The organism is Streptomyces sp. NPDC031064, assembly GCF_055570965.1.
Map to the genome: position 1 here is coordinate 225,070 of NZ_JBVIGF010000010.1, position 54,437 is coordinate 279,506.

At 72.5% G+C, this 54,437-nt stretch carries 54 protein-coding genes and 1 riboswitch (2 of these 55 only partly in view); of the genes, 17 read left to right on the forward strand and 37 right to left on the reverse strand.

The features are described from left to right. The 3 genes from ACZ46W_RS31615 to ACZ46W_RS31625 all read right to left on the reverse strand — a co-directional run. Positions 1–509 carry the 5' end (the start) of a catalase gene (locus ACZ46W_RS31615; RefSeq protein WP_468344976.1) on the reverse strand. It extends 1,768 nt beyond the left edge of the window, so the window shows 509 of its 2,277 coding nt (coding positions 1–509); the start codon lies at positions 507–509; the stop codon falls past the left edge of the window. Positions 510–688: 179 nt separating this feature from the next. Continuing rightward, positions 689–1,972: an MFS transporter gene (locus ACZ46W_RS31620; RefSeq protein WP_468344979.1), complete on the reverse strand. Its 1,284-nt coding sequence runs from the start codon at positions 1,970–1,972 to the stop codon at positions 689–691. A 75-nt stretch (positions 1,973–2,047) separates the two neighbouring features. Then, positions 2,048–4,888, reverse strand: a complete 2,841-nt coding sequence (locus ACZ46W_RS31625; RefSeq protein WP_468344982.1) for a SpoIIE family protein phosphatase — start codon at positions 4,886–4,888, stop codon at positions 2,048–2,050. 133 nt (positions 4,889–5,021) lie between these two features. On the opposite strand from ACZ46W_RS31625, the gene ACZ46W_RS31630 reads away from it, so the two are divergent. Then, complete coding sequence (locus tag ACZ46W_RS31630; RefSeq protein ID WP_468344985.1) at positions 5,022–5,870, forward strand: rhomboid family intramembrane serine protease; 849 nt, start codon at positions 5,022–5,024, stop codon at positions 5,868–5,870. Positions 5,871–6,087: 217 nt separating this feature from the next. Here ACZ46W_RS31630 and ACZ46W_RS31635 read toward each other — a convergent pair whose 3' ends face one another. Next, the gene (locus ACZ46W_RS31635) at positions 6,088–6,555 is read right to left on the reverse strand and encodes an SPW repeat protein (RefSeq protein WP_468344988.1); all 468 of its coding nucleotides are present in this window, start codon (positions 6,553–6,555) and stop codon (positions 6,088–6,090) included. 274 nt (positions 6,556–6,829) lie between these two features. Between ACZ46W_RS31635 and ACZ46W_RS31640 the strand changes: the two genes are divergently transcribed. After that, positions 6,830–7,045 carry a hypothetical protein gene (locus ACZ46W_RS31640; RefSeq protein WP_468344991.1) on the forward strand — a complete coding sequence of 72 codons (216 nt, stop codon included), beginning with the start codon at positions 6,830–6,832 and terminating at the stop codon, positions 7,043–7,045. Here ACZ46W_RS31640 and ACZ46W_RS31645 read toward each other — a convergent pair. Together ACZ46W_RS31645 and ACZ46W_RS31650 are read right to left on the reverse strand one after the other, a co-directional pair. Beyond that, positions 7,018–8,523, reverse strand: a complete 1,506-nt coding sequence (locus ACZ46W_RS31645) for a SulP family inorganic anion transporter (RefSeq protein ID WP_468344994.1) — start codon at positions 8,521–8,523, stop codon at positions 7,018–7,020. The two genes, ACZ46W_RS31640 and ACZ46W_RS31645, sit on opposite strands and share 28 nt — an antisense overlap. Before the next feature lie 82 nt (positions 8,524–8,605). Further along, positions 8,606–9,190, reverse strand: a complete 585-nt coding sequence (locus tag ACZ46W_RS31650; RefSeq protein ID WP_468344997.1) for a carbonic anhydrase — start codon at positions 9,188–9,190, stop codon at positions 8,606–8,608. Between the two features lie 534 nt (positions 9,191–9,724). On the opposite strand from ACZ46W_RS31650, the gene ACZ46W_RS31655 reads away from it, so the two are divergent. Further along, positions 9,725–10,162, forward strand: a complete 438-nt coding sequence (locus ACZ46W_RS31655; protein WP_468345000.1) for a subtilase-type protease inhibitor — start codon at positions 9,725–9,727, stop codon at positions 10,160–10,162. Between the two features lie 349 nt (positions 10,163–10,511). Here the strand turns inward: ACZ46W_RS31655 and ACZ46W_RS31660 are convergent, their stop codons facing one another. Beyond that, positions 10,512–11,315 carry a DUF2382 domain-containing protein gene (locus ACZ46W_RS31660; RefSeq protein WP_468345002.1) on the reverse strand — a complete coding sequence of 268 codons (804 nt, stop codon included), beginning with the start codon at positions 11,313–11,315 and terminating at the stop codon, positions 10,512–10,514. 112 nt (positions 11,316–11,427) lie between these two features. On the opposite strand from ACZ46W_RS31660, the gene ACZ46W_RS31665 reads away from it, so the two are divergent. Next, positions 11,428–12,399: a hypothetical protein gene (locus ACZ46W_RS31665; RefSeq protein ID WP_468345005.1), complete on the forward strand. Its 972-nt coding sequence runs from the start codon at positions 11,428–11,430 to the stop codon at positions 12,397–12,399. 10 nt (positions 12,400–12,409) lie between these two features. Here the strand turns inward: ACZ46W_RS31665 and ACZ46W_RS31670 are convergent, their stop codons facing one another. The 4 genes from ACZ46W_RS31670 to ACZ46W_RS31685 all read right to left on the reverse strand — a co-directional run bounded on the left by ACZ46W_RS31670 (position 12,410) and on the right by ACZ46W_RS31685 (position 16,430). Beyond that, a complete protein-coding gene (locus tag ACZ46W_RS31670) occupies positions 12,410–12,814 on the reverse strand; it encodes a response regulator (RefSeq protein WP_468345008.1) in 405 nt (134 codons plus the stop codon). A 109-nt stretch (positions 12,815–12,923) separates the two neighbouring features. After that, the gene (locus ACZ46W_RS31675) at positions 12,924–14,609 is read right to left on the reverse strand and encodes a phytoene desaturase family protein (RefSeq protein ID WP_468345270.1); all 1,686 of its coding nucleotides are present in this window, start codon (positions 14,607–14,609) and stop codon (positions 12,924–12,926) included. 167 nt (positions 14,610–14,776) lie between these two features. After that, positions 14,777–15,214 carry an SRPBCC family protein gene (locus tag ACZ46W_RS31680; protein ID WP_468345011.1) on the reverse strand — a complete coding sequence of 146 codons (438 nt, stop codon included), beginning with the start codon at positions 15,212–15,214 and terminating at the stop codon, positions 14,777–14,779. Between the two features lie 448 nt (positions 15,215–15,662). Then, positions 15,663–16,430: a polysaccharide deacetylase family protein gene (locus ACZ46W_RS31685; RefSeq protein WP_468345014.1), complete on the reverse strand. Its 768-nt coding sequence runs from the start codon at positions 16,428–16,430 to the stop codon at positions 15,663–15,665. Between the two features lie 142 nt (positions 16,431–16,572). Here ACZ46W_RS31685 and ACZ46W_RS31690 point away from each other — a divergent pair, with 142 nt between their 5' ends. Together ACZ46W_RS31690 and ACZ46W_RS31695 are read left to right on the forward strand one after the other, a co-directional pair. After that, a complete protein-coding gene (locus ACZ46W_RS31690) occupies positions 16,573–17,544 on the forward strand; it encodes an LLM class F420-dependent oxidoreductase (protein ID WP_468345017.1) in 972 nt (323 codons plus the stop codon). Between the two features lie 7 nt (positions 17,545–17,551). Then, the gene (locus tag ACZ46W_RS31695; protein ID WP_468345020.1) at positions 17,552–18,220 is read left to right on the forward strand and encodes a cysteine hydrolase family protein; all 669 of its coding nucleotides are present in this window, start codon (positions 17,552–17,554) and stop codon (positions 18,218–18,220) included. Between the two features lie 5 nt (positions 18,221–18,225). Here the strand turns inward: ACZ46W_RS31695 and ACZ46W_RS31700 are convergent, their stop codons facing one another. Next, positions 18,226–18,621, reverse strand: a complete 396-nt coding sequence (locus ACZ46W_RS31700; RefSeq protein WP_468345023.1) for a hypothetical protein — start codon at positions 18,619–18,621, stop codon at positions 18,226–18,228. A 178-nt stretch (positions 18,622–18,799) separates the two neighbouring features. Here ACZ46W_RS31700 and ACZ46W_RS31705 point away from each other — a divergent pair, with 178 nt between their 5' ends. Beyond that, positions 18,800–19,126, forward strand: a complete 327-nt coding sequence (locus ACZ46W_RS31705) for a plasmid stabilization protein (RefSeq protein WP_366125761.1) — start codon at positions 18,800–18,802, stop codon at positions 19,124–19,126. 367 nt (positions 19,127–19,493) lie between these two features. Here ACZ46W_RS31705 and ACZ46W_RS31710 read toward each other — a convergent pair whose 3' ends face one another. The 3 genes from ACZ46W_RS31710 to ACZ46W_RS31720 form a co-directional block, all read right to left on the reverse strand. Continuing rightward, positions 19,494–20,168 carry an HAD family hydrolase gene (locus ACZ46W_RS31710; protein WP_468345026.1) on the reverse strand — a complete coding sequence of 225 codons (675 nt, stop codon included), beginning with the start codon at positions 20,166–20,168 and terminating at the stop codon, positions 19,494–19,496. Between the two features lie 90 nt (positions 20,169–20,258). Continuing rightward, positions 20,259–20,942: a DUF6766 family protein gene (locus ACZ46W_RS31715; RefSeq protein ID WP_468345029.1), complete on the reverse strand. Its 684-nt coding sequence runs from the start codon at positions 20,940–20,942 to the stop codon at positions 20,259–20,261. A gap of 88 nt (positions 20,943–21,030) precedes the next feature. Next, positions 21,031–21,435, reverse strand: a complete 405-nt coding sequence (locus ACZ46W_RS31720) for a hypothetical protein (RefSeq protein ID WP_468345032.1) — start codon at positions 21,433–21,435, stop codon at positions 21,031–21,033. A 320-nt stretch (positions 21,436–21,755) separates the two neighbouring features. On the opposite strand from ACZ46W_RS31720, the gene ACZ46W_RS31725 reads away from it, so the two are divergent. Then, positions 21,756–22,274, forward strand: coding sequence for a DUF6328 family protein (locus ACZ46W_RS31725; protein ID WP_468345034.1), 519 nt, complete (start codon positions 21,756–21,758; stop codon positions 22,272–22,274). Here ACZ46W_RS31725 and ACZ46W_RS31730 read toward each other — a convergent pair. After that, positions 22,253–23,818 (reverse strand): ATP-dependent DNA ligase, encoded by a 1,566-nt coding sequence (locus tag ACZ46W_RS31730; protein WP_468345037.1) that lies wholly within the window; start codon positions 23,816–23,818, stop codon positions 22,253–22,255. The two genes, ACZ46W_RS31725 and ACZ46W_RS31730, sit on opposite strands and share 22 nt — an antisense overlap. Positions 23,819–24,348: 530 nt before the next feature. Here ACZ46W_RS31730 and ACZ46W_RS31735 point away from each other — a divergent pair. After that, the gene (locus ACZ46W_RS31735; protein WP_468345273.1) at positions 24,349–25,410 is read left to right on the forward strand and encodes a phosphatidylinositol-specific phospholipase C domain-containing protein; all 1,062 of its coding nucleotides are present in this window, start codon (positions 24,349–24,351) and stop codon (positions 25,408–25,410) included. A 22-nt stretch (positions 25,411–25,432) separates the two neighbouring features. Here the strand turns inward: ACZ46W_RS31735 and ACZ46W_RS31740 are convergent, their stop codons facing one another. The 5 genes from ACZ46W_RS31740 to ACZ46W_RS31760 form a co-directional block, all read right to left on the reverse strand. Then, the gene (locus ACZ46W_RS31740; protein WP_468345040.1) at positions 25,433–26,326 is read right to left on the reverse strand and encodes a DUF6397 family protein; all 894 of its coding nucleotides are present in this window, start codon (positions 26,324–26,326) and stop codon (positions 25,433–25,435) included. Between the two features lie 233 nt (positions 26,327–26,559). Beyond that, positions 26,560–26,973 carry a roadblock/LC7 domain-containing protein gene (locus ACZ46W_RS31745; RefSeq protein WP_468345043.1) on the reverse strand — a complete coding sequence of 138 codons (414 nt, stop codon included), beginning with the start codon at positions 26,971–26,973 and terminating at the stop codon, positions 26,560–26,562. Between the two features lie 118 nt (positions 26,974–27,091). After that, positions 27,092–27,733, reverse strand: a complete 642-nt coding sequence (locus ACZ46W_RS31750; RefSeq protein ID WP_468345046.1) for an NADPH-dependent F420 reductase — start codon at positions 27,731–27,733, stop codon at positions 27,092–27,094. Between the two features lie 84 nt (positions 27,734–27,817). Then, the gene (locus ACZ46W_RS31755) at positions 27,818–28,438 is read right to left on the reverse strand and encodes a GTP-binding protein (RefSeq protein ID WP_468345048.1); all 621 of its coding nucleotides are present in this window, start codon (positions 28,436–28,438) and stop codon (positions 27,818–27,820) included. 220 nt (positions 28,439–28,658) lie between these two features. Further along, a complete protein-coding gene (locus tag ACZ46W_RS31760) occupies positions 28,659–29,132 on the reverse strand; it encodes an AAA family ATPase (RefSeq protein ID WP_468345051.1) in 474 nt (157 codons plus the stop codon). Positions 29,133–29,382: 250 nt separating this feature from the next. Between ACZ46W_RS31760 and ACZ46W_RS31765 the strand changes: the two genes are divergently transcribed. Continuing rightward, on the forward strand, positions 29,383–30,045 hold the full coding sequence (locus ACZ46W_RS31765; protein WP_468345054.1) for a dienelactone hydrolase family protein: 663 nt from the start codon (positions 29,383–29,385) through the stop codon (positions 30,043–30,045). Between the two features lie 62 nt (positions 30,046–30,107). Here the strand turns inward: ACZ46W_RS31765 and ACZ46W_RS31770 are convergent, their stop codons facing one another. The 4 genes from ACZ46W_RS31770 to ACZ46W_RS31785 form a co-directional block, all read right to left on the reverse strand. Then, entirely contained in the window at positions 30,108–30,536 is a 429-nt protein-coding gene (locus ACZ46W_RS31770; RefSeq protein ID WP_468345058.1) for a DUF742 domain-containing protein, read from the reverse strand. 13 nt (positions 30,537–30,549) lie between these two features. Next, the gene (locus ACZ46W_RS31775) at positions 30,550–30,987 is read right to left on the reverse strand and encodes a roadblock/LC7 domain-containing protein (protein WP_468345061.1); all 438 of its coding nucleotides are present in this window, start codon (positions 30,985–30,987) and stop codon (positions 30,550–30,552) included. Then, a complete protein-coding gene (locus ACZ46W_RS31780) occupies positions 30,984–33,572 on the reverse strand; it encodes a sensor histidine kinase (RefSeq protein WP_468345064.1) in 2,589 nt (862 codons plus the stop codon). Before ACZ46W_RS31780 ends, ACZ46W_RS31775 begins: the two co-directional genes overlap by 4 nt. Positions 33,573–33,660: 88 nt before the next feature. After that, on the reverse strand, positions 33,661–34,569 hold the full coding sequence (locus tag ACZ46W_RS31785; protein ID WP_468345067.1) for an MHYT domain-containing protein: 909 nt from the start codon (positions 34,567–34,569) through the stop codon (positions 33,661–33,663). A gap of 161 nt (positions 34,570–34,730) precedes the next feature. Between ACZ46W_RS31785 and ACZ46W_RS31790 the strand changes: the two genes are divergently transcribed. From ACZ46W_RS31790 to ACZ46W_RS31800, 3 genes are all read left to right on the forward strand, one after another. Next, positions 34,731–35,330, forward strand: a complete 600-nt coding sequence (locus ACZ46W_RS31790) for a class I SAM-dependent methyltransferase (RefSeq protein WP_468345070.1) — start codon at positions 34,731–34,733, stop codon at positions 35,328–35,330. Positions 35,331–35,577: 247 nt separating this feature from the next. Continuing rightward, positions 35,578–35,910: a hypothetical protein gene (locus ACZ46W_RS31795; RefSeq protein ID WP_468345073.1), complete on the forward strand. Its 333-nt coding sequence runs from the start codon at positions 35,578–35,580 to the stop codon at positions 35,908–35,910. A gap of 88 nt (positions 35,911–35,998) precedes the next feature. After that, positions 35,999–36,868: a hypothetical protein gene (locus ACZ46W_RS31800; protein WP_468345076.1), complete on the forward strand. Its 870-nt coding sequence runs from the start codon at positions 35,999–36,001 to the stop codon at positions 36,866–36,868. Between the two features lie 24 nt (positions 36,869–36,892). On the opposite strand, the gene ACZ46W_RS31805 is transcribed toward ACZ46W_RS31800, so the two are convergent. The 4 genes from ACZ46W_RS31805 to ACZ46W_RS31820 form a co-directional block, all read right to left on the reverse strand. Continuing rightward, positions 36,893–37,093: a hypothetical protein gene (locus ACZ46W_RS31805; protein WP_468345079.1), complete on the reverse strand. Its 201-nt coding sequence runs from the start codon at positions 37,091–37,093 to the stop codon at positions 36,893–36,895. 51 nt (positions 37,094–37,144) lie between these two features. Next, the gene (locus ACZ46W_RS31810) at positions 37,145–37,687 is read right to left on the reverse strand and encodes an MOSC domain-containing protein (protein WP_468345082.1); all 543 of its coding nucleotides are present in this window, start codon (positions 37,685–37,687) and stop codon (positions 37,145–37,147) included. Positions 37,688–37,805: 118 nt separating this feature from the next. Continuing rightward, positions 37,806–37,988 (reverse strand): hypothetical protein, encoded by a 183-nt coding sequence (locus ACZ46W_RS31815; protein WP_126885285.1) that lies wholly within the window; start codon positions 37,986–37,988, stop codon positions 37,806–37,808. An 86-nt stretch (positions 37,989–38,074) separates the two neighbouring features. Then, the gene (locus tag ACZ46W_RS31820; RefSeq protein ID WP_468345085.1) at positions 38,075–39,229 is read right to left on the reverse strand and encodes a fatty acid desaturase family protein; all 1,155 of its coding nucleotides are present in this window, start codon (positions 39,227–39,229) and stop codon (positions 38,075–38,077) included. 261 nt (positions 39,230–39,490) lie between these two features. Between ACZ46W_RS31820 and ACZ46W_RS31825 the strand changes: the two genes are divergently transcribed. Together ACZ46W_RS31825 and ACZ46W_RS31830 are read left to right on the forward strand one after the other, a co-directional pair. Continuing rightward, positions 39,491–42,520, forward strand: coding sequence for a DEAD/DEAH box helicase (locus ACZ46W_RS31825; RefSeq protein ID WP_468345089.1), 3,030 nt, complete (start codon positions 39,491–39,493; stop codon positions 42,518–42,520). Then, a complete protein-coding gene (locus ACZ46W_RS31830; protein WP_468345092.1) occupies positions 42,517–43,806 on the forward strand; it encodes an SWIM zinc finger family protein in 1,290 nt (429 codons plus the stop codon). The genes ACZ46W_RS31825 and ACZ46W_RS31830 overlap by 4 nt, the downstream gene beginning before the upstream one ends. A gap of 430 nt (positions 43,807–44,236) precedes the next feature. Here the strand turns inward: ACZ46W_RS31830 and ACZ46W_RS31835 are convergent, their stop codons facing one another. Beyond that, a complete protein-coding gene (locus tag ACZ46W_RS31835) occupies positions 44,237–45,094 on the reverse strand; it encodes a bifunctional 5,10-methylenetetrahydrofolate dehydrogenase/5,10-methenyltetrahydrofolate cyclohydrolase (protein ID WP_468345095.1) in 858 nt (285 codons plus the stop codon). Between the two features lie 23 nt (positions 45,095–45,117). Next, a riboswitch (ZMP/ZTP riboswitch) is annotated at positions 45,118–45,206 on the reverse strand. A gap of 112 nt (positions 45,207–45,318) precedes the next feature. Here ACZ46W_RS31835 and ACZ46W_RS31840 point away from each other — a divergent pair. Further along, on the forward strand, positions 45,319–46,623 hold the full coding sequence (locus tag ACZ46W_RS31840; RefSeq protein ID WP_468345098.1) for a GAF domain-containing protein: 1,305 nt from the start codon (positions 45,319–45,321) through the stop codon (positions 46,621–46,623). Positions 46,624–46,669: 46 nt separating this feature from the next. Then, positions 46,670–48,193, forward strand: coding sequence for an acetaldehyde dehydrogenase ExaC (gene exaC / locus ACZ46W_RS31845; protein ID WP_468345101.1), 1,524 nt, complete (start codon positions 46,670–46,672; stop codon positions 48,191–48,193). A 121-nt stretch (positions 48,194–48,314) separates the two neighbouring features. Here the strand turns inward: exaC and ACZ46W_RS31850 are convergent, their stop codons facing one another. From ACZ46W_RS31850 to ACZ46W_RS31880, 7 genes are all read right to left on the reverse strand, one after another. Beyond that, on the reverse strand, positions 48,315–48,458 hold the full coding sequence (locus ACZ46W_RS31850) for a hypothetical protein (RefSeq protein WP_468345104.1): 144 nt from the start codon (positions 48,456–48,458) through the stop codon (positions 48,315–48,317). A 110-nt stretch (positions 48,459–48,568) separates the two neighbouring features. Further along, positions 48,569–50,044 (reverse strand): non-reducing end alpha-L-arabinofuranosidase family hydrolase, encoded by a 1,476-nt coding sequence (locus tag ACZ46W_RS31855; protein ID WP_468345107.1) that lies wholly within the window; start codon positions 50,042–50,044, stop codon positions 48,569–48,571. Further along, the gene (locus ACZ46W_RS31860) at positions 50,044–50,787 is read right to left on the reverse strand and encodes a cupin domain-containing protein (RefSeq protein WP_468345275.1); all 744 of its coding nucleotides are present in this window, start codon (positions 50,785–50,787) and stop codon (positions 50,044–50,046) included. Before ACZ46W_RS31860 ends, ACZ46W_RS31855 begins: the two co-directional genes overlap by 1 nt. Continuing rightward, on the reverse strand, positions 50,784–51,644 hold the full coding sequence (locus ACZ46W_RS31865; protein ID WP_468345110.1) for a DUF6807 domain-containing protein: 861 nt from the start codon (positions 51,642–51,644) through the stop codon (positions 50,784–50,786). Before ACZ46W_RS31865 ends, ACZ46W_RS31860 begins: the two co-directional genes overlap by 4 nt. Next, complete coding sequence (locus ACZ46W_RS31870; protein WP_468345113.1) at positions 51,641–52,687, reverse strand: Gfo/Idh/MocA family protein; 1,047 nt, start codon at positions 52,685–52,687, stop codon at positions 51,641–51,643. Before ACZ46W_RS31870 ends, ACZ46W_RS31865 begins: the two co-directional genes overlap by 4 nt. Further along, complete coding sequence (locus ACZ46W_RS31875) at positions 52,684–53,724, reverse strand: glycoside hydrolase family 10 protein (RefSeq protein WP_468345116.1); 1,041 nt, start codon at positions 53,722–53,724, stop codon at positions 52,684–52,686. Before ACZ46W_RS31875 ends, ACZ46W_RS31870 begins: the two co-directional genes overlap by 4 nt. 26 nt (positions 53,725–53,750) lie before the next feature. Beyond that, positions 53,751–54,437, reverse strand: partial view of a glycoside hydrolase family 30 protein gene (locus tag ACZ46W_RS31880; RefSeq protein WP_468345119.1) — the 3' portion only. 714 nt of this gene lie beyond the right edge of the window; the window shows 687 of its 1,401 coding nt (coding positions 715–1,401); its start codon lies off the right edge, out of view — the gene reads right to left on this strand; its stop codon occupies positions 53,751–53,753.

Consider the following 54,437-nt stretch of genomic DNA (forward strand, 5'->3'; position numbering starts at 1 on the left):
ACCGTGGAGAAGCGGGTGAACACCGGCGTCTGGACGTCCTTGCCGAGGAACGCGGCCTTGGTGACGCCGGCGGCCGTCCCGTACCCCTGGAAGACGCCGTGGGCGGCGGCGCCGCGGGCGTGGACGACCCGCTCGGGGATGCGCTCGTGGTCGAAGTGCGTGATCTTCTCGCGCAGGTGGTGGTCCTGGAGCAGGACGGGACCCCTGCTGCCGGCCTTGAGGGACTTGTCGCTCTCGTGGAGCCGCGCGCCCTGGGCGGTGGTGAGGTACGGGTCGCCCTGCGCCATCCGCGGCTGTTCGGCGCCGGTGGGCTGCCCCGTGGGGCTGTACGTCTCCGGTCCGCCCTGGTCCGGCTTGGGCGGGAGGGGGCCGCGCACCTCGGTCGGCTCGTCGAGCGGGGCCGGCTCGGGGGCGGGCGCGCCGGGGATGTCGGCGGTGGGACCGCCGTCGCCGCGTACGGCCTCGGTCAGCTTCTCGGCGGCCGCTTTGAGGGGGTGGGGGTTCGGCATCGTTTCCTCCGTGCTCGGGACAGGGACTCCACAGCCATGACCGTCGCGGGGTGGGACAAAACGGAAGCGCCGGGGACATCCGTCCATCGGCACACAGCCGGGCGGCGCCACCCGCCGCTCCGCGAGCGGCCACGGCTGCCCAGGTACCCCCGTGTCGTTGGGGGAAGCACGGACTTTGGTCACCGTTCCAGTTCCTTGTGGGCGCTCTCGGGCAGCCGCAGGTACACGGCGGCGGACACCAGGCACAGGACGGACACGTACCAGGGGAACAGGCCCGGGTGGCCCAACTCCGTGAACAGCGTGCCCACATAGGGCGCCGTCCCGCCGAAGAGGGCCACGGTCAGCGAGTACGGGAAGCCGATGCCGGCGGCCCGCACGCGCGCGGGGAAGACCTCCGCGTTGACCGCGGCCGAGACCGAGGTGAACCCGGTGAGCAGGACCATGCCCGCGCACTGGACGAGGAGCAGGGAGGCGAAGGAGTCGCCGATCGCGCGCAGCAGGGGCACGGTGAGCAGGGCGAAGCCGATGCCGAAGAAGAGCAGCGGGGGTTTGCGGCCGTAGCGGTCCGAGAGGAGCCCGCCCAGGGGCTGGAGCAGGGCGAAGAAGCCGAGCGAGAGGGTGCCGGCGAGCAGCGCGTCGGCCTTGTCGACGCCGGCGTTGAGTTCGGCGTACGTGGGCAGGTAGGAGGTCCAGGTGTAGTACGCGATGGTGCCGCCGGTCGTGATGCCGCAGATCAGCAGCGATTCGCGGGGGTGGCGGCGGAGCGCGTCGAAGAGCCCGGGGCGGGGGCGGCCGGCGGGTTCGCCGGTGGGCCGGAGGGTCTCCTCGGCCCCGCGGCGGATCCAGAAGCCCACGAGGCTGAGGGCGGCTCCCACGACGAACGGGACGCGCCAGCCCCAGCCCTCCATCCGGTGCTCGCCGAGGCCGGCGACGAGGGCGGCGGCGATGCCGGAGGCGGCGAGCTGGCCGATGGTGGTGGAGACATACTGGAAGCTGGAGAACAGGCCGCGCCTGCCGGGCCCCGCCGACTCGACGAGGAAGGTGGTGGAGGCGGCGAACTCGCCGCCGACCGAGAGGCCTTGCAGGAGGCGGGCGGTGACCAGCACCACCGGGGCGAGGACGCCGGCGGCGGCGTACGTCGGTGTCAGGCCGACCAGGAGGCTGCTGCCGCCCATCAGCAGGATGGTGACGGTCAGCGCGGCCCGCCTGCCGTGCCGGTCGGCGACGGCGCCCATGAGCAGGCCGCCGAGGGGCCGCATGAAGAAGCCGACCGCGAAGACGGCGAAGGTGGACAGCAGCGGGACGAGGGAGTTGCCGGAGCTCCTGGGGAAGACCTGGCCGGCGATGTACGTGGCGAGAAAGGTGTAGGCGTACCAGTCGTACCACTCCACGGCGTTGCCCACGGACGCGGCGAGGAGCTGCCGGGCGGGGCGGCGGGCCGCCGGGACGGAAGTCACTGTCATGGTCACGCCCAACCCCGCGCCGCCCGGGTCGCACACCTCCGCGTTCGCGGCGGCCGTGGTACGGCCCCGGGCCGGTCAGAGGGGTTCGTCGCTCCACTGGTCGAGCAGCGCGTCACCGAGCCCGGCGGCGTCCGCCACACCGCCGTGGAGGGGCTGTTCGGTCCAGATGACCTTGCCCTCGGGGGTGTACCGGGTGCCCCAGCGTTCGGCGTACTGGGAGACGAGGAACAGGCCGCGACCACCCTCGTCGGTGGTTCTGGCGCGGCGTAGGTGCGGCGAGGTGCTGCTGCCGTCGGAGACCTCGCAGATCAGGTTGCGGCCGTGCAGGAGCCGTACGGTGATCGGGTCGCCGCCGTAGCGGATGGCGTTGGTGATCAGCTCGCTGAGGATGAGTTCGGTGGCGAAGCCGATGTCCTCCAGGCCCCAGTCGGCCAGGCGGCGGGCGCAGGCGCTCCGGACCGGGGACACCGCTGCGGGGTCGCGGGGCACGTCCCACTCCGCGTAGTCGGCGGGGTCCAGTCGGCGCGTTCGGGCCACCAGCAGCACGATGTCGTCGCTCGGCTGGGAGGGCAGCATGGCCTCGATCACGGCGGCGCAGGTGGTCTCCGGTGTCCGGCCGGCTCCCTCCAGGGCGGTACGCAAGGCGTCCAGGCCGGCGTCCAGGTCGCGGCCGCGGTCCTCGATCAGCCCGTCGGTGTACAGGACCAGTTGCGAACCCTCGGGCAGGGTCAGCTCGGCGCTCTCGAAGGGCAGCCCGGCGCCCAGGCCCAGCGGCGGGGAAACCGGCATACGGGGGAAGGTCACGCTCCCGTCCGGGTGGACGACCGCGGGCCCGGGGTGACCGGCGGTGGCGGCCGCCACCCGCCCGGAGACGGGGTCGTAGACGGCGTACAGGCACGTGGCCCCGGTGACCCCCTGTCCGTCCCGTTCCCCGCCCGCGTCCTCCTCGGTGTCGATGCCGGCCACCAGCTCGTCCAGGTGGCCCAGCAGTTCGTCGGGAGGCAGGTCCAGGGTGGAGAAGTTGTGCACGGCGGTACGCAGCCGGCCCATGGTGGCCGCGGCGTGCAGGCCGTGGCCGACGACGTCGCCGACCACCAGCGCCACCCGGGCGCCGGACAGCGAGATGACGTCGAACCAGTCGCCGCCCACCCCCGCCCGGGCGGGCAGGTAGCGGTAGGCCGCCTCCAGGGCGTTCTGCTCGGGTATGCCACGGGGCAGGAGGCTGCGCTGGAGGGTGACGGCCATGGCGTGCTCGCGGGTGTAGCGGCGGGCGTTGTCGATGGCGACGGCCGCCCGGGCGGCCAGCTCCTCGGCGAAGGACTTGTCCTCCTCCTCGAAGGGCGCGGAGCCGCTCGCCCGCCAGAAGTTCGCCACCCCCAGCAGCACCCCGCGTGCCAGCATCGGCACCGCGACCAGGGAGCTGAAGCCCTGGTCCACGACGTACCTCGCCTGCCCGGGCCCCTGGGCCGACAGGCCCTCGGAGGTCCCCGGACCGGTCCGCAGGACCGCTCGGCCGCTCCTGACCGCGGCGGTGACGGCACTGGTGGGGGCGAACCGGATCAGCTCGCCAACCGGGTGGCGGGAACCGCTCCCCTCCAGACCGTGGGCCGCGGTGCGGCGCAGCTCGGTGCCCGGCCCGGGTGACGGTTCCTCGCCCCGCAGGACGGCGTCCAGCAGCTCCACGGTGACCGCGTCGGCGAACTGGGGCACGGACACCTCCGCCAGTTCCTCGGCGGTGCGCGTCACGTCCAGCGTGGCGCCCACCCGCACCCCCGCGTCGTACAGCAGCCTCAGCCGCTCCCGCGCGACTTCGGCCCGCCCGGTGACCGTCGCCAGCTCCGTGGTGTCCCGCAGCGTCACCACGCTGCCCGCCTGGCCCCCGTACGGGGCCGTGGGCCGTTTGTTCACCGCGAGCAGCCGGTCCCCGGCCAGGCACACCGTGTCGGTGACCGGCTCGGCCGAGCCCAGCAACCGTGCCGTCTCCCCCTCCAGCCCCAGGTCCGCCACCCGTCGCCGCTCCGCGTCCGCCGGCAGGTCCAGCAGCCGCCGCGCCTCGTCGTTGGCGAGCAGCACCCGGCCGTCCGCACCGGTGATCAGCACGCCTTCCCGCACGGCGTGCAGCACCGCGTCGTGGTGCTCGTACATCCGGGTCATCTCCGCCGGGCCCATGCCGCGCGTCTGGCGCCGCAGCCGCCGCGACACCAGCGCCGTCCCGGCGGTGGACAGCGCCAGCGCGGCCGCGCCGGTGCCGAGGATGAGCGGGAGCTGCCGGTCGACCAGGTCGCCCACGTTCTCCGACGTGATCCCGGCGGAGACCAGACCGACGACGGAGCCGTCGGCACCGACCACGGGGACCACCGCCTGCACGGCCGTTCCGGTGCCGGCCGGCAGCGGCGGGCCGCCGGCCCGCTCAACGACCGTGCGGCCTTCCAGCGCGGGCTGGATGCTGCCCACGAACTTCTTCCCGATCTGCTTCGGGTCGGGGTAGGTGAGGCGGGTGCCGTCGGTGGTCATGACGAGGACGAAGTCCACACCCGCCGCCTTGCGGGCCGCCTCGGCACGCGGCTGGAGGACGGCTGTCGGATCGGCGGCGTTCAACGCCTGCGCGGTGCCCGGGGCGTTCGCGAACGACTGCGCCGCGGTCACCGACAGGCGCTCGGCCTCGCGCTCACTGGCACGGTTGGCCTGGATCACCACGGCCGTCACGGCTGCCGCGACCAGCAGCAGCACGATCAGGACCTGCAACAGGAACACCTGCCCGGCGGCGGTGCGCAGGCTCAGCGGGGAGCGCCGTTCCTGGCCGAAGCCGCCACGCGACCCGTCGGACTCGCGGCGGCGCGAGCGGTCGCGTGACCGCTGACGTGACCGCCGGTCCGGGCGGAACGGCCCTTTTCCCTTGCTGGCCAATGGCTCCATCACTCTCCACACCGGAGGAGCTGCCGCACTCCTCCATTGTCGGCGACCTCGGGCGCGGATGCGCGAGTACCGGCGGCGGCGGAACGGCTGGCGCGGCTTGATTTGGGCGGCGACGACCGGGAAGTGATGCGTTGTGGTCATTCCCGTTCATGACGTGAATCCGGCGCGGCGCGTCCCCTGGGTGACGTACGCGCTGATCATCGCCAACCTCGTGGTCTTCCTGCGCACCCCCGGCATGGCCGGTTCGGTGACCGGCGAGAGCGGTCTGGCGCAGTTGTGCCGCCTGGAGGCGTTCCTGGACCAGTGGGCGGCCGTGCCGCGCGAGCTCGTCCACGCCCGTCTGCCGGGGCTGGTCCCCACGGGTGAGGTGGGCGTCGGCCCGTCCGGACCGGGCTGCCTGATCGGCCCGCCCGACTACGACAAGTCACCGCCGCTGTCCGTCCTGACGGCCATGTTCCTGCACGGGAGCTGGCTGCATCTGCTGGGCAACATGCTCTTCCTGTGGATCTTCGGTGACAACGTCGAGGACCGCCTGGGCCATGTGCGCTACCTGCTGCTCTACGGCGTCTGCGGTTACGCCGCCGCGTACGGTTTCGCCCTGCTCAACGCCGACTCGGGGACCCCGCTGATCGGCGCGTCGGGTGCGGTCGCCGGCGCCCTGGGCGCGTACCTGGTGCTGTTCCCGAAGGCCAGGGTCTGGGTCCTGGTCCCGTTCCTGATCTTCCTGCCCCTGCGCCTGCCCGCCTGGTCGGTACTCGGGCTGTGGTTCGCCCTCCAGGCCGTGTACTCGTACGGTGCGGCCGTCTCCCAGGCCGGCACCGTGGCCTATGTGGCCCATGTGATCGGTTTCGCGGTGGGAATGGTGCTCGCCTGGCCGTTGCGCCGGGGCACTCCGCCGCCACCCGAGCCCCGGGGCATGCTGTGGGGCTCCCGGGCCCGCCCCGACGCGCCTTGGCGGGGGCGGCCGCGCCCGGAGTGGTGACCGGCGGAGGGAGGACCGGTGCGGAGGGGGACCGGTGCGGAGGGGGGACCGGGAGCGGCGTGGGGATCGGTGCGGAGGGGGGACCGGGAGCGGCGTGGGGATCGGTGCGGAGGGGGGACCGGGAGCGGCGTGGGGATCGGTGCTGCCTGGGGATCGGGCGGGGAAGGCCCCGGCGCCAGGGGCGTCGGGGCCTTCCGGATCGAGCGTGCCAGCTCGTTCACTCCATGGCGGGGCCGGGGCCACCGCGGGCGCGGGTGCGTCCGGCACGACGGTCGGCCATCGCCGCCGCGGCCATGGCCAGGCCGAGCAGCAGAGCCACCGCACCGACGATGACGTTGTTCACCACGCTGCGGGTCGTGTCGACGTTACCGGCGACGACCCACGGAGAGATGATCGTCCATGCGCCGATGGCGCACGCGGCCCAGGCCATGGAATGGGTCCGCTCGTACGCCGAACCGAACCCGCCCATGCACAGGGCGTAGGCCACACCGGTGATCAGGTTGCAGACGGCCAGGGCCGTCAAGCCGCTGAACCCGGCGATCCATGGCGAGGCTGCCAAGTAGAGACCCGTGAGCAGGCCCAGCGTCTCGATCGCCTGGCCACGCGGGGTACTGGTTGCCCGTTCGAACCGAGACCGCATCTCGGCAAGATCGGGGTGTTGCTCGATGCTCGGGTGGGTGGTCATCGCGGGCCCGCCTCCTGTGGAAGACTTTATCTGCCCTTTATCCCCATATAACTCCTTTGGCGGCATTCCGGTCAACAGCGCCAACGGTGTCAACAGCGGTCCGGCGTGCGTCAGCTTGACGAGAAGCGCGCCCGACACCTCCGTGCCGGGCTTTCGTTGATCATGCCGACCGCTAACGGCTCACTACCGACCCCTGACGACCGACCCCTGACGACTGACCAGTGACGACGACTGGCCAGTGACGACTCACCACTCACCGAACGAGAGGGCAAGCATGAATCTCCGTGCCACCGCCGTGGCCGCGGCCGCCGGCGTCCTGCTCACCGCCGGGGCGGCCGCGACCGCCCATGCCGCCGAGCACGACGGCGCTCCCACCACCGGGTCCAGTTCCGGAGCCGGTAGCGGGAGCGACAGTGTGGCGATCATCAAGAAGGACCGGCTGACGCCCGAGTCCGTCGTCGACTACGTGCTCGCCGCCGACGAGGCCTGAACCGGGACGCCCTCGGGAGGCAGCATCCGCACCGGTTCCGTACCGGCGTCGTTGTGGCGCAGCGCCCAGTTCTCCAGGGCGATGCGGCACGCGTGGTCGAGGTGGCGCAGCCCGGAGAGGTCGAGCTCGATGGGCCGGTCCTTGGGCAGGCCCTCCAGCTCCTCCAGGATCCTCGGCAGCCGGAGGAAGGTGGCGTTGCCGGAGATGGCGGCGACCAGGCGGCCGCCGGTGAGTTCGCGCACCTCGACGTGGAGGTGGGACGTCTCCCAGGCGGTCTTGCAGACCGCGAGCAGCAGGCCCAGCAGCACGCCCTCGAAGAGGTTGGTGACCAGGATGGCCACGGCGGTGATGCCGAGGATCACCGCCTCGCCGCGGTGCTCGCGCCACAGCGGAACCAGGTCCTTGACGGGTACGAGCTTGCAGCCCGCGTGCACCAGGACGCCGGCGAGCGCGGCGAGCGGGATGACGCCGATCGCCGCGGGCAACAGTGCGGCGAACAGGAGCAGCCATACTCCGTGCAGGAAGCGCGAGAGGGAGGTGCGCGCGCCGGCCTGGACGTTGGCCGCGCTGCGGACGATGACGGCCGTCATGGGCAGGGCGCCCAGGGCGCCGCAGAGGGTGTTGCCGACGCCCTGGGCCATCAGCTCCTTGTCGTAGTCGGTGCGCGGCCCGTCGTGCATGCGGTCCACGGCCGCGGCGCTGAACAGGCTTTCGGCCGAGGCGATCAGGGTGAAGGCGAGGACGGTGCCGATCGCCGCCACCGTGGTGATGCTGCCGAAGTCGCCGAGGCCCGGGGGTTGGACGGCGTCCAGCAGCCCGTGTACCTCGACCTTGGCGACGGGCAGGTCGAACAGGAGGGTCACGGCGGTGGCGAGGGCCACCGCGACGAGCGGGCCGGGGACCGCTCGGGCGCGGGCCGGGAGCCGTGGCCACAGGACGAGGACGGTCACGGTTCCGGCGCCGATGAGGAACGCGGTGAGGGCCGTGCCGCCGGAGAGGACGGTACCGGCCAGCTCGGGCAGGCCGGCGAGCTTGCCGAGGCCGCCGGAGGGCTGGTCCGTGTCGGCCATCGCGTACACCTGCCCCAGCACGAGGACGAGGCCGATGCCCGCGAGCATGCCCTGGACCACGGCGACGGATATGGCACGGAACCAGCGGCCGAACTTCAGGGCGCCGAGCAGGAGTTGGAGCAGCCCGGATATGAGGACGATGGCACCGAGCGCGCCGACGCCGAACTCCTGGACGGCCTCGTACACCAGGACGGTGAGGCCCGCGGCGGGGCCGCTGACCTGGAGCGAGCTTCCGGGGAGGGCGCCAACGACGAGTCCGCCGACGATGCCGGTCACCAGGCCGAGTTCGGCGGGTACGCCGGAGGCGACGGCGATGCCCACGCACAGGGGCACGGCGACGAGGAAGACCACGAGCGACGCGAGTATGTCGCGGCGCAGCACAGCGGGGTCCTTCAACGAGGAGAACATGAGGGTGAGTTCCTAGTCGTGCGGTCCGCCGCCCCGGGGGACGGCGGACGGACGGAGGGGGACACGGGAGTGCTGGGCCGCCTCACAGGCGGCTGAACTCGCCCTCCAGCTCCGGCCGGTGCACGCTCACGGCGCCAGTGTCGATCTCGTAGTACCAGGCGTGGAGCGACAGTTGCCCGTTCGCGAGGAGCTCCCGCACGGCCGGGTAGCCGCGGAGTGTGTCGAGCTGGGCCACGGCGTGGCGACGCACCGCCTCGGCGAGGTCGCCGGTGGCCGGCGGCTCCGGTACGGAGTGGTTGAGCCAGCCGCGGACGGCCGGGAGGCCGGAGAGGTCGTCGCCGCGTACGAGGGCGCCGACGGCGCCGCAGTGGGAGTGCCCGCACACGATGATGTCGCGGACACCGAGGACGCGCAGCGCGTACTCGACGGTCGCGGTCTCGGCGCAGGGCCGTGTCTCGTCGTAGGGGGGCACCACATTGCCGGCGGTGCGGAGTTCGAAGAGCTCGCCCGGGCGGGCACCGGTGATGAGGGAGGGGATCACCCGGGAGTCGGAGCAGGTGATGAACAGGGCTTCGGGAGCCTGTCCGGCGGCGAGACGGCGGAATTCCTCCGGCCGTTGGGCGACGCGGGTGGGGAACGTACGAGCGTTGTCGATCAGGGACTTCATGGCGGCCTGCCTCCTGCGCTCCGGGCCGTGGGGGCCGGGGGGCGCGGTGTGGTCGGGTCATTGTCGGTTGCGTGTGGGGGGCGTGGCTGACGTGAACCGCGGGGTCTCCGCGGCCTGTCGGGACACGGCACCGTGGTGCGGTGCGCTAACGATCATGCACGACAGCAGCTACGTCAACTTTGCCGGAACATTACCTTCCCATGAAAGGTCCTTTTGCGTCGGCGCGCCGCGCGGCAGGCCGGATCCCGCCCCTTCACGTTGCCATCACGTTTCGGACGTGTTGACCGCCCACCCATTCGCACGTTTCTACGCATGGTGCACGTTTGAACCATATCCGGCACACCATAAGGCCCTGATGAGGCGGGTGCGCATGGACGGACCGGCCGCCTTTGAGAATGCGTTTCGCGTCAGCGCTTGAATAACAGACCAAACTGAAAAGCGTTGCTGAATGTGCGTCAACAGCACCGGCGCGGCAATGTGGCTGCCGCACCAACCCGAGCAAGCGAACCGATTCGAGCTGAGAGGTTTCATGCCATGCGGACACTGGTAAGGCGCGCCATCGTTTGCGGTCTGGCCACAGCGGGGGTCCTCGGGCCCATGACCGTCACGGGGGCCGCCGCGAAGGCCGCCGCGCCCGAGCCGCGGCTCTACGCACCGACGGCCCTGGTGCTCACGGTCGGCCAGGGCGAGACCGCCGCCACCGCGGTGCCCACCCGGGCGGTGACGCTCACCTGCAACCCGACCGCCGGCGGAACGCACCCGGCGCCGCAGAAGGCGTGCGCCGAACTGCGGTCGGTGGACGGAAAGTTCGACAAGCTGGGCGATGAAAGCACCCGACCGTGCATCAAGATCTACGACCCGGTCGTGGTCACCGCACAGGGTACCTGGGAAGGCCGTCGCGTGAACTTCGAGCAAATGTATGCGAATTCCTGCATCTTGCAGTCGGAGGGTTCGAGCGTCTTCTCCTTCTGAGCCCGACCTCACGCCTCCCCCGGCCCGCACGGCCCGAACAACTGGCCGTGCGGGCCGCCGCGTTGTGTGCGTCGCGTGCGGGATCGTATACAAACCATTGGGCGTGGAATCGCGGGTGTGGAGACGCGGTGTGGGGACGCGGTGTGGGGACGCGGTGTGGGGGGCGGGGGCGGCGGCCGGGGGCGGTTGGCGGCACCGGACGGGGCGGGGGCGGCGGCTTCGGGACGGGCCGGGGGCGGTTGGCGGCACCGGACGGGCCGGGGGCGGTTGGCTGCGAGGGGAGAGGCCGGGGCGGGAGCGGGCGTAACGCGAACCCCGCTCCGGCTGGAGCGGGGCGGTCCGTGGTGGTTCAGCGGTCGCGGTCCTTGCGGGTCTCCTTCTCGGGCAGATCGGCTTCGATCCGCTCCTTGCGGACCTGGCCTCGTACGGTCTCCTCGTCGGTGACCTCATCGGTCCTCAGCCGCACCCGCTCAACCGGCTTGGTCTCCTTGCCCACCACCGGGCGCTCGGCGTGCAGCGTCACCTCGTGCTCGGACTCGGAGATCTCCGGGCCGGACAGTGCGGCGTCGCGGTTGGCCTCCGTGACGGGCTCACGCTCGAGGGTGACCTCCTCGTGCCGCAGCGGGATGGTCTGCTGGACCTCCTCGGTGACGATGTACTTGCGCAGCCGGGCCTTGCCGGTCTCGCGCTGCTCGACGCCGACGTGCATCTGCTCCTCGGAGCGGGTCATGGCGTCGTCACCGGCACGGGTACCGGCGGTGCCCGCCGCTGCCGCCGTGCCGGTGCCGGCACGGCCGCCGTCGCCGGACAGGTCGCCCCGGCCCAGGGTGCCGTCCCAGCGGAGGCCGTAGTAGTCGTAGAGGCGCCGCTCCTCGGCGGCCGACAGATGGCCCCCCGCGTCGACGTCGACGTTCGGGGCGTCCTTGACCTTGCCCTTGGGGTAAGGCACCTCCAGATGGTCATCGACCAGAGCCGCGTCGTGGATCGGTACGAAGGATTCGCTGGTGCCGAAGAATCCGGTCTTGACGCTGACCCAGTCGGGCCGGCCTGTCACATCGTCAACGAACACATGCTTGGCTTCACCGATCTTGTCACCGGTCGCGTCGTACACCGGGTGGTCGAGCACGGCCGGGATCTGTGTCCGGTTAATCATGCGTCCTCCCTGGGGTCATGAGTCATGGGTACTGGGTCCTCATGAGCCGAGTGACCAGCGCTTCCGCCAGGAAAACCTCCCTTACATCTACATATCGCCGCAAAATAGGTCAATGGACCTGGAGAGCGTCACCGATGAGCTGTACGCGCTGCGTCCCGACCGTTTCACCGCGGCCCGGAACGCACGTGCCGCCGAGGCGCGCAAGGCCGGTGACCGGGCGCTCGCCGACGCCGTCCGGGCGCTGCGCCGGCCGACCCTCGCGGCGTGGGCGAGCAACCTGCTCGTACGGGAGCGGCCGGAGGAGGCCCGGTCGCTGGCCGCTCTCGGCGAGGGGCTGCGCCGCGCCCACCACGAACTGGACGGTGAGCGGCTGCGGGAGCTGAGCCGGCAGCAGCACGTCCTGGTGACAGCCCTCGCCCGGGAGGCGCGGCAGTTGGCGGCGGAGGCCGGGCAGCCGGTCGGCGAGGACGTCCAGTACGAGGTCGAGGCGACCCTGCACGCGGTCCTGGCGGACCCGGCCGCGGCCGAGGAGTGGGCGGCGGGGCAGTTGGTGAAACCGCTGAGCGCCCCCGTGGGCTTCACCGCCGCCGTCACGGACGTCCCGACCCCGCCGGGCGGCCGGCGCGCACGGCGGCGTACGGAGGACGAACCACGTACGGAGGAAAGGCCGCGTGCGGAGGAAGAGCCGCCTACGGAGAAAAGGCCGCGCGGGGACGAGCAGTCGCGCGCGGGGCGGGCCGAGGAGCGGCGGCGCACCGAGGAGCAGCGGCGGGAGCGGGACCGGCGGGCGCGGGAGTTGCGGGAGGAGGCGCGGCGGGCGAACGAGGAGGCACGCGCGCGTGAGGAGGAGCGCGAGCGGGCCCAGGCCGACGAGGAGCGCGCCGAGGAGGAGTTCCGGGAGGCGGGACGGCGGGTGGAGGCGCTGGCCGAGGAGTTGAAGGAGGCCGAGGCCCGCCGGCGTACGGCGGACAAGGGCGTGCGGGCTGCGCAGCGGCGGTTCCAGGAGGCGGATCGGGCGGCGCGCGCGGCCCGCCGGCGGGCCAGGGACGCCGCCGCCCGTGCCGAACGGCGGGCGGGGCGGTGAGGCGCGGGTGTCACCCGGCCGCCGTGGGTGCCAGGCGGCGGGCCTCGTGGAGGTAGCGCACCTTGATGCACAGCGCCCACGGGTCGATCGGTTTGGCCACGAGGTCGGCGGCGCCCAGTCGCATCGCGTCGCGGGACAGTTGGGGGTCGACGCCCAGGCCGGTGACCAGGATGACCGGGATGCGCCGGGTCTGCTCCAGCCGCTGCATGTAGAGCAGGACGTCGAGTCCGCTGACCACCGGCATGACGACGTCGAGGACCGTGACCGCGATGCCGCCGCGCAGCACGGTCTTGAGCGCCTCGTCCCCACTGGTGGCCACCTCCAGCGGGTAGCCGAGCGGGGACACGGCCTCCCGCATCGCGAACAGGTTGTCCTCGTGGTCGTCGACCAGCAGCACTTTGTCCGCGACGATCATGGCTGCTCACCTCCGATCGGGCTCACCTGTCCAGCATGCGCCCGTTACTCCGTCCGTGGCAGCTCGTCCGCCGCACCCGCCGCACCGCGCGGTCAGTCGCCCCGCGCGGTCAGTCGCCCGGTGTGCCCGGTGCCTCCGGTACGCCGGGGCCTTCGGAGGAGGCGGCCGGGGCCGGGGCGGCGCGGAAGCCGTGGCCCGCCAGGGCGCTCTGCGCGCGGGCGAGCGCCCGGCGGAGGGGGCGGGAGCTGCGCAGGGCCGCGCGGGCGGCGTTGGCGCCGGGTGCGCCGTGCACGCCGCCTCCCGGGTGGGCGCCGGCGGAGGCGAGGTAGAGCCCCTCCACCGGGGTCTCGGGGCGCCCCGTGCCGGGTACGGGGCGGAAGACGAGCTGCTGGTGCACCGCCGCGGTGCCGCCGTTGAGGGCTCCCTCGTACAGGTTGGCGTCCATCGCTTCGAGGGTCGGCGGCGCGAGGATGCGGCGGGCGCGGACGAGGGAGCGGAAGCCGGGCGCGAAACGCTCCACCTGGGTTTCGACCCGGTCCGCGAATGCCTCCTGCTCACGGGCGTCCCAACTCCCCGTGATCCCGTCGCCGCCCGCGTCGCCCCGGATCCGGTGCGGTACGTGGGTGTACGCCCAGGCCGACTCGGTGCCGGCCGGGGAGCGGGACGCGTCGGCGGTGGTCATCTGCCCGAACAGCAGGAACGGCCGGTCGGGCACCTCCCGCATGGCGAGCTGGGCCGAGAAGCGGGTGAGCTCGTCCATGCCGTCGGCCAGGTGGACGGTGCCCGCGCCCGCCGCCGGCTCACCGGCCGACCACGGGACGGAGCGGGACAGCGCCCAGTCGACCTTGAAGGTGGCCCAGTCCCACTGGAAGCGGCGCACGTCGTCGAGCAGCCGGGGAGGCAGGTGCTGGGGGCCGACGAGGTCCCCGTACAGCGTGGGTACCGCCACGTCGGCGAGGACCGCCCGGTTCACCGGCACCGTCTCCCCCGCCGCCGTACGGACCGCCACCGCCCGCCCGGCGCGCACGGTGACCTCCACCACCCGCTCGCCGCAGCGCACCACGCCGCCGCGCCGCTGGAGGCGGCGTACGAGGGCGGCGCTGAGCGCCCCCGCCCCGCCGACGGGTGTGGGGAAGCCGTACGTCTGGCCGAGCATGGCCATCAGCCAGCCGAAGCCCCCGCTGCCCGCCGCCTCGGGCGCGAGGTCGGCGTGCAGGGCGTTGCCGGCCAGCAGCAGGCGGCCGCCCTCTCCTCGGAACTCCTCCTCCGCCAGGCGCCGTACGGGCAGCATCATCATGCGGGCCAGCCGCAGTCCGCCCGCGGCGCGTACGCGGGCGGCCAGCCGGACCGACGCCCGCACCGGCGGGAAGGGGGTGAACAGGGCGCCCACGATGTCCTCGCCGAGCCGGTCCCACACGTCGCACAGGTGCTCCCAGGCGAGGGCGTCGCCGGGGGCGAACAGCTCCAGCCCGCTCGCCGTCGCCGTTCGGTCGCGTTCCAGCACCGCGCACCGCCCGTCGGTCAGGGGGTGGGCCAGCACGCGCGGGGCGTGACTCCAGCGGAGGCCCTCCTCGTGGAGGGCGAGGCGGGACAGTACGGGGGAGGCGGCGGCCAGCGGGTAGAAGGCGCTGAACACGTCGCTGACGTAGTCCGGGTGGACGCCCCGGTCGCTGCGGACGGCGCCGCCGGGCTCGTCCTGGGCTTCGAGGACCTCGACCGACCAGCCCGCGTCGGCGAGCACGTTGGCCGCCACCAGCCCGTTGGGCCCCGCACCGATGACCAGGGCGTCCGGCACGGTGTCGGGGGCCGCGTCCGGCACGACGGGGCCGAGGTCCGGGACGGGGGTTGGACGCGGTGGGCCGGGGGTGGGGCCCGGTGGGCCGGGGGTGGGGCCCGGTGGGCCGGGGGTGGGGCCCGGTGGGCCGGGGGTGGGGCCCGGTGGGCCGGGGGGCTGGCCGGGGGTCATGGGGCGTCCCTTTCGACCACGTCCGCGAGGCGGCGGAGCATGGAGCGGTGGCGCAACTGGAGCAGGGCGTCGATCACCGTGTTGTGCAGCAGGCCGCCCGGTCCGCGCAGCGGGTGCTCGTCCACGACGACGAGCGTCTCGTCGCCCCAGGGGCGCAGCTCGATCGCGATCCTGGCCGTGCCGAGGGCCTCGCTCTGGGCTTCCAGCTCCAGGCATCGGGGCGGTTCGCAGAGTCGTACGACGGTCTCGCCGGCGGCCGTGCGGGGGCCCAGGCGCACGGTGTACTCGAGCGCGGAGCCGGGTTTCGGCCAGTCGCCGTCCTTGGGCCGGGAGGTGGCCGTACCGACGACCCAGTCGCTGTACCGGGACGGGTCGCTGAGTACCGCCCACACGGCTTCTGGGGGTCTCTTGATCAGTTGGTGCCGTACCGCCATGGAGGCCTCCGGTGCACGCCGCTCGGGGAAGGATCGCCCGGCGGGTACCCGTATGCGCCCGGTGCGAACGCGGCGCCATCCGCGGTGGCTTCGGCAGGTCGGCCGCGGCGGGCTTGGGCGCGCCAGGTGGGGCGGCTGGGCGCGCCATCTGGGGGCGGCTTCGGCGCGCCAGGTGGGGCGCTCGACGCGCTATCTGGGGGCGGCTTCGGCGCGCCATCTGGGGGGCTTCGGCGCGCCGCCCCGGGCGGAGGAGAGCGGAGCCCCGACTGGACGGGGGGAATCCAGCCGGGGCCGCTCATGTGGCCGGGAAGGGCGGTCGCCGCGCGGCGGGGGCCGGGGACACGGTCCCCTTCGCAACCACACATCGATGAACGGTCAACCACCAAGCGGTGTTCCCACGCTCGCCGCCATGGCGTGTGACCCGCCTCACCACCGGCGTTCCGGCATGTCAGGGCTTGTACACCGTGCCGGGCTCCGCCTTGGCGGGGGCGAGCAACTGCGGCACGGTCACGAAAGTGAAGCCCCGCTTCTTCAGCTCGTCGATGATGCCGGGGACGGCGGGGACGGTTCCGTCGTAGATGTCGTGCAGCAGGATGATGCCGTCCTTCTCGGCGCCGTCGAGCGTCCGCTGCCGGATCAGGTCGGAGTCCGTGGTGGAGTAGTCCTTCGCGGTGACGCTCCAGAGGACTTGGGCGAGCCCCAGTTCGCGGCTGATGCCGGCGACGGTCTCGTCGGTACGCCCCTGCGGCGGGCGCATGAGGGTGGGTTTGCGGCCCGTGAGTTTCTCTATCGCGTCCTGCGTACGGGACAGTTCCTGGCGTATCTCGTCGGGCTCGAGGTCGGTCAGTATCTGGTGGGTCCAGGTGTGGTTGGCCACCTCGTGCCCCTCGGCGGCGATGCGGCGTACGACGTCGGGATACCGGTCCACGTGCTTCTTGCCGAGCAGGAAGAAGGTGGCCGGGACCTTCTCCTCCTTGAGGATGTCGAGCAGCCGGGGCGTGTCCTTGCCGGGCCCCGCGTCGAACGTCAGCGCTATGCACTTGAGCTTTCGGCAGTCGACGGGGCCCGCCTCCCCCTTGGCGTCGCCCCTCGCACTGGCGGGCGCGACCCGGTCCGCCGAGCAGCCGGCCAGACCGAGGACGAGCGAGGCCACGGCCACGGCCACGACGGAGGCGGCGGCCTTGCGGCGGACAGGGGACTTCTTGCCGAACGGCATGGGGCGGCTCTCTTCCGTGGGAGGTGGATCAATCGAAGCGCCGCCACTCTACACACGGTGTATACACGTGGTGCATACCGCCCCCTCCGGAGGCCACCGCTCATCATGTTTCCGGTTCGGATCTTGGGGAAATCGCGGGTTTATGGTGCAAATCGGATACACGATGATGACCGAGCAGGCTGGGCCCCGTGCCCTGGTGGACCATGTCGTCCAGGCCGAGGAGGCCGGGTTCGACTTCTCGGTGACGTCCGACCACTACTTCCCCTGGCTGCGTTCGCAGGGCCATGCGCCCTACGCCTGGGCGGTGCTCGGAGCGGCCGCGCAGGCGACGTCACGCATCCCGCTGATGACGTACGTGACGTGCCCGACCTTCCGCTACCACCCGGCCGTCGTCGCGCAGAAGGCGGCGACGCTCCAACTGCTGTCCGAGGGCAGGTTCCGGCTCGGGCTGGGGTCCGGCGAGAACCTCAACGAGCATGTGGTCGGCGGCGGCTGGCCCTCCGTCGACGTACGGCACGAGATGCTGGAGGAGGCCGTCGGCATCATCCGGGCGCTCTTCGACGGCGGCCACGTCAACCATCGCGGTGCGCACTTCGACGTGGAGTCCGCCCGCCTGTGGGACCTGCCCGACGAGCCTCCGCCGATCGGTCTCGCCGTCTCCGGCGAGCGGTCCTGCGAACTGGCGGGCCGCCTCGCCGACCTCGTCATCGCGACGGAGCCGAAGGGCGAGCTGCTCGACGCCTTCGACCGGCACGGCGGGAAGGGCAAGCCTCGGGTGGGCCAGTTGCCCGTCTGCTACGACCCGGACAAGGAGGCCGCCGTACGCCGTGCGCACGACCAGTTCCGGTGGTTCGGCAGCGGCTGGAAGGTCAACTCCGAGCTGCCGCACCCCGACTCGTTCGACGCGGCGACCCAGTTCGTGAAGCCCGAGGACGTCGCCGACGCCATCGCTTGCGGTGACGACCCGGACGACTTCGTGGCCGCGGTGAAGCCGTACGCCGACGCGGGCTTCACCGAGATCGCGCTCGTACAGATCGGCGGTGACACGCAGCCCGCCTTCCTGGACTGGTCGGCGAAGAAACTGCTGCCCGCGCTGCGCGACGCGTTGGGCTGACGCGCACATGAATACGTCCGGGGCGGGTGCGTCCGGGGCGCGTGCCACCCGGGCGGGTACGTCCGGGCCGGGTACGTCCGGGCCGGGTACGTCCGGGCCGGGTACGTCCGGGCCGGCTGCGTCCGGCACCGCGCTCGTCGTCATCGACATGATCAACACGTACGACCACCGGGACGCGGAGCTCCTCCTGCCCTCCGTACGACGGACGCTGCCCGTCCTGGTGGACCTGCTGACGCGAGCTAGGCAGCACGACGTACCCGTGATCTACGTCAACGACAACTTCGGCGAATGGCGGTCCCACCACGGCGAGATCCTCGAAACGGCCCTTGCGGGACCGCACGCCGAGCTGGTGGAGCCGCTCCGCCCGGACGACTCCTCCCTCTTCGTGGTGAAGGCACGGCATTCGATCTTCTACGAGACGCCGCTGGCGTACCTCCTCAGCCAGCTCGACGTCGGCCACCTCGTGCTGTGCGGCCAGGTCACCGAGCAGTGCGTGCTGTACTCGGCGCTCGACGCGCACATCCGGCACATCGAGGTGACGGTGCCGACGGACGCCGTGGCCCACATCCACGAGCCGCTGGCCCGCGCGGCCCTGGAGATGATGCGGCGCAACATGGGCGCCCGGACGGTGGAGGCGAAGGAGATCGACTTCGGTTCCACGTTCCACGACGGCTGACGACGTCAATGGGTGACGTAGCGCGATGCGAGCAGCAGGCGCGCCTCCTTCTCGTGCTCGCCCGACACGGACGCCGACGACCGCACCTCGAACAGTCCGCCGAGGGCCTTCTCCACCTCCGCCACGGCGTGGTGGTCGCCCGTCAGCAGCGCGGTGACCGGCGTGCTGAGGTCCGGCGGTCCGGGCAGCTCGCCCGTACGGGCGGAACTGTCGAACGTGGCCATCCACACGTTGGGCTCGTGGTCGTGGGCCTGTTCCGGCCCCGGCGCGGGTACGTCGCAGCTCTCGAAGACGCGGTCGAGCGTGTCGAAGACGGCCTGGGCGTCCTGGCGGCCGCAGTCGCTGAGCTGCACGGTCACATCGCAGTCCGCGGGGTGGTTCCTGGTTCGGTTGCTCTCCACGTCGCTCCACTCCTTGGGTCCGGTTCCTTGAATCCCGTCCACTAGCCGTACAGGCACGAATACCTCGTCCCGGGCCCGCCAATCAGGATCGCCTCCGGCGCGTTTGCGGAGGTGGGTGCCTGGTACGAGGGTGAGGAGAAGCAGGGGGGTCCGCAAGGGGGGACGTCAGGAGGAACGAATGCCCGCAGGATCCAGCCCGAAGCGTGAACGGCAGTACGAGCACATCAAGGAAAGCTCCAAGAAGCGCGGCGCGAGCGAGAAGCGGGCCGAGGAGATCGCCGCCCGCACGGTGAACAAGGAGCGGGCACGCTCCGGGGAGTCGAAGACCGCCAGCAAGACCTCCAAGCAGGACATGTCGTCCTCCAAGCGGGGCGGGCAGCGGTCCGGCAGCAGCGGGACCAAGGGCCCCACGTACGACCAGCTCTACGAGGAGGCCAAGCGCAAGGGCATCCAGGGCCGGTCGTCCATGAACAAGTCCCAGCTCCAGCGGGAACTCGGCAAGTAACGCGACGGCACGCGAGCGAGCGGGCCTGGGCGCGGTCCGGTCGGCCGAGGGCCCGCCGGCGGGGCGTGGGCGCGTCGGCGGGGCGTGGGCGGCCGGGGCGGCGGCGGTCGGGCGTCGGCGGTTGGGTGTCGGCGGCCGAGGTGCCGCCGGTGGGGCGTCGGCGGCTGGGGCGTCGGCCGCTGCGGTGTCGGCGGCCGGGGCGGTGTCGGGTCGGTGCCGTCGGCGGTCGGTGCCGTCGGTCGGCGTGCCGCGAGCTGGTTGCGGCGGAAGGCGGTGCGGCGGCGGGCGGTACGCGTCAGCCGACAGCGGCCGGGCGGGGCGGTGCTCAGCCGACGGCGCCGGGCGGTGCGGTGCCAGACGGTACGCGTCAGCCGGTCCCATGGGCTGCGGCCAGCGGGCTGCGGTCCAGGTGCGCGAGCAGGTCGGCGGGGTCGTCGTGGACGACGGCGGCCCCGGCCTCCATGAGGTCCGCCCGTGGGATGCCGCCGCACAGCAGGCCCACACAGGTGACGCCCGCGCGGGCGCCGGCCTTCATGTCCCACACCGTGTCCCCCACGAACACGGAACGCCCGGCCTCCGCCCCCGCCAGCTCCAGCGCGTGCCGTACCGGCTCGGGCGCCGGCTTGCCCTTCTCGACGTCGTCGGCGCTCGCGGTGGCGCTGATGGCATCGTCCGCGTCGATGGCGCGGCGCAGCGCGGACAGTTCGGCGCCCCCGGCGGAGGTGGCGAGGACGACCGTCCAGCCGTCCGCCGTGAGGGTCCTCAGCAGCCGACCGGCGTCCCGGAAGGCGGGCAGCCGGTCGAAGTAGGTCCCGTAGAGGGTTTTGTGGGCGGCGCTGATGGCGTCGTCCTGTTCCGTGTCCCGTTCCGGGCCGAGCAGGTGCGCGATCAGGTCGTGGGAGCTAAGCCCGACGGCCCGGTGAACGGCGTGCATGGGCACGTTGTGCCCGGCCTGCCGGAACGCCTCCCACCAGGTGGTCACATGCAGGTGATTGGTGTCGGCGAGAGTGCCGTCGACATCGAACACCGCCGCGCGTGTCATGCCGTCTCCTTTCGCGCCCGCTCCGGCAGCCGCCTCATGTCTCTCCCCCTCCCCCTTCCCTCCCCCTCACTCTCACCCTCTACCTTGGCTTCAGCCTTCGACACCTGTTGAGGAGTGGGCGGCACCCACCGGTTTCGACTCCGGTGAGCCGCGCTGGCGCAGGAAGACGGCGAAGATCGCCATGGAGCCGACCGCGAGCAGCTCGGACTGCCAGTTCTGGAGCGTACGGCTCCAGAAGTCGGCCGTGAGGAGGTAGTCGGACCACGGGACCGGGTCCTGGAGCTCGCGCAGCCGCTGTTCTCCGTACGCGGCCGCGCCGGCGACCGACTGGGCGTACCAGGAGCCCACGAAGGCCAGGAACATCACCACTCCCAGGGACCGGGAGTACAGGGCCTGCCGCACGCCTCCGACGGATGCCCAGCGAGGCGAGTCCGGGCCGGCGTGCTCGCCCATGCGCTGGTCCTTCTCCGACTCCACGCCCACCTTGTGGAGCTCCTTGGACTCCGGGGACCCGCGCTGGACCAGCCAGACGGTGGCGAACAGGAACAGGAAGAACTGAAGGTACTCGGACTGCCAGTTCTCCGTGACGTTGACGGCGAAGTGAGAGGTCTGCAGGTAGTCGCCGAAGCTCAGGGCCCGGGCGCCGACGGTGCGGAGGTCGTTGTTGTACTCGGCCTGTCCGGCCAGTGCCTGTCCGAAGAGGGCGGCGAGGAAGGCGGCCCCGAAGGCGATGGAGATGCCGTTGTCCCGGAGGAATCCGGTCACGCGGTTCACCGGTGCATCATCCCCACCACGCTGAACGCGACGAGGCCACAGATCACGACGAGGAGATAGAGCGTGAACATCGTCCGCATGCGGGGAATCAGCCCCCCTTCACGAGGCAGCGGTAGGGCTTTCGGTGGCGCGGGGTGCAGCCGGCCGCGTTGACCTTCCAGCCGTCCGCGAAGGAGGTGAGGAAGTAGGTGTCCTGGTCGAGTTCGACGCGTGCCTGGCGGCCGTACACCTCGGTGGTGCGGACGTCGCCGGGGTTCGGGAGGTCCGCTTCGGCGAGTCCTGCCGCGCAGGTCGGGCCGGGGTCGTGGGCGAGTTCCTCGCGGGTTTCGGGGGCGAGGAACTCGCAGGCGGCGGCCGTGTCCGAGGCCTGCTCGCGGGCCGTGAAGGCGGCGGCGACCTGGGAGACGGCCCGGGTCTCCTCCGGCGGGACCCCGCAGCCGACGAGCGTCAGCGCGGCCGGCACCAGGAGCACGACGAAGGGGGTGGCACGCATGTGGCGCGGCTCCTTTCGGCACTCGGCACCCGGTGTCCCAGAGGCGTCCCGGAGGTGTCGTACGAGCATGGGCGCAGTGTCCGCGTCCGGTCACGCTCCGGCCTCTCGACACCCGGGGAGTTCCTTCGGGTGCCGTACGCGCACGGGGTCCGCGGCCGGGGCGTACGGCGCGTGCGGGCTTGATCCGCTCGTCCCGGGTTAGAAGACCAGTGCGGGACGGACCCTGGGAGGATCGGATGCCTGAGCGTATGCCGGAACAGGATCAGCGGGGCCAGCAGCGGGAGACGCCAGGGGGTGCCGGCCGGACAGGCGGCGGGACAGTGGGGGCACAAGGACAGGGGCAGCCGGGGTCGGGACGGGGCGAGACCGGAGGGCGGAACGAGACCCCCGACGAGCGCGCGGACCGGAGGTGGGCCGAGCTGATCCAGGAGATCCGCGTCGCCCAGACGGGCGTGCAGATCCTCTTCGGTTTCCTCCTCACCGTGGTCTTCGCGCCGACGTTCGCGGAGCTGTCGAGCGCCGACAAGACCATCTACATCACCACGGTGGCACTGGGCGCCTCCGCGACCGGGGCGCTGATCGGTCCGGTGTCGTTCCACCGCATCGTGTCGGGACGGCGCATCAAGCCGCAGGCCGTCGTCTGGGCGTCACGGCTGACGTTCGCCGGGCTGGTGCTGCTGCTGGCGACGCTGATCTCGGCGCTGTTCCTGGTGCTGCGGGTGGCGACCCATGACGAGTTCGTACCGTGGCTGGTCACCGGAGTGGTGGCCTGGTACGTGCTGTGCTGGTTCGTGCTGCCGCTGTGGGCCCGGATCCGCTACACCACTCTGGACGACTGAGGGCCGCTGCCCGCGAGGCCGCCGAGGACGGTCTCGATGGTGTCGGCCTCGGCTGCCGGTTTATCGGGGCGGTGGCGCACCACCCGGGCGAAGCGCAAGGCCACTCCGGCCGGGTAGCGCGGGGAGCGTTGCAGTCCGTCGTACGCGATCTCGACGACCAGCTCGGGGCGCACCCGTACGGTGAAGCCGTCGTCCTCGACCGCCAGCTCCTGGAGCCGCTCGGTCTGCCACCGCAGCATGGCGTCGGTCAGGCCCTTGAACGTCTTGCCGAGCATGACGTGCGTGCCGTCGGCGGCGCGGGCTCCGAGGTGGAGGTTGGAGAGCAGGCCCGTGCGGCGGCCATGGCCCCATTCGGCGGCGAGGACGACGAGGTCAAGGGTGTGTACGGGTTTGACCTTCAGCCACGAGCGCCCACGGCGGCCGGCGCTGTAGGGCGCGTCGAGCGCCTTGACCATGACGCCTTCGTGGCCGCGCGCGAGGGTGTCGGCGAAGAACGTCTCGGCCGCGTCCGTCTGCGCCGGGTCGCCGGGGTCCTCGACGACGGTACGCCGCACCCGCATGGGCTCGGGTACGAGTCGGGCCAGTGCCGCGTGCCGCTCGTGGCCGGGCAGGTCGACGAGCACGGTGCCGTCGGCGGCCAGGACGTCGAAGAAGACGGGTGACACGGGCAGGGTGGCGGCGGCGGTCGCCACGTCGACACGGGAGCCGACGCGGGACGCGATGTCCTGGAACGGTACGGGCCGGCCGGCGGCGTCCAGTGCGATCACCTCACCGTCCAGGACGAACCGGTCCCCCGGCAGTTCGCGCGCGGCCGCCGAGATCTCCGGCAGCCGGTCGGTGATGTCGTCCAGGGACCGTGTGTAGAGGCGGACGTCGTCGCCGGCGCGGTGCACCTGGACCCGGATGCCGTCGAGCTTCTCCTCGACGACGCACGGGCCGAGGGCGGCGATGGCCTCGACGACGCTCTTGGCGGTGTGGGCCAGCATCGGATGCACCGGGCTGCCGACCCGGAGCTGGAACCGCTCCAGGGCGGCCGGCCCCTCAGCGAGCAGCGCCTGGGCGACGCGGGGCAGCGAGCCCTCGAGCATGACCGCCCGCCGTACGTCGGCGGCGGGTGCCGCTGCCGCCTGGGCGACGCCTTCGAGGGCGATGGCGTCCAGTGCCCCCTGCCGGACCTCCCCCGTCAGGAGCCGCACGAGGAACCGCTGCTCGGCGCCGGTCGCGGCGCCCATCAGCTCCCGCACCAGCCGCTGCCGCTCCCCCTGCGCCCCGGGACCAGCCACCCCAGCCAGCTCGGTAAGGGCGGCATCCGTGTCCATGACGGTCAGCGTGGCCTCGGCGGCCGGCGGCACGGGCTCCTTCAGGGTGCTCCAGCCCACCCCGATCCGCCCCTGCGGGAGCCGTCCCGCGAGATACGCGATGACCAGCGGCGCCTCCTCGGGCGAGGCCGCCGAGAACAGCTCCGCCAGCGCGGCGATCTTGGCGGAGCGCCCGGAGGTGGCGGCGACCTGTCCCGAAACCTCCGCGAGTCGGGCCAACAACATGCCGCCATCCTCCCCGCCCCCGGTCCCCACCGCACCCGGACGCCCCACACGACACGGCAATGCGGTGGGCGGGGCACGTTTGCGGGGCGGGTTGGGGGCGTGGGGTGAGGGGCGGGCGGGGATGAGGAGCGGCTTGGGGGTGAAAGGCGGGTGGGGGTGAAAGGCGGGTGGGGGTGAAAGGCGGGTGGGGTGGGCTGTCGGGCGAGGAAGAGGTGGGGCGGGCGGCGGCGCTGGGCGGCCTGGTAGGGCGGCCGCCCGGGAGGGCTCGCCACTCGGGGGCGGGGCGGACTGCTGCTCCCCGGCCAGGTCTACGAGCACACTCGGGCCGGGCCCGGCCCGGGAGGGGGCGGGGGGCCTCCCCCTCCCCCTCCCCCACCTCCCCCACCCCACCCCGCCCCCCACTCAGGAGCTCCAAGACGACACGGCCGCATGCCGGGTTGGCGGAACGGCCGCGTGGCGGCCTCCCTTCATTCGCTCAACTCCCCTACGCTTCGCTCGGCTTGACGAGCATCGAGATGAAGCAGGGGCAGATGATGACGTTGTCGCGTACCGCAATGACGGCCACGGCCGCGGTGTTGGCCGGAGCGCTGTCTCTCGGGGTCGCCCCGGGTGAGGCGCTGTCCGGCAGTTCGGCGGTCTCCGATCCGGGGTCGGCCTACTCGGACTCCACCGGGGTCGGTGTCCACAACGCGTACGAGAAGGCCAAGTACCCGTACTTCGCGGACGCGTTGGACTCGGGTGCCGGCATGCTGGAGATAGACGTGTGGACGAACGCCTTCGGCAGATCGTGGCGTGTTTCGCACAGCAACCCCCTCGGTAACGACAACAACTGTGAGAACGCCACGCACGCGGGTGAGTTGCGCACCAAGCCCCGGAACCAGGACCTCGGCGGGTGTCTCGCGGACATCCGGGCCTGGCACGACGCCCACCCGGGGCACCGGCCCATCCTGTTGAAGATCGAGTTGAAGGACGGTTTCCAGGCCAAGCAGGGCCGGGGCCCCGCCGCGTTGGACGCGCTGTTGTCCGCCCGGCTGGGTGACGCGCTGTTCCGGCCGGCCGACCTGGCGGGAGGGCACCCGGATCTCGACACCGCCGTGCGGGCGAATGGCTGGCCCGCGCGCTCGGCGATGGCGGGGAAGTTCGTGGTCGAACTCATCCCGGGCACCGTCGAGGAGGACAACCCGATGGACACCCTGTGGACCGACCGTGAGTACGCCACGCACCTGCGGGCCTTGGCGGCAGCGGGCCGGCTGCGGGAGGCGGCCGCGTTTCCGGCGGTACACCATGCCGCCGCGGGCGACCCGCGTACGCGGTACGCCGACGTCGGCATACGCCCCTGGTTCGTCGTCTTCGACGGTGATGCCTCCGCCTACGCGGGCGGCTCCATCGACACCGCCTGGTACGACAGCCGCCACTACCTGGTGGTGATGACGGACGCGCACAAGGTGGCACCCGCCATCGACGGCACCAACCCGACCGAGGCACAGGCTCGGGAGCGGGTCGCGCTGCTCGCCGGGCGGCACGCCAGCATCGTGTCGGCCGACTGGTACCCGCTGCCCGCTGTGCTGTCGACCGTGCTGCCCCGAGGGTGATCACGCAACGCTGAGGACGGTGTCACGCGGGTGCGCGGCCCTGGCCGACTGCCGCCGTCCGGCGCCGCCGGCCGAGCCGGAGACGGGTGAGCAGCCCGCTGCGGCCGGGGCGGCGCTGCGGGGGCGGCGGGCGGTGGCCGGTGCTGTCCGGGCGTGGCGCGGGCCGGAGCGCCCGGGCCTCGTCCAGGGCGAGCGACAGGCTCATCCGGTGCCAGAGGATCTCGTCCGGGTCGTCCGCCAGCAGGAGCCGGTCCATGAGGTCCCGGGCGGCGAGGGACTCCGGTCGCGCGTAGGGAGGTTCGGGACGCAGGCGGTCGAGGTGTGCCCGCTCGTGCGGATCGTCGACCACCTCGGCCACCTGCACCGGGGTGAGGAGGGACGCGATGGCCGCCGCGGCCGTCCAGGGGTCGTCTGCCTGGCGCAGCAGGAGGCCGAGACGCCGTGAGCGCCAGTTCCGGGGGCGGGCGTCCTCCCCGGCGTCGAGCTTGGCGCGCACCGCGGCCGGCAGTCTGCCTGTGAGCAGTTCGGGATGGCGGTCGGCGAACTCCTGGACCTCGCCCGCCACATAGAGCCAGACGACCGCCCGGTAGCGGTTGAGGTAGAACGCCACCGGGGTGAAGTGCCCGGTCCTGGCTAGCTTGGTGAAGCGGTCGCCGGTGATCGAGGCCAGTTCGGCGGCGCCCGTGGTCCCGACCGTGCGGACGCGCTCACGCAGGCCGGTCGGGAAGTCCGGCGCGGCGCGCAGCCGCTCGATCTCCTCCTCGGCGACCCGGCGCCGCCCGCCGTGGGCGCCGGGCACGGTTCGTACGTGGCCCAGTTGGACGGCGAGGTCGAACTCCTTCCTCTTCAGTTCCAGTTGCTGCGCGGCGCGCCCGTAGGCAACGGTGTGTGCTGTGGCTGCGTCGTTGACCGTCATGGCGGCTTCCCCCGTGAGGCTCGATTACTTTGCGTCACGAAGGTAGCGCGGCACGGCCCGCTCGCGTCCGGCCTGTGGATAACTTCCGCCGGGACCGGTGAACCGGCCGGTCAGCCGCTGGTCAGCGGTCGCTCGGCGCCCGCCCAGAGGTCGGTCGGCGGCCGGTTCAGCGACCCACCGGCGGCGCGGCTGGCCGACGGCCGACCGGCGGCCGGGCCGGTTCAGCGGTCGGTTCAGCGGTCGGTGAGCGGCGCGCCGCCGGGCTGCCGGGCGGCGACGGCGAGGTGCTCACCGACCCGGTTCACGAGGAGGGTCATCTCGTAGGCGACCTGGCCGACGTCGGCCTCGGCCGCGCTGAGTACGCACAGGCAGCTTCCCTCACCCGCCGCGGTGACGAAGAGCATCGCGTCGTCGAATTCCACCATCGTCTGGCGCGCCTTGCCCACTCCGAAGTGCCGCCCGGATCCACGGGCAAGGCTGTGCAGCCCTGAAGAGACGGCGGCGAGGTGCTCCGCGTCCTCCCGTGCCAGCCCGGTGCTCGCGCCGGTGACCAGGCCGTCGTTGGACAGCACCAGCGCGTGCCGTATGTACTCGACCCGCTTCGTCAGGTCGTCCAGGAGCCAGTCGAGTTCCTTGTCCAGAGCCATGTCCGATCCTCCCCGTTTCGCGCGTCCCCGCTGCCCCGTAAGCCTTGCGTACTGACGTGGGCAGGGCAAGCACTCCGGCCGGGAGCGCCGGGGGCAACGGGGGCAGCGGGGAACGGCATCACTGGGAGTCGGCGGAACCGGGCGGCACGACCTGGATGTTGAAACCGTGCGATCCGGTGCCGAGGGCGATGGCGACGAACATCAGCGCGAAGTGCTCCTGTCCGCGTGCTGTGGTGATGCCTCCCAGATCGAGCTGGGAGGACTCCGGCCAGCCGAGGTCGGCGAGCAGCCGTCCGGTGGTGGCCTTGGCCGTCGCGTCGTCGCCGGAGAGGAAGACGGTGCTCGGCCCGCGCAGAGTCGATGGAGCGATCATCACCGTACTGTCCATGGTGCAGAGCGTCTTCACGACCGGCGTGCGGGGGAAGGCCGCCTGGATCTCCTCTCCCAGGCTGGAGTTGGGGTGGGCGAGCTCCATCTCGCCGGTCATGCCCACACCCACGTCGATCAGGGTCTTCCCGGCAAGGGCGGGGGCGCCGATGTTGGCCAGCACGTCGAGGGAGACCGTGCCGGGGGTCGCGTTGACGAGTACGTCGGCGTGCTCGGCCGCCTCCGTCACGCTCACGATGGCCGCGGTGCCCACGTCCAGGTTCTTGCGGTTCCCGGGCTCTCGTGAGCCCAGTACGACGTCGTGGCCCGCTGTGGACCAGCCCTTGGCCAGGGCGCGAGCGACATTTCCGGTGCCAAGAATTCCTATACGCATGCCGCCACGCTACGTGCGGGCGCGTGGCTGCGGATCGGGCCACGGCGGTACTCGCGTTGGGCCCGGCGCCGTAGGTCTCCGTACCTAGGTGACCGACTGGGTGACCGAGTCGAGCAGCCGGGCGGTGTGTACGCGGCCCGCGTACTCGACGAGGCGTATCAGGACTTCCTTGCCGGAGTCCCGGTCGCGCGCGTCGCACAGTACGACGGGGGTGCCCCGGTCGAGGTCGAGTGCGCGCGACACCTCGTGCGCACCGTAGGCCCGCGCTCCGGGGAAGCAGTTCACCGCGACGACGAACGGGATGTGCCGGTGCTCGAAGTAGTCGACCGCCGGGAAGCAGGCCTCCAGGCGTCGTGTGTCGGCGAGGACGACGGCGCCCAGGGCCCCTTGGGACAGTTCGTCCCACAGGAACCAGAACCGGTCCTGCCCCGGCGTGCCGAAGAGATACAGCGACAGCCCCGAACGGATGGTGATACGGCCGAAGTCCATGGCGACGGTGGTGGTGGTCTTCCGGTCCACTCCCCCGGTGTCGTCGACCAGTTGCCCGGCCTCACTGAGCTCTTCCTCGGTGCGAAGGGGCCTGATTTCGCTGACCGCGCCCACCAGGGTCGTCTTGCCGACGCCGAAGCCACCGGCGACCAGGATCTTCAGGGCGAGGTCGGCGGTGTCGGCGGTGTCTGCGGTGTCGGACCGCTCGGAGGCCATCGATCACTCCTCTCAGGAGTGGGCTCGGGTCGGCAGAACGAGTAGCGGGAGGGCAGGGGCAGGGGCCTTGGGAGGCTCGGAGAGGGCAGTACAAGCGTTCTGGGCGCGGTCAGCAGTATGGCCACCAGGTTTGGAGCCCGGGGCGGACGTTCGCTTTTTTGAGCGATGTGACTGTTCTCGACCCATGGGATGTCCACATGCGTACGCGAATTGGCTCGCCCTAGGACGGTCGGACCTCGAATCCGCCACGGCCGTCGAACCGCACTTCCACCACGGTGTCGAAGCCGTCCGAGGGCGACGGTCTACGCAGCCGCTTGCGGGTGGCGTGGACGCCGATGTCCGGAACGCGTTCCCGTCCCGCCCGAGCGGCGTTGCGCCGCAGAGAGGCCTGGAGGTCGGGAGGGAACCAGTACGCGGTCACGGCCGCGCCATGGGACCGGCCGGCGGCCACCAGAGGGCCCCACTCCTCCGGCGACGGGTTGGTGTTGTCGACCGCGACCGACCGTCCGGCGGAGAGCCCCGCCTCCACCAGGCGCATCTGCCGCTGCTGCTTGTTGCGGGCGGAACGCGGGAAGAGGTCCTTGCTCACCAGCAGGTGGCTGCCGGCGAGGTGCTGCTCGTAGAAGGTCGACTTCCCGGCGGCTTGCAATCCCACCAGTACGGCGATCTCCAGCGCTGTCGTGTCCGGCGGCATCCGCTCCGGGCCTCCCTTCTCCACAGATCGTGGGCACCGGGGCGCCCCTGGTCCGGGTGCCCCTGGTCCGGGCGTCGGGTCCCAAGCGTCCGGTCCCAGGCGTCCGGTCCCGGGGCGCCGGTCCCTGGCATCCGGTCCCGGGTATCCGTCCCAAGGTCATGGGTACCCGATGGCGTGGCCGTATGGGGCCACGCACGCGTGGCTTCCGGGCCGGCGGGGTGGCGCCGGATGAGCACGGGAGATGGCACGCATGGACTCGGCATCGGAGGCGGTCTCCGTCGGTGTCGGCGAGGTGACGCTCGCCGGAGACCTGGTGCTGCCCCGCGACTCCCGCGGGGTCGTGGCGTTCGCCCACGGCAGCGGCAGCTCGCGGCACAGCCCGCGTAACCGTGCCGTGGCGGAGGTCCTCCAGGAGGCGGGGCTGGGCACCCTGCTCATGGACCTCCTCACCAAGGACGAGGAACGCGTGGACATGGTCACCGCCGAGCTGCGGTTCGACGTGCCGCTGCTGGGGCGGCGCATGACGGCGGCGGTGGACTGGCTGCACGACCGGCCGGACACCGGCGGACTGCCCGTGGGGCTGTTCGGTGCCAGTACGGGCGCGGCGGCTGCGCTGGTGGCGGCCGCCGAGAGACCGGAGCGGGTGCGTGCCGTGGTGTCGCGCGGCGGACGGCCGGATCTCGCGGGCGCCGCGCTCACCCGCGTACGGGCGCCGGTGCTGCTGGTGGTCGGCGGCGATGACCACGAGGTGCTGCGGCTGAACGAAGAGGCGGCACGGCAGCTCACGGCCCTGTGCACGATCCGCGTGATCCCGGGGGCCACCCACCTCTTCGAGGAGCCCGGGACCCTGGAGCAGGCCGCGGACGCCGCACGGGACTGGTTCCTCCGCATGGGCCAGGAGAGCGGCGCATGAGTCCGGAGGGCGGCGGCGGGTAGCCCACGGCCCGGGCCCGCCCACGCGACGCATGCCTGCCCCTAGAGGGCCCTGAGCCCGTCGATCACCTCGCGCAGGATCTGTTCGTCGGGCAGTTGCGCGGGCGGCACGGGCCGGCTGACCCGTACGTGACCGGCTTCGAGGAGGTCTCCCAGGAGCACGCGCACGACCCCGACGGGCAGATCGGCGTCGGCGGCCAGTTCCGCCACGGACTGCGTCTCGGAGCGGCACAGGGAGAGCAGGGCCCGGTGTTCGGGGCCGAGGAGGGACTCCTCGGCGGTGGCGGGCGGGGTGTCGTCGACGACGACGAGGGCGATGAGGTCGAACCGCACGTTGCTCGGACCGGGTTTGGTGCGGCCCCCGGTCATCGCGTAGGGGCGCACGAGGGGCCCGGCGTCGGCGTCGTACCAGTGGCTTCCGGGCACCTGGCCGCCCGGCGTGCGCGGCCCGCTGCCGCTGTCCTGGGTCATGGCGCGCCTCCGGTCAGCCGGCGGACGGCGGGGTGGTGGCGGCGCGCGGCGGGGTGACCAGGTGTTCACCGACGCGCTTGACGAGGCGGGCCATCTCGTACGCGATCAGGCCGATGTCGGCACTCGCGGCACTCAGTACGGCCAGACACGAGCCGTCCCCGGCGGCGACCACGAACAGGAACACCTCGTCCATCTCGACCATCGTCTGGCGCACGCCGCCCGCGTGGAAGTGACGTCCCGCGCCCTTGGCGAGGCTGTGGAAACCGGATGCGACGGCGGCTAGGTGCTCGGCGTCCTCGCGGGTGAGCCCACTGGAGGCGCCCACGGCGAGGCCGTCGTTGGAGAGGACGAGGGCGTGGCGTACCTCCTGAACGCGGGAGGCGAGGTCGTCCAGGAGCCAATCCAGTTCGCCGGACGGGTGGCGGGGGGCGGTCCTGTCGTACTCGATCATCCTTCGTCTCCTTCGCGGGGGCGGGTGCGGGTGCGCGGGGCGGGGGTGGTGCCGGGCACGGCGACACCGCGGGTCCAGCCGTCGCGGTAGGCCGTCATACGGGCTCTGACCTGTTCGGGGGTGCGTCCGGCGGGGTCGTGCGCGGTGGCGCCGGGGCCGCTGCCCGCGTCGGTGCCCAGGTGGGCGGGGGGCGCCTCGCGCAGTTGGGGGACGAGGTTGGCCTGGCGTACGCGCCGGGGAAGGCCGCCGTGGTCGTCGCCCGGGGCACCGGCCGGAGGATGGGGCGCGCTGGTGGGGGGCGGCGGGCGCAGTGTGGTGACGGCGGCGGATGGGGGTGCCTCGGGATGCTGGGGATGCTCGGGATGCTCGGGATGCGGGGTGTGCTGGGGGTTGTGGGGGTGGCGGAGGTCGTGGAGGCGCTTGGGGGGTTCGGGGTGCGCCGTGCGGGCGGGGGCGTGGGTGGGGTCGTGGGTGGGGTCGTGCGGGGCTCTGCCGTGGTCGGCCGGGGGTGTGGGGCCGGTGGCGGGTGGGGTCGGGGCCTGGGTGCGGCCGCCGGGAAGGGCGCATTGGAGCAGCGCGGTGGGCAGCAGGACGACGGCTGTGGTGCCTCCGTACGGGGAGGTGCGCAGGTGGACCTTGATGTCGTGGCGTGCGGAGAGCCTGCTGACGACGAACAGGCCGAGGCGGTCGCTGTCGAAGAGGTCGAGTGCCTCGGAGTGGGTGATGCGACGGTTGGCCTGGTCCAGGGCTTCGTTGCCCATGCCCAGGCCGCGGTCCTCGATCTCCAGGGCATAGCCGTTGCCGACCGGTTCGCCGGTGACGCGAACCTTGGTGTGCGGTGGGGAGAACTGAGTGGCGTTCTCGACGAGTTCGGCGAGGAGGTGGGTGAGGTCGGCGACGGCGGCGCCGATGACCGCCGTCTCGGGCAGGTGCCGTACCTCCACGCGCGCGTAGTCCTCGATTTCGGAAACCGCCGCCCTGACGACGTTCGTCAGTGGCACAGGTGTCCGCCAGGCACGGCCGGGGGCCGCGCCCGAGAGGATGATGAGGCTCTCGGCGTGTCTGCGCATCCGGGTGGTCAGGTGGTCGAGCCGGAAGAGGTCGCCGAGTTCGGCCGGGTCGTCCACGCGGCGTTCCATGCTGTCCAGGAGGTTCAACTGCCGGTGGACCAGGACCTGGCTGCGGCGGGCGAGGTTGACGAAGACTCCGGAGATGCCGCGGCTGAGTTCGGCGCGTTCGACGGCGGCGGCGAGGGCCGCTCGGTGCACGGTGCCGAGTGCCTCGCCGACCTGGCCGATCTCGTCGTGGGCGGGTTGTCCCGGCGGGGCCTCGGCGTGGATGTCGAGCTCTTCGCCGGCCCGTAGTCGCCGCATGGCGTGCGGGAGTTTGCGGCGGGCGATCTCCAGGGCGGTGTTGCGGAGGGTGACGAGTTCGACGACGAGGGCGCGGCCGATGCGGACGGAGATGACGAGGGATGCGGCGACCGCGGCGAGGCCGAGGACGACGGCCGCGCCGGCGGGGGTCAGGATGCCGCCGGCGAGGGGGTCGGCGCGGTCGGCGGCGCCATGGCGGGCGTCGGCCTCCAGGGCGGCCAGTGCGTCGCGTACGGCGGTGTGGTCCCGGTCCCAGGTGGCGGCGGGTACGGCGGTGGCCGCTCGGCGCCCTGCCGGGGCGGCGGTGATCCTGTCCTCGGCTGCCGTGATGTGACGGTACGCGCTCTGCTGGGAGAGGCGCTGCCAGGCGTCCCGTTGGGGTGCCGGCAGGTCGGTGGTGGCGGACAGGAGCAAGGTGCGGCGGGCTTCGACGGTGCCGGTGAACCGCCGCAGCCGCTGGGCGGTGAAGTCCTCGGCGAGGCGGGCGGAGGACAGCAGGGCGTCCTCACGGGCGAGCATCTCGCCGGCGCGGGACAGTTCGAGGAGCACGCGCGCGTGGATGCCCTCGCGGGCGTCCTGGATGCCGGCGAGGGCACCGCTCACGTCGAAGCCCGCCGTGATGGCGGTGGTGTACCGCTCGTAGACGGTGTCCCATCCCGCCTTGCGGTCGAGGGCTGCCGCGCGGACGTCGGTCAGCCGTTGGACCTGGTCGGTGAACCGCTTCATTCGGGTGGAGACCTCCGCCGGCAGGTCGCTTCCCTCCGCGACGGTGTGCCGGTCGTCCAGGCGGAGCTTCGCGACGGCGGCGTCCGTACGCCGCGCCTGCTGCTGGAGCTCGGCGGCGGTCGCGGCGGCCTGGCTACGGGGCGCGGCGATCCGGCGTACGGCAGCGCGGCGTTCGGCCTGGAGGGATGTGACGGCGGCGGCCACCGGTTCGCGTATCCGTTCGTCCACGCGGTGCAGTTCGCGAAGCCGGGCGACGTCCTGTGCGGTGGTGACGGTGGCGAAGCCCCACAGGGCGAGGAGGGACACGACGGGCACCATCAGCAGCGAGATGATCCTGGCGCGCACGGTTCTGGGCCGCAGGCGTGGGCGCGGCCGTCGCCGTTCGCGGCGGGGTGCGTGTGCGGCCGGCGCCGTGGCGGGTGGGCCGGCGTGCGCGCGCCGTCCCGGGCGGGCCCCTGGGCCGTGGGGTGTTCGGGGGGTGGGCATGGCCTCCTCGTTCCGGATGCGGTCTGGTGGGTGGCGGCGGCGTGGTCCCGCACGTCCTCCCGTCCTCCTGTGGGCGCCAGAGGGGTGCTCAGGGGGCCGGTGTCGGCCGGCCGGACCGGTCGCCGACGGGGTGGCCGATCAGGTGGCCGACGGGGCTGGCGGCTCGTTCGCTGGGACGTTCGGCGAGCGCGTCGCCGGGCCGGTGGCCGGGCCGGTCGCGGGGCCCATCGCCGGGCCCGTCGCCGGGACGTTCGGCCGACGCGTACTCGGCGCGTTCGCGGGCCGTCGGGGAGAGCGCGACGAACGCGGCGGTGAGGAAGAGGTACGACCCGAGGCCGACGGCGAGGGGGAAGATGAACTGCATCGCCGTGGCCCCGGGCAGCTCGCCCGACGACGGGACGACGTCGACCCGGACGGCGAGCATGCCGGTGTAGTGCATGCTGCTGACCGCGGCGCCCATGACGAGGGACGCGATGGTGACCGCGAGGGCCGACGTGATGTTCAGTGCCGCCCACAGGGCAGCGGTGGCGGCCACCACCGCGATGACGACGGAGAGCACGACGAGGAGCGGGTCGTAGCGCACCGTCCCGTCCAGGCGCAGGGCGGCCATGCCCAGGTAGTGCATGCTGGCCACGCCGAGACCGGTGGTGAGCCCGCCGAGCAGCAGCGCCCGGAGGCGGTCGCGGCCGTATCCGACGGCGAACACGCCGCCGCCGACGACCAGCATGGCGACGAGCAGGCTGAAGAGGGTCAGCGGCACGTCGTAGCGGATGTCGGTGCCGGTCACGCCGAAGCCCAGCATGGCGACGAAGTGCATGGTCCAGATGCCGGTGCCGATGGCGGATGCGGCGGTGAGCAGCCAGTTGCGGCGGGAGGGTCCGGTCGCTTCGAGCGCTCGTACGGTGCAGCGCAGCCCGAGGGCGGCGCCGACGCAGGCCATCGCGTACGACAGTGCGGGGGTCAGCCAGCCGAAGGTGGCGTGGTCCAGGTGTCCCATGGCTCAGGGACGCTAGACCGGCGGGGGGCGCACACGAGGGGCGCATTTCGAAAGCTGACGGAATATGACAGAGAGAGGTTTCTGAAGGGTCGTGGCACGCTCATGCCGCGCTCGAACGTGTGCGCCGAACGTCCGGCGGCAGGGTGAGAGATCATGTCCGTATGGCCGACGACCAGACACAGGTGCAGGAGTTCTTCGCGGCCCGCGCGGCGGACTGGGACGCGCGGTTCCCCGACGACGGTCCGGCGTACGCCGCCGCCGTAGCGGAGATGGGGCTGCGTCCCGGCGACGCCGTGCTCGACGCGGGCTGCGGGACCGGTCGCGCGCTGGCGGCCCTGCGCGAGGCGGTGGGGCCCGGCGGCACGGTCATCGGCGCCGACCTGACGCCCGCCATGCTGGCGGCCGCGGTACGGGCCGGGCGGGACGGCAGCGGGGCGCTGCTGCTCGCCGACGTGGGGCGGCTTCCGCTGCGTGACGGAGCGCTGGACGCCGTGTTCGGGGCGGGGCTCGTCTCGCACCTGCCCCGGCCGGCCGAGGACCTGCGGGAGCTGGCCCGCGTCGTACGGCCGGGTGGCCGGCTGGCGCTCTTCCACGCGGTCGGCCGCGCGGCGCTCGCCGCCCGGCACGGGCGCCGGCTCGCCGCCGACGACCTGCGCGCCGAGCCCAATCTGCGGCCACTGCTGGCGGGGGCGGGCTGGCGGATGGTGTCGTACAGGGACGAGGACGACCGTTTCCTCGCCCTCGCCGTACGTCAGGACTGACAGGCCGGGCGCGGCCGCCGCTCGGGTCCGGCCCAGGCCCCACGCCCGGTCCAGGCCCAGGTCCCGGTCCAGGTCCCGGTCCAGGCCCAGGTCCCGGTCCCGGCCCAGGTCCCGGTCCGGGCACCGGTCGAGGTTCGGGCCTCGTCGGCCCGCTCCCCTTCTGCGGTCGCGGGTCCGACTCTACGTTGGAGGTCCAGAGTCGGAAGACCGGCGGTGAGCGCCGCCGCGCAGGGGGAAGGTGGGCCCGGTGTTCAGCAGACTCCGCACGTTCTTCAGCTTCTTGAGGTCTTCCTTCAGGTCCGTCGGCGGCACGGCGCCGGCGCGGGAGGACCGGGCCTCCGGGGCGGGGAAGTCCGGCGGCCGTCAGCACAACATCTTCGAGGCCGCCGCGGCCTATGTGGCCGCGTGCGCGGACGATGACCAGGAGCGCATCGACGAGGCGGAGGGGTGGGTGTCACCCGAAGCCCTGTCGTTCGGGGTGAGCGAACTGGCCTGCCGGGCGATCATCGCCCTCGCACGGGAGCGCAACGAGTCCCCGCAGACCGTCGCCCGTAGCCTCCTCGGCCTCCCGGTGGCCTGACCGTGTCCTGTGTTCGGCCCGCCGGACCCTCGACGTCGGGGTTACTCGCTGGTTAAGGTGCGCCGACGAACGTTGGGAGGGAGGGGCCATGGCCGGGACGGAACCCGTTGGCGTGGGCGAGGCCGAGGACGACGCACTGTACGTGCTGACCGCCGTACTGCTGACGCCCGCGCAGTTCCCGAGCCTGCTCGGCGACGACTATCCCGAGGCGTGTGCGGCACTCGGGCTGGAACCGTACGCCGAGGGGTACGGGCTGGTGCTCGGCCAGGACGGCGAAGGGGCCCGATGGACCGTGGTCGTCGACGACGTGTCGCTGGTCGCGGTGGCGATCGCCTCCTGGGACTGCGGCATGGAGTACGACCTGTCCCCGGACGAGCGGAGCGTCGTCGTCGCCCTGCCGGGCTGGCCGCTCGCCCTCGCGGTCGCCGCGCCGCACGTGCCGCTGCCACACGACCCCGAGACGGCACCCGACGAACGCCGGCCGCTCACGCCGCCGGACCCGGAGCAGTGGGGGCCCGCACAGCGCCGGATGGGCGCCGACGCGGTGGCCCTCCAGTGGACCGTCTGGCGTGAGCAACTCGGTGAGGACGACTTCGCCAAGCCGGCGGACGCGCGGCGGGAGGACGGTGGCGCCACGCCGGAGCGCCGGGACGCAGCCGGCGAGCGGTCCGACGAGCAGTCCGGCGACGAGCATGGCCCGCTGCGGCGTGTTCTGGCGGAGCTGCGCGGTTACCTGGAGCAGCCGCCCCCGCCCGGCCGGGTCCGGTCCGGTTTCGCCCCTGGCGGGGCACGGACGCTGCGCGCGGACGGGCCCGGCTGGTCGGTGGTGGCCAGGACGGACGACATGGCCTTCGTCCTGCTGGACGAGATGCCCCGCGAGGTCCTGCCGATCGGCCGTGGCCCGAACCTGCCCGCCCTGCTGGCCGCCCTCGACGCCATGGCGGTACGTCCGGCCTGACGAGCAGACCCGGTCACGGTCCGCTCAGGCGGTGGGTTCCTCGGCGCCGCCCTCGCCGTCCTCGGGGGTGTCCTCGGCGGGGGTCCGCTCCTGGACGTCGGCGTCCGCCGCTTCGGAGAGGTCGGGGTCCCAGTGGTCGGTCCCGCTGCCCGCCTGTTCGTCGGGCAGGTCCCTCGGTACGCCGGGTCCCTCTTCTCCCGCGCCTTCGAGCCGCTTGTCGTCCATGGTGTCTCCCTCCGGCGTTTCCGGCCGGGCGGGTACCCACGGACCCGCTGCTCAGACCCGTTCGAGCGGGCGGTGCGGGCCCTCCGGGAGCTCGATCTTGACCGCGTCGCCCGGCCGTACCGGTCCACCCGTCCTCACGATGCCCATGATCCCGGCCTTGTGGATGATGGCACCGGTCTCGTCGCGGCCGACGACCTGCTTGAGGAGCCCGTCCTGGAACGCGTCGATCTGGACACAGGGATTGCGCAGACCGGTGACCTCGACGATCGCCTCCGCGCCTATGTGCAGCAGCGTGCCGGTGGGGAGGCCCAGCAGGTCCACGCCGCGGGTGGTGATGTTCTCCCCCAGTTCACCGGGCCGGACGGTGAACCCCTCCTGGGCCACCTCCTCGAACAGCTCCTCGTGGATGAGGTGCACCTGCCGGAGGTTGGGCTGCGTCGGGTCCTGCGCCATACGGGACCGGTGCTTGACCGTGACGCCCGCGTGGACGTCGCCCTCCACACCGAGTCCGGCCAGCAGGGTGATGCCCGGCCGGTTGGGCTTGGTGAAGGCGTACTCCCCGTTGCTGCTGACCGCCGTGACCGTACCGCCCATCGTGCGGACCCCCCTTTTCGTTCAGATGATCTTCTCGTCGCTCGCCATCATGCCCTGCGCACCGGCCGCCGGGAACACCGGCCGCCAGCAGACGCGGCTGGTCAGCGGAGGTGGCCGGTCAGCGGCCGAGCTCCTTGCGGCTCACGCGGCGCAGCCGGCGCCGCTGGCCCGGATCCAGCGCCAGGTAGGCGACGGCGGGTACGCCGATCAGCACCAGCAGGGACATCCAGAAGCCGATCAGCGGCCAGAGGAGCAGACCCACGGCCACTCCCCCGATGACGATCTTCGTCCTTGTCGACATGTTGTGATGCCTCCTTCACGGCCGGCCACGGCCGCTTCCTGTTCTGTCAACGCGTGATCGGGCGCGCCGGTTCCAGGGCCCGCGGCTCAGGCGGTACGCAGCGGCGTGCCCACCTCGTGCAGGTGCCCCAGGGCCTGGCGGTACGAGTCGATGAACCCGGTCTCCGTGTACGGAATGCCCAGCGAGCGGCAGTGGGCACGCACCGCGGGCTGCGCGAGCCGCAGGTGGGGGCGGGGCATGCTGGGGAAGAGGTGGTGTTCGACCTGGTAGTTCAGGCCGCCCAGGAACCAGTCGGTGACGGCGCCACCGCGGATGTTGCGGGACGTGAGCACCTGCCGGCGCAGGTGGCCCCAGGGCTCGCCGTCCGTGTCGGGCACTTCCATGCCCTTGTGATTGGGGGCGAAGGCCATGCCCAGGTGCACGCCGAGCAGCATCTGGTGGATCAGCGCGAAGACGACGGCCTGGCCCACGGACATGGTGGTCAGCAGGAGCGTCACATAACCGGCGACGTGTGCGAACAGCAGGCCGCCCTCGATCACGCGCTCACGCCCGGTCTGGCGAGGGCCGTCCTTCGAGAACAGCGCCTGGAAGCCGTACAGCTTCAGGGCGAGCCCTTCGAGCGTCGTCAGCGGGAAGAACAGCCAGGCCTGGTGGCGGGCCAGCCAGCCCTTGAAGCCGGTGCGTCCCACCGCCTGGTGCTGGTTGAAGACGAGGACGTCCGGGGCGACATCCGGGTCCTTCTCCTCGTGGTTCGGGTTCGCGTGGTGCCTGTTGTGCTTGTCGTTCCACCACTCCTGGCTCATACCGAGCAGCAGGTTGGCGTGCAGCAACTGGATGAGGCGGTTCCTGTCCCTGTCGGCGCTGATCTGCGAGTGCCCGGCGTCGTGACCGAAGAAGGCGGCCCGCGCGGACAGCACGGCCAGGGGGACGGCCAGCAGCAGGGACCACCAGGAGTGGCCGAACAGCACGAGGCCGACGACGACCGCCGTCAGGGCGAGCAGGTTCACGCCGATCCCGAGCGCGTACCAGCCGGTGCGCCGCTCCAGCAGCCCCTGGTCCTTGATCGTGCGGAGGAGGGGGGCGAATTCGCTGCGTGAGGGACGCTTCCCCCCTCCCGTGCCGGCGGGCACCTCGGGTGAGGAGGAGGAGGCGGCGGATGCGGGAGCAGATGCGGAAGCGGGTGCAGGGGCGGGAGCGGGAGCTTGCGCTGGGATGGTGAGGGCAGAGGTGGCCTGAGGCATGGCTTCTCCGGGTCTGGTGAGGTCCTGTGCGCAAGACGTGCGCCGACCTGATGAACGTACGGATGAGCGATAGCCCAGAGCCATGGCACCACCACCCGAAAACAGGGTGGGGACTTCCCCAGGGTACTGGGGTGGTGCTGGCCGCACCCTGAACGGGAAGTGGGCTATATCACGACACACTCACCGCCGTTGGGCAGGGTCTTCGGGTACCCTCGGCGCTTCGACTCCCCGCTAGTCAAATTTGAGGAATGCGTCAGCGCTGTGCACAGGCCTTCCGGAACAACGCTCCACGAGACCCCCGACGTTTCCCCACTCTCCCGCTGCTCCACCGTCTTCCTGCCCGCCGATCCACCCCGCACCGGACGCGTCGCGTTCTGGCTCCCCGGCGGCGGTGAACCGCCGTCAGGCGGCCCCCACGATCAGGACCACGGCCACCACCACGACCATCCCCACGGCCACCACCACGGGTCCGTGGAGGAGTTGACCGTCGTCGGCCCGGACGCACGCCCGGCCGCCGTACGCGCGCTGCTGCTGCCCGTGCGGGAGGCGTTGCCGATACTCACCCGGGCAGGGTGTGCGGCGGACGCCTCGCCCGCGACGGCGTTCTGGCGCGGCGCCACCCTGCTCGCCCTTCAACTGATCTCGCGTGGACTGCTGTTGCCGGGGCTGAGCGCGACCGATCACGACGCCTGGCGCGTCGGTCCGCTCACGGTGGAGGACCTGGAGCGGGTGCGTACTCTCGCCGCCTCCATGCCGCCGAGCGCTCACGCGGTTCCCGTGGGCACGGCGCCGGACGGCATGGTCCTGCTGCCCGAACCGGAGCGGCTGCTGCGGTCCTTTCTTGACGCGGTGGCCGACACGCTGCCGCGCACGCCCGCGGCGCCGCTCGCCTCGGGCGGTCCGGCGTTCGCGGCCGACGAGCCGCAGCGCGTGCCCGAGCAGCGGGCCTGGGCGGCGGACGTCGCGGCGGGCCACGACGCGGGCGTACGGCTGTCGTTGCGCATCGAGGTGCCAGGACTGGACACGGAGCGGGGTCCCGCCTTCCGCGCCGTGCTCCAGATGCACAGCGTCAGCGACCCCGCGCTCGTCGCCGAGGCCGCCGACGTGTGGGCCGGCACGGCCGGGGACGGGTTCGGGCCGCGGGCCCGGATGGACGCACTGCTCGCGCTGCGCCGCGCCGCCCGCGCGTGGCCGCCGCTCGCCCCGCTGCTGTCCGCGTCCGTCCCGGACGCCGTCGACCTGGCCGACGAGGAGGTCACCGAGCTGCTGGGCGAGGCGGCCCGGGCGCTGGCCGCCACCGGCGTACAGGTGCACTGGCCACGGCAGTTGGCGCGCTCGCTGACAGCGCGTGCGGTGATCGGACCGCCGGACGAGATCCGGTACGGAGAAGACCGGCTCGGAGAAGACCGGCACGGAGAAGCCAGGCACGGAGAAGGCCGGCTCGGAGAGGACCAGGACAGCCAAGGGCCGTATGGTAAGGGGCAGTCGGGCCTGCCGTCGTTTCTGTCCGCCGACGCGTTGCTTGCCTTCGACTGGCGTTTCGCGCTGGGCGGCCAGGAGCTGTCCCGCGCCGAGCTGGACCGGCTCGCCGAGGCGGGGCGGCCGGTGGTGCGGCTGCGCGACCAGTGGGTGCTGATCGACCCGGAAGAGGCCCGGCGCGCGCGGGAGCACCAGGACCGCAAGGTCACCCCGATCGACGCCCTCGGCGCCGTACTGACCGGGACCACCGAGGTGGACGGCCGGCAGGTGGACGTGCAGCCGTCCGGCTGGCTCCAGGCGCTGCGCGACCGGCTGGCCGCCCCCGAGGGAGCCCGCCCGGGTACGGGCGAGCCGGAGATCGGGCAGCCCGCGGCCCTCGCCGCCACCCTGCGCGACTACCAGTTGCGCGGCCTGAACTGGCTGCACCGGATGACCTCGCTCGGTCTCGGGGCCTGTTTGGCCGACGACATGGGCCTGGGCAAGACCATCACGCTCATCTCGCTGCATCTGCACCGGCAGACCGACGCGTCCGCCGCGGGCCCCACCCTGGTCGTCTGTCCGACGTCCCTGATGGGCAACTGGCAGCGGGAGGTCGAGAAGTTCGCGCCCGGCACGCCGGTGCGGCGCTTCCACGGCTCCGGGCGGGACCTGGAGGGCCTGGAGGACGGCGAGTTCGTCCTCACCACGTACGGCACGATGCGGCTGGACGCGGCCCGGCTCGCGCGCGTGGACTGGGGCATGGTGGTCGCCGACGAGGCGCAGCACGTCAAGAACCCGTACTCGGCGACCGCGAAGGAGCTGCGCAGCATCGGCGCCAAGGCGCGGGTGGCACTGACCGGTACCCCCGTGGAGAACAACCTCTCCGAGCTGTGGGCGATCCTCGACTGGACCACACCCGGGCTGCTGGGCCGCCTGGGGACCTTCCGCAGCCGGTACGCGGAGGCCGTCGAGGGCGGCGCCGATCCGGCGGCTGCGCGGCGACTGGCGGCGCTGGTACGGCCGTTCCTCCTGCGCCGCCGCAAGACCGACCCCGGGATCGCCCCGGAGCTGCCGCCGAAGACGGAGACCGACCGGGCGGTGTCGCTCACCGCCGAACAGGCGGGCCTGTACGAGGCGGTCGTACGCGAGACCATGGCGGCGATCGCGGAGGTGGACGGCATGGAGCGCCGGGGCCTCGTCGTGAAGCTGCTGACGGCGCTCAAGCAGATCTGCAACCACCCGGCGCAGTACCTCAAGGAGGAGCGGCCCAGGATCGCCGGCCGTTCCGGGAAACTGGAACTGCTGGACGAGCTGCTCGACACCATCCTCGCCGAGGAGGCGAGTGTGCTGGTGTTCACGCAGTACGTGCAGATGGCGCGGCTGCTGGAGCGGCATCTGGCCACGCGCGGCGTGCGTACCCAGTTCCTGCACGGCGGCACGCCGGTCGCCGAGCGGGAGGCCATGGTGAACCGTTTCCAGGCGGGTGAAGTCCCCGTCTTCCTGCTGTCGCTTAAGGCGGCGGGTACGGGGCTGAACCTCACCCGGGCGGGCCATGTCGTGCACTACGACCGCTGGTGGAACCCGGCCGTCGAGGCGCAGGCCACGGACCGGGCGTACCGCATCGGGCAGACGCAGCCCGTGCAGGTGCACAGGCTCATCGCGGAGGGGACGATCGAGGACCGGATCGCGGGCATGCTGGCGCGCAAGAAGGAGCTGGCGGACTCCGTGCTGGGCTCCGGCGGGGACGACGCCCTGACCGGGCTGACCGAACTGACCGACGCCGAACTGGCGGAACTGGTGGAGCTGCGTGGAGTGCGAGGGAGCGCGCGATGAGTCGGGACGAGGACATGGAGCGTACGTTCGCCGCGCTGCCTCCCGCGCGTGGACAGGGTTTCGCGCGGACCTGGTGGGGCCGGGCGTGGCTGAAGGCGCTGGAGGACACGGCGCTCGACGGGGCGCAATTGAAGAAGGGCCGCAAGCAGGCGCGGGACGGAGCGGTGGGTGCCGTGTCGGTGCGTCCGGGGCGGATCACGGCGGTCGTGAAGGACCGGGACGGCACCCCGCAGCGCAGTGATGTGCTGTTGCAGGAGCTGACCGAGGAGGAGTGGGACCGCTTCCTGGACATGGCGGTGGACCGGGCCGGCCATATCGCGGCCCTTCTGGACCGGGACATGCCGCCGCACCTGGTGGAGGACGCGGCGGCCGCGGGCGTCGAGCTGCTGCCCGGGATCGGTGACCTGGAGCCCGAGTGCGGGTGTGACGCGTGGGACCACTGTCCGCACACGGCGGCCCTCTGCTACCAGGTGGCGCGGCTGCTGGACCAGGACCCCTTCGTGCTGCTGCTGATGCGGGGCCGGGGGGAACGGCGGCTGCTGGACGAGTTGCAGGTACGGAGTGCGGCGCGGGCCGTGCGGGCCGGCCAGGACGAGGAGGAGGCCGCAGCCCCCGGCGGGCCCGAGGGGGTACGGGCGGACGAGGCGTTCGCCGCGCGGGACATCCTTCCGCCGCTGCCCGCGCCGCCCCCGGTGCCGGAGACGCCCGGGGAGCCCCCGTCGCTGGACACCGAGGCCCGGCCCGCCCCGGGCGTCGACCCGGCCGCGCTGGAGCGACTGGCGGCGGACGCGGCGGCGCGCGCCCACCGCATGCTGGTGGACGCGCTCGCCGCCGGGCATGGGCACCGGCCGGTGGAGGCGCCGCTGACGGCGGAGCAGGACGCGGTACGGCTGGCCGCATCGGCGGCGTGGGCGCCGGAGGCCCTGGACCGGCTCGCCTCCGGAACCGGCCGCCGGCGCGCCGACCTGGACGTCGCCACGCGCGCGTGGCGGCTGGGCGGCGCGGACGCGCTCGCCGTACTGGAGGAGGACTGGAGGCCCGGACCGGAGCTGCTGGCGCGGGCCAAGGCGCTGCTCGCCGCCGCATGGGAAGACGCCGAGCGCCCGGCCCTGCGGGCGGACCGCCCGGGCCGCTGGACGGTGGCCGGCGCCGGCGTACAGGTACGGCTGGACGGCGACGGGCGTTGGTGGCCGTACCGCAAGGAGTCCGGCCGCTGGACCCCGGCCGGCCCGCCCGACCCCGACCCGGCCGCCGCCCTGGCGGGCGTGCCGACGGGCGACGCCTGACATCAGGCCGACGTCCGCCTGGCCTGACGTCAGCCCCGACGTCACGGCGCCACGGCGCCCCGGCCCGTGCACGGGTGCCGTGGCGCCCGCCCGTGCGCCGGGAGCCGTGGCGCTCGGCCGCGGCCGGCCCTGAGCACCCGGCCGGGCCCCGCACCGGCCGGGTGCTCCGGGCCTTGGCCCTGGCCCTGGCCCTGAAGGCCTGAACCTCAAAAGCCCTCCAGCCGCAGAGGCTTGGAGCCGCAGCAGCCCAAAAGCCGCGAAGCCCTGCAGCCGCACAGGCCCCGAAAACCGCAAGAGCCCCTGAAGCCCCTCCGCCAAGAGCCCGCAGCCCAGAAGCCCCGCGGCCCAGAAGCACTGAAGCCCTGGACCCCGAATGAAGCCCCGGACCCCGAATGAAGCCCCGGCCCCCGGAAGCCGCGGCGCCGGAGGGCTACCCGAGCTGCCGCTCCGCCGCGTCGACCGTCTGGGCGAGCAGCACCGCGATGGTCATCGGGCCGACGCCGCCCGGTACCGGGGTGATCAGGCTCGCGCGGGCGGCGGCGGAGTCGAAGTCGACGTCGCCGACGTTGCCGGGGTTGTAGCCCGCGTCGATGACGACGGCGCCCGGCTTGATGTCCTCGCCCTTGATGAAACGGGGCTTTCCGACGGCGGCGACGAGGATGTCGGCCTCACGGACGGCCGCCGAGAGGTCGGCGGTGTACGAGTGGCAGTACGTGACCGTCGCGTTCCGCGCCAGGAGCAGCATCCCGGCGGGCTTGCCGAGGATGGCGCTGCGGCCGACGACGACGGCCCGCTTGCCCGCCGGGTCGACGTCGTACGCGTCGAGCAGCCGCATGATGCCGCCGGGCGTGCAGGAGACGAACCCGGGCAGGCCGAAGCTCATCGTGGCGAAGGAACTGAAGGTCACGCCGTCGACGTCCTTCTCGGGGGCGATCGCCTCGAACGCGGCCCGCTCGTCGATCCCCGGGCCGACCGGGTGCTGGAGCAGGATGCCGTGCACCTCGGGGTCGCGGGAGAGGTCCTGGAGGGTGGCCACCAGTTCGGCGGTGGTCGTCGTGGCGGGCAGCTCGATGTGGCGGGAGCGGATTCCGGCCTTCTCGCAGCGGGCCCGCTTCATCTTCACGTACGTCACGGACGCCGGGTCGTCGCCGACCAGGACGGTGGCCAGGCAGGGCCGCTTGCCGGTGCGGGCGGTGAGGTCGGCGGCGCGGGCCGCGGTCTCCTCGACGAGGCGGCGGGCGAGGCCGCTGCCGTCCATGAGGCGGGCGGTGGTCGGGGTGGTGGACATGGCGGTCTCCTGAGCGGTCGTCAGTGGATCGCCCAGGCGCGCGGCAATGGCGTCGGTCCGCCGGGCCGCTCCCCGGTGGTACTCCACCCAAGCGCCAGTCACGGCCCGCCGCCCACTCTACGGGACGGTTCCGCGCCACGTCCTGGGAGCCTGCTCGTGGATCGCTTGTGAGGGCGGCCGGGGACGTCAAGGATGGCGCGGAAGACCTCGGTGGGGAGGGCGACGTGAACGACCCCTGGGTGGCCTTGGAGCGGGGTGCCGATCCTGTGGAGCGGGCGGGGGCGCTGCGCCGCGCGCATGAGGCGTTCATGGCGGGCGGGCGGGGGCCGGAGTCGGTGCGGCCGGTGGTGCGCCCGGTGGTGGCCGCTTCGTGGCGGCGCTCGGCGCGGGCCCGGGTGTGTCCGGACGGGGCGGCGTGCGTGGAGCTGGACGGGGACGCGTTGGCGGCGCACCGGGAGGGGCATCCGCTGGCGGCCGTGATGCCGGTGATCCGGGAGTTGACGGGGGCGTACGCGAGGGACGGGGAGCACCTGGTCGCCGTATGCGACGCGTTCGGGCGGCTGCTGTGGGTGGAGGGGCACCCGGGGACGCTGCGCCGCGCGGGGCGGATGAATTTCGTGGCGGGAGCGCGGTGGGCCGAGTCGGCCGCGGGAACGAACGCGCCCGGTACGGCGATCGCCGTCGACCGGCCGGTGCAGGTCTTCGCCGCCGAGCACTTCCGGCGGCCGGTGCAGGGCTGGACGTGCGCGGCGGCGCCGGTGCACGACCCCCGTACCGGGCGGCTGCTGGGTGCGGTGGACATCACGGGCGGGGACCGGCTGGCGCATCCGCACAGCCTGGCGTTCGTGCAGGCGGTGGCGCGGGCGGCGGAGTCGCAGCTCGCCCTGCTGGCCCCGGCGCCGCCGGCGGGTGACCGGCTGCGGTTGTCGGCGCTCGGCCGGGACGAGGCGGTGCTGGTGGCGGGCGGGCGGCGGACGCGTCTGAGCCGCCGGCACAGCGAGATCCTGGTGGTGCTCGCCCACCGGCCGCGGGGCATGGGCGGTGAGGAACTGCTCGCCGCGCTGTACGAGGACGAGTCGGTCACCCCGGTGACGCTGCGGGCCGAACTGTCACGGCTGCGTGCCGTGTTGGCGCCCGGGCTGCTGCGGTCGCGCCCGTACCGGCTGGCGGCGCCGGTCGACGCGGACTTCGAGGCCGTGGAGCGGAAGGTGGCCTCCGGAGCGGTCGCCTCGGCGCTGCGCGGGTACGCCGGGCCGCTGCTGCCCGGCTCGTGCGCACCGGCGGTGGTCCGGCTGCGGCGGCGGCTGGCCGACGGGCTGCGCGCCGCGCTGGTCGCGCGCGGCGACCCGCTCCTGCTCGCCGACTGGGCGCACAGCCCGTGGGGCGAGGACGACCTGGAGGTGTGGCGGGCGCTGGCGGCGGCCGTACCGGCGGGCGGCCTCGCCCCCGTACAGGCGCGTCTGGAGGCTCTGGAGGCGGAACTGTCCGGGCTGTCGGGCGCAACGCGGCCGCAACGTCCGCGTCCCTAGCCTCACCGTGAGCGCCGGCCGACGGCGCGGTACCAGGGAGGCCCGGATGACCCGTTACGCAGCGCCCGGCACCGAGGGCGCGATCGTCTCGTACGAGTCGCGTTACGACCATTGGATCGGCGGCGCCCATGTGCCGCCCGCTCGCGGCGAGTACTTCGAGAACCTCAGCCCGGTGAACGGCCTGCCGTTCACCGAGGTCGCGCGGGGCACCGCCGAGGACGTCGAGCGCGCCCTGGACGCGGCGCACGCGGCGGCACCGGCGTGGGGCCGGACCGCCCCGGCGGAGCGGGCGGACGTCCTGCTGCGGATCGCCGACCGGATGGAGGCGAACCTGGAGCGGCTGGCCGTCGCGGAGAGCTGGGAGAACGGCAAGCCGGTCCGCGAGACGCTCGCCGCCGATCTGCCGCTGGCCGTCGACCACTTCCGCTACTTCGCCGGCGTGCTGCGCGCCCAGGAGGGCTCGCTGAGCCAGCTCGACGACGACACCGTCGCGTACCACTTCCACGAACCGCTCGGTGTCGTGGCGCAGATCATCCCGTGGAACTTCCCCCTGCTGCTGGCGGCCTGGAAGCTGGCCCCGGCGCTCGCGGCGGGCAACGCGGTGGTCCTCAAGCCGGCCGAGCAGACGCCGGCGTCCGTCCACGTGCTGATGGGGCTGATCGCCGACCTCATCCCGCCGGGCGTGGTGAACATCGTCAACGGCTTCGGCACGGAGGCCGGCAAACCGCTCGCCTCCAGTCCCCGCGTCGCCAAGATTGCCTTCACCGGCGAGACGACGACGGGACGGCTGATCATGGGGTACGCCGCCGAGAACCTCAAACCGGTCACCCTGGAGCTGGGTGGCAAGTCGCCGAACATCTTCTTCGACGACGTATGGGCGGCGGACGACGACTTCCGCGACAAGGCCCTGGAGGGCTTCACCATGTTCGCTCTCAACCAGGGCGAGGTGTGCACGTGCCCGTCACGCGCGCTGATCCAGCGCGGCCACTACAGCGAGTTCCTGGAGGCCGCCGTCGCCCGCACCGAACGCATCGTCCCGGGCCACCCGCTGGACACGGACACGATGATCGGCGCCCAGGCCTCCCACGAGCAGCTCCAGAAGATCCTCTCGTACCTCGACATCGGCCAGCGGGAAGGCGCCAAGGTCCTGACGGGCGGTCAGCGGATCGAGTACGACGGTGAGCTGGCGGGCGGCTACTACGTCCAGCCGACCATCTTCGAGGGCGACAACCGGATGCGGATCTTCCAGGAGGAGATCTTCGGCCCGGTCGTCGCGGTCACGTCGTTCACCGACCTCGACGACGCCGTCTCGACGGCGAACGACACCCTGTACGGCCTCGGCGCCGGCGTCTGGACTCGTGACACCACCACCGCGTACCGCGCCGGACGCGCCATCCAGGCGGGCCGCGTCTGGACGAACTGCTACCACGCCTACCCGGCACACGCGGCGTTCGGCGGCTACAAGCAATCGGGCATCGGACGGGAGGGGCACCGGATGATGCTGGACCACTACCAGCAGACGAAGAACCTCCTGGTGTCGTACTCGCCGAAGAAGCTCGGCTTGTTCTAGCGACACGACGGAAGGCGCCTGACCTGGGTTTTTCCCGTCAGGCGCCTTCGGCTCGACCCGCTCGGAGCAGTGGTCCGGTTATGCGTCCGGGGACATGGGGCGTGGGTGGCGCCGCGCACATTCACCAGGGGATCTCCAGGCAGCTCTTCAGCGCCCAAGCGCGCAGGTTGGGCCGGTAGCGTCCGTGGGCGGACCCCGACGCGGCTCGCCAGGAGGCGGTGACCTGGCGCGGACGCCGCTCGATACCCGCAGCGGCCTCCGCCATGAGCTTCCCTGCTTCCGGCTTGACGAGCTCGTCACTCCGATGCTCGTGCCCCCGTCTGCCGGGCCCGCCACGGCCGGACACCACACCGGAGCCGGGGCGGTGCCTCGCCGTCAGCGCTGGAGCGTCAGCAGACCTGGGCGGTAGGGCCACTGGCCGTACTCGCCGCCGGAGTTGGGATCGCGTCCCTGGTAGAGGAGCCGCAGGTTGCAGGGATCGACCGTGAAGGTCTGGTCGGCGCTGGTGCGGATAAGTTCGCCATGGCTGATGTCGTTGGTCCAGTTGGCGCCGCTGTTGGCCTTGCCGGCGAAGGGGTTGCTCTCGGTCGCGGCCTGAGGTGTCCATGAACCGTTCAGGCTGGTGGCCGTTAACGAGCGGAAGTACCGGCCCTGCGAGCCGATCGCCTCGACGATCATGAGGTAGCGGTCCTGGCCCTGGAGCTTGTAGACCTGCGGGGCTTCGAACAGGTTGTTCTTCGTGTCGCTCATGATCACTGTCGAGGTCGCGCCGAAACTGCCCGGGAAGTTCCCGATCGGCATACTGGCCCGGTAGATCTTGCCGTTGTCGCCGGCGAAGAACAGGTACATGTTCGTCCCGTCACCGATGAGCGTCTGATCGATGGGGCCCGTATCGGAGCCGGCGATGCTTCCGGAGAAGAGCTCCCGCTCGGACGACCAGCCGTTCGGGTTGGTGGGGTCGCTCGATGTCCGGTAGGAGAAGGCAGTCCTGCCCCACTGGTAGGCGAGCACCCAGATGTTCTTCGGCGCGAAGTAGAAGAGCGTGGGCGCGACGACGGAACTCGACATCGTGTTCTGGCCGGCCGATGCCATCTCCGACCAGTTGGTGAACGGGGTGAAGTTCATCGAACCCCAGCCCGCTCCCGTTCCCGCGGCGCCGTGCGTCGTCGCATAGACGAGATGCTTGCCGTTGTAGGGGGCGACGGTGAAGTCCTTGAGCGAAGCCCATCCCGCCTTGGGCTGAGCCAGCGCGCCCGTCGATGACCAGCGGTACGTCGAGGGAAGGGCACAGGTGCCGGGGGTACCGCCGCCGGCGACCCTGACGAGCTGCCACTGCTGGTTGGCACCGCCCCAGTCGTCGTACTGCACGACGTTCGCGCCGTCGGCGGTGGAGCCGCCCTGTACTTCGAGAGCCTTGCCGCTGTGGCGGGCGATGAGCCGCACGTGGCCGTCCGCGCTGTCGGCCGGCCGCCACTGCTGGTTGGTGCCGTTCAGATCGGTCCACTGGACGACCGGGCCGCCGTTGACGGCGGAATGGTTGTGGACGTCCAGGACCTTGCCGGAGTGGCGGGACTTGACGCGGTAGTAGCCGTCGCCGGAGGCGACGAACTGCCACTGCTGCTGGTTCTGGTCGTTCCTGGTCCACTGGGTGATGCGGGCGCCGTCGCCGGTCGCCAGGTTGTAGACGTCCAGGGCCTTGCCGCTGTTGCGGTTGACCAGCACGTACCAGGCGTTGGTGTCGACGGTCGCCGCGGCGGCGGGCGGGGCATTGAAGAGAGTGGCCCCGAGCAGCAAGGACGACAGGACCGCGAGTACCAGACTCAGGACCAGGGGTGGGCGGCGAAACCTCATCAGGAGAGCTCCTTGGGGGGATGGAGGTGAGGTGACCCCGACGAACCGCGCGGCGGCCGCGTCGGGAGTACGGGGACGGGATAGGGGTGGAGGAGGCCGCACATGCCGAACAGCGGGTCCTCCGGGCGCTCCAGTCGCGACACTTCGCCGTGATCGAGGTGGGAGAGGTCTCCGGTCTTCAGCGCTTGCAGTTGGCATCCGGTCGTGAGGGCCGCCGCCAGCGGACCATCACGCCAGCGGATCCACCAGGTGTCAAGGAGCTCGCTCTTCAGGCGGTGGGCCGCGGTGTGGAACTCCCGCAGCCCGCCTTCGCGCAGGGCCAGGAAGCCCTTGAGTGCCAGGTCGCGGCGGCGGCGCGCCGCCGCGGCGTGGTCGCCGGTCAGGACGGCCGCCGCCTGGTAGGTGTCGGGATCGGCCAGCATGGGCGCGGGGAAGGTGAAGACGGCGTCGCCCGCCTCGGGGAGTCCGCTGTTCTGCATGAGCACCACGAGGCGCAGGCCGTCGGCGTTGACGAGACGGTGGATCGTGCCGGGGGTGAACCAGACGACGTCGCCGGGGCGCAGCGGCGTGTCGGCGAAACCGGAGGTGGTGAGGGTCTGGACGCTGCCGGCGCCGCTGATGACGACGTACGCCTCGGAGCAGACGAGGTGCATGTGGGGGGTGCCGCCGCACAGCCCGTCGGCGGCCTCCCAGTCGTACACGGTCAGCCCGGAGATCCCCACGCCGCCGGGGAGCGGGGTCACCACGGGTTCTCCGCGATGTGGCGGGACAGGCGTGCGGGGGTCCACGCGCCGTCGGCCACGACGATCCGGTAGCGGCGCGACAGGGTGTCGCCCGGAGCCAGCGGCAGTTCCTCGTCGAACGCCAGGGACGGGTTGACGGCGGGGATGGGCTCACTGCGGACGAACCAGTGGCAGGGGGCGTCCGGATCGTCCAGGAACAGGAGCGTGGAGGAGCGGTCGACCTCGTCGTGCGTGCCGACGAAGGCCAGCCAGTCGCCCTTCTCGCCCATCGCGGGGCCGATCACCTCGCCGCCGGTGAAGTCGCGCGGGCCGCGCCAGAACAGGCCGGAGTATCCGGCGAGCTCCCTGCCCTGTGTGCCGGGGCTGCCGAACATCAGGGCGGTGTCGTGGACGTTGGTCAGCGCGGTGGTGACCTCCAGGGTCCAGGAGTCGGCCTCGACGTCGCGGGCGGTCAGTGTGCGGCGCTCGTCGATCCAGTGCTCCCCCGCCATGGTGTGCCAGGCCAGGTCCTCGGTGATCAGGGCGCGGCCGTGGTCCGTTTCGGCGGACAGGGCGAGGCTGCGCATCGTGCCGAGGTTCGGCAGGTCGACATAGCCCTGGCCGCGCAGGTAGGTGCCGCCGCCCCAGAAGTTCTGCCCCGACACCCACGACGCCGTGAACTGGAGGCCCTTGTGCCAGCGATGGTCGTGCGGCCGGTAGCCGGTGACCACGTCGCCGGCGAGCGTGCGCACCGGATGCAGGTAGGGCTTCGGCGCCTCGAAGGGGTCCATGACCGGCCGGTGCACGTAGCGGAAGAGGTCGGCGCCGCGGGCCCGGACGAGCAGCGAGTCCTCGTTCTCCAGGAGTTCGAACGTCACCGGAACACCTCCGGGCGCCCTCCGTTGAGCGAGCCGTAGAACGGATCGGCCGCGTCGATCTCTCCGCGCCGGACCGGCAGGCCGGTGATCGCGGCCTTGTACAGGGCGGTGACCAGTTCCATGGTCGGCCTGCCGAGGTCGGGCCGGAGCCCGGCCTGGTAGCCGTCCAGGAAGTCCGCGAGCTGGGCGGTGTGCGAGCTGGGCAGGTCGTCCGGCGGCTCCCACTGCGCGCGGGGCGACCTGGCGGTGAAGGTCCAGTCCGCGTTGGAGTATCCGTACAGGTGCCGCAGCTCGACCGTGGCGTCGGTGAGGTCGAAGCGCAGGTAGCTCTCCTCGCGTGGGGAGAGGACGCTGTTGACGACCGTCGCGATGGCTCCGTTCTCGAACCGGATCAGGGCCGCGGACACGTCCTCCGTCTGGACGGCGCGGTCGAGGCGGCCGGCCATCGCGCGGACCTCGGCCCATGCGCCGAGCACCGCGAGCATCAGGTCCATCTGGTGGATGCCGTGGCCCAGGGTCGGGCCGCCGCCCTCGCTCCGCCAGGTGCCGCGCCAGGGCACGTCGTAGTAGGCGTCGTCGCGGTACCACGCCGTGACGCACTGTGCGACCAGCGGACGGCCCAGCGCCCCGGCCGCGATCCGGTCGCGCAGGTACCGGGCCCCCGAGCCGTACCGGTGCTGGAACACCGCGCCCGCGGCCGCCGGGCCCTCGGCGGCTTCGATCCGGTCGAGCTCGGCCAGCGACAGCGCCACCGGCTTCTCGCACCACACCCACGCCCCCGACTCCAAGCAGGCCACGGCCTGTTCGGCGTGCAGGTACGGCGGCGTGCACAGGTGCACGACGTCCGGGCGCTGCTCCCTGAGCATCGTGTGCAGGTCGGTGTGGACCGTGGGGATGCCGTGCTCGGCCGCGAACGCCTCGGCGCGCGCGCCGTCCACGTCGACGGCCGCCACGATCTCGGTCCGGTGCGCCTGTGCCCGGAGGGCGGGGACGTGGCAGGTGCCGGCGATCCCGCCCGTTCCGACGATCGCCGTTGTGATCATCCGCCCAGCACCTTCCTGATCGCGTGGTAGGCGGGCTTGGGCTGCAGGTTCTCGTCGTAGGGCAGCGCGGCGCCCTCGCCGGGGAAGACGGAGGGGATCCACGAGTACTTGTCCGTGTAGTCCCAGATGGTGATGCCGACGCATTTGCTGACCGCCAGGCAGGCCTTGACGTAGTCGGCGTACCAGGTGGCCTGGGTGGCGAGCTTCTCTTCGGTCGCCGGGAGGTTCATCCGGATGTCGAGTTCGGTGACCGCGACCTCGACCCCGAGGTCCGCGAAGCGCTGCATGTTCTGCCGGACGTCGGCGGGGAAGCCGTACTGGAGCGCCAGATGGCCCTGGATGCCGAAGCCCTCCACGGGAACGCCGTCGGCCTTCAGTTGCTTGATCAGGGTGTGGTAGGCGTCGCTCTTGGGGCCGATCCCGTCGACGTTGTAGTCGTTGAGGTACAGCTTGGCGTGCCGGTCGGCCTCGTGGGCCCAGCGCAGGGCGTCGGCGATGTAGCCGGGGCCGAGCGTCTTGTAGAAGAGCGTCTCGCGGTAGGTGCCGTCCTCGTTGAAGGCCTCGTTGACGACGTCCCAGTGGATCACCTGGCCCTTGTAGTGCCGGACCACCGTCTGGATGTGGTTCTTGAGGACGGCGCGCAGTTCGCCGGCGGTCCAGTCGCGCTCGGTGAGCCAGGTGGGTAGCTGGTTGTGCCAGACGAGGGTGTGGCCGCGGACCTTCTGGTGGTGCGCCTTGGCGAAGGCCACGACCTCGTCACCGGCGGTGAAGTCGAAGACGCCGCGCTCGGGTTCGGTGGCGTACCACTTCATGGCGTTGCCGGGGGTGGTCTGCCCGAACTCGCTGCCGAGGAGCTTCAGGTAGGCGGCGTCGGTGAACTCGGGGTTGTCGGTGGCGGAGCCGAAGTACTTGTGGTGCTTCTTGGCCAGTTCGGCGAGCGTCCTGGGACGGGGCTCGGCGGTCGCGGGCGCGGCGGCGAGGCCGGCCGCGAGGCAGACCACGGCGGACAGGGCTATGAGATGCCGGGACAGGGGCATGGATGACTCCTCGGGTGCGGGGCGCTTCAGTCGAGGACGATCGTGGTCAGCGCGCGGGGGGCGAGCGTCGCCGTGAGGGTCGTGCCGTGCCTGGAGACGACGTCGGCCGGGGTGATCGAGCGGGTCTCGTCGGTCACGTAGGCGTCGGGGTGCGGGTCGTGCCCGCCGCCGCGAAGGGAGAACGCGGCGGACTTTTCTGTGGTCGCGGTGTTGAGGATCTCGATGACGCGGCTGCCGTCGGTGTTGCGGAAGGCCGTGACCTGGAGTGCCGGGTCGGCGTTCGTGACCGGCACGCGGACGGCGCCGGGGCGGATGAACCGGCTGAAGGCGGCCAGCGCCCAGTACCGCTTGGACACCCGGTAGTCGTCACCGGGGTTGGCGAGCTGGATGAGCCCTCGGGTCGTGCCGAGCGACGCGCCGGTCCAGTAGACGTAGGCGTTGGCGTTGCCAACGGTCAGGGTGTTCTGGATGTCGGCTGCGACGGTGAGACCGTCGTAGCCGCTGCCGTCGTCCCAGTTCTCGTTCCAGGTGGTGCCGTCCGGCGACCATTCCGACATCCACACGCGCTTGTCGGTCGGCTGCGGGACCGCGGTCGGACCGCTGTAGCGGTGGCCGGTGATGGTCCGCACGACCTTGTCGGCCGCGGGGTCCGCCTCGATGGCCTCGGTGTAGGCGACCTGCCGGTCCCAGCCTGCGGCGTCGCAGCAGACCAC

What these genes read in the sequence shown, in the direction of transcription:
- ACZ46W_RS31620 (WP_468344979.1), bottom strand. Translation starts at nt 1,972, where the DNA reads ATGACAGTGACTTCCGTCCCGGCGGCCCGCCGCCCCGCCCGGCAGCTC.
- ACZ46W_RS31625 (WP_468344982.1), bottom strand. Translation starts at nt 4,888, where the DNA reads ATGGAGCCATTGGCCAGCAAGGGAAAAGGGCCGTTCCGCCCGGACCGG.
- ACZ46W_RS31635 (WP_468344988.1), bottom strand. Translation starts at nt 6,555, where the DNA reads ATGACCACCCACCCGAGCATCGAGCAACACCCCGATCTTGCCGAGATG.
- ACZ46W_RS31640 (WP_468344991.1), top strand. Translation starts at nt 6,830, where the DNA reads ATGAATCTCCGTGCCACCGCCGTGGCCGCGGCCGCCGGCGTCCTGCTC.
- ACZ46W_RS31645 (WP_468344994.1), bottom strand. Translation starts at nt 8,523, where the DNA reads ATGTTCTCCTCGTTGAAGGACCCCGCTGTGCTGCGCCGCGACATACTC.
- ACZ46W_RS31650 (WP_468344997.1), bottom strand. Translation starts at nt 9,190, where the DNA reads ATGAAGTCCCTGATCGACAACGCTCGTACGTTCCCCACCCGCGTCGCC.
- ACZ46W_RS31655 (WP_468345000.1), top strand. Translation starts at nt 9,725, where the DNA reads ATGCGGACACTGGTAAGGCGCGCCATCGTTTGCGGTCTGGCCACAGCG.
- ACZ46W_RS31660 (WP_468345002.1), bottom strand. Translation starts at nt 11,315, where the DNA reads ATGATTAACCGGACACAGATCCCGGCCGTGCTCGACCACCCGGTGTAC.
- ACZ46W_RS31665 (WP_468345005.1), top strand. Translation starts at nt 11,428, where the DNA reads ATGGACCTGGAGAGCGTCACCGATGAGCTGTACGCGCTGCGTCCCGAC.
- ACZ46W_RS31670 (WP_468345008.1), bottom strand. Translation starts at nt 12,814, where the DNA reads ATGATCGTCGCGGACAAAGTGCTGCTGGTCGACGACCACGAGGACAAC.
- ACZ46W_RS31680 (WP_468345011.1), bottom strand. Translation starts at nt 15,214, where the DNA reads ATGGCGGTACGGCACCAACTGATCAAGAGACCCCCAGAAGCCGTGTGG.
- ACZ46W_RS31685 (WP_468345014.1), bottom strand. Translation starts at nt 16,430, where the DNA reads ATGCCGTTCGGCAAGAAGTCCCCTGTCCGCCGCAAGGCCGCCGCCTCC.
- ACZ46W_RS31690 (WP_468345017.1), top strand. Translation starts at nt 16,573, where the DNA reads ATGGTGCAAATCGGATACACGATGATGACCGAGCAGGCTGGGCCCCGT.
- ACZ46W_RS31695 (WP_468345020.1), top strand. Translation starts at nt 17,552, where the DNA reads ATGAATACGTCCGGGGCGGGTGCGTCCGGGGCGCGTGCCACCCGGGCG.
- ACZ46W_RS31705 (WP_366125761.1), top strand. Translation starts at nt 18,800, where the DNA reads ATGCCCGCAGGATCCAGCCCGAAGCGTGAACGGCAGTACGAGCACATC.
- ACZ46W_RS31710 (WP_468345026.1), bottom strand. Translation starts at nt 20,168, where the DNA reads ATGACACGCGCGGCGGTGTTCGATGTCGACGGCACTCTCGCCGACACC.
- ACZ46W_RS31720 (WP_468345032.1), bottom strand. Translation starts at nt 21,435, where the DNA reads ATGCGTGCCACCCCCTTCGTCGTGCTCCTGGTGCCGGCCGCGCTGACG.
- ACZ46W_RS31730 (WP_468345037.1), bottom strand. Translation starts at nt 23,818, where the DNA reads ATGTTGTTGGCCCGACTCGCGGAGGTTTCGGGACAGGTCGCCGCCACC.
- ACZ46W_RS31735 (WP_468345273.1), top strand. Translation starts at nt 24,349, where the DNA reads ATGATGACGTTGTCGCGTACCGCAATGACGGCCACGGCCGCGGTGTTG.
- ACZ46W_RS31740 (WP_468345040.1), bottom strand. Translation starts at nt 26,326, where the DNA reads ATGACGGTCAACGACGCAGCCACAGCACACACCGTTGCCTACGGGCGC.
- ACZ46W_RS31745 (WP_468345043.1), bottom strand. Translation starts at nt 26,973, where the DNA reads ATGGCTCTGGACAAGGAACTCGACTGGCTCCTGGACGACCTGACGAAG.
- ACZ46W_RS31750 (WP_468345046.1), bottom strand. Translation starts at nt 27,733, where the DNA reads ATGCGTATAGGAATTCTTGGCACCGGAAATGTCGCTCGCGCCCTGGCC.
- ACZ46W_RS31755 (WP_468345048.1), bottom strand. Translation starts at nt 28,438, where the DNA reads ATGGCCTCCGAGCGGTCCGACACCGCAGACACCGCCGACACCGCCGAC.
- ACZ46W_RS31760 (WP_468345051.1), bottom strand. Translation starts at nt 29,132, where the DNA reads ATGCCGCCGGACACGACAGCGCTGGAGATCGCCGTACTGGTGGGATTG.
- ACZ46W_RS31765 (WP_468345054.1), top strand. Translation starts at nt 29,383, where the DNA reads ATGGACTCGGCATCGGAGGCGGTCTCCGTCGGTGTCGGCGAGGTGACG.
- ACZ46W_RS31770 (WP_468345058.1), bottom strand. Translation starts at nt 30,536, where the DNA reads ATGACCCAGGACAGCGGCAGCGGGCCGCGCACGCCGGGCGGCCAGGTG.
- ACZ46W_RS31775 (WP_468345061.1), bottom strand. Translation starts at nt 30,987, where the DNA reads ATGATCGAGTACGACAGGACCGCCCCCCGCCACCCGTCCGGCGAACTG.
- ACZ46W_RS31780 (WP_468345064.1), bottom strand. Translation starts at nt 33,572, where the DNA reads ATGCCCACCCCCCGAACACCCCACGGCCCAGGGGCCCGCCCGGGACGG.
- ACZ46W_RS31785 (WP_468345067.1), bottom strand. Translation starts at nt 34,569, where the DNA reads ATGGGACACCTGGACCACGCCACCTTCGGCTGGCTGACCCCCGCACTG.
- ACZ46W_RS31790 (WP_468345070.1), top strand. Translation starts at nt 34,731, where the DNA reads ATGGCCGACGACCAGACACAGGTGCAGGAGTTCTTCGCGGCCCGCGCG.
- ACZ46W_RS31800 (WP_468345076.1), top strand. Translation starts at nt 35,999, where the DNA reads ATGGCCGGGACGGAACCCGTTGGCGTGGGCGAGGCCGAGGACGACGCA.
- ACZ46W_RS31805 (WP_468345079.1), bottom strand. Translation starts at nt 37,093, where the DNA reads ATGGACGACAAGCGGCTCGAAGGCGCGGGAGAAGAGGGACCCGGCGTA.
- ACZ46W_RS31810 (WP_468345082.1), bottom strand. Translation starts at nt 37,687, where the DNA reads ATGGGCGGTACGGTCACGGCGGTCAGCAGCAACGGGGAGTACGCCTTC.
- ACZ46W_RS31815 (WP_126885285.1), bottom strand. Translation starts at nt 37,988, where the DNA reads ATGTCGACAAGGACGAAGATCGTCATCGGGGGAGTGGCCGTGGGTCTG.
- ACZ46W_RS31820 (WP_468345085.1), bottom strand. Translation starts at nt 39,229, where the DNA reads ATGCCTCAGGCCACCTCTGCCCTCACCATCCCAGCGCAAGCTCCCGCT.
- ACZ46W_RS31830 (WP_468345092.1), top strand. Translation starts at nt 42,517, where the DNA reads ATGAGTCGGGACGAGGACATGGAGCGTACGTTCGCCGCGCTGCCTCCC.
- ACZ46W_RS31835 (WP_468345095.1), bottom strand. Translation starts at nt 45,094, where the DNA reads ATGTCCACCACCCCGACCACCGCCCGCCTCATGGACGGCAGCGGCCTC.
- exaC (WP_468345101.1), top strand. Translation starts at nt 46,670, where the DNA reads ATGACCCGTTACGCAGCGCCCGGCACCGAGGGCGCGATCGTCTCGTAC.
- ACZ46W_RS31850 (WP_468345104.1), bottom strand. Translation starts at nt 48,458, where the DNA reads ATGGCGGAGGCCGCTGCGGGTATCGAGCGGCGTCCGCGCCAGGTCACC.
- ACZ46W_RS31855 (WP_468345107.1), bottom strand. Translation starts at nt 50,044, where the DNA reads ATGAGGTTTCGCCGCCCACCCCTGGTCCTGAGTCTGGTACTCGCGGTC.
- ACZ46W_RS31870 (WP_468345113.1), bottom strand. Translation starts at nt 52,687, where the DNA reads ATGATCACAACGGCGATCGTCGGAACGGGCGGGATCGCCGGCACCTGC.
- ACZ46W_RS31875 (WP_468345116.1), bottom strand. Translation starts at nt 53,724, where the DNA reads ATGCCCCTGTCCCGGCATCTCATAGCCCTGTCCGCCGTGGTCTGCCTC.